Origin of the sequence: Kitasatospora sp. NPDC089913, from assembly GCF_044748625.1 — a bacterium.
Classification (GTDB): Bacteria; Actinomycetota; Actinomycetes; order Streptomycetales; family Streptomycetaceae; genus Kitasatospora.
On sequence record NZ_JBIVGI010000033.1, the window covers coordinates 1 to 56,800 of the forward strand.

General features: G+C 74.3%; 49 protein-coding genes and 1 pseudogene (1 of these 50 cut by a window edge). 22 read left to right on the forward strand and 28 right to left on the reverse strand.

Annotation, left to right across the window (positions count from 1 at the left end):
- Positions 1-205 precede the first annotated feature (205 nt).
- Positions 206-1,300 carry a trypsin-like serine peptidase gene (locus tag ACIPYS_RS34310; RefSeq protein WP_400753600.1) on the reverse strand — a complete coding sequence of 365 codons (1,095 nt, stop codon included), beginning with the start codon at positions 1,298-1,300 and terminating at the stop codon, positions 206-208.
- Between the two features lie 195 nt (positions 1,301-1,495).
- Between ACIPYS_RS34310 and ACIPYS_RS34315 the strand changes: the two genes are divergently transcribed.
- Complete coding sequence (locus ACIPYS_RS34315) at positions 1,496-2,305, forward strand: DeoR/GlpR family DNA-binding transcription regulator (RefSeq protein ID WP_093858971.1); 810 nt, start codon at positions 1,496-1,498, stop codon at positions 2,303-2,305.
- A gap of 36 nt (positions 2,306-2,341) precedes the next feature.
- On the opposite strand, the gene ACIPYS_RS34320 is transcribed toward ACIPYS_RS34315, so the two are convergent.
- The 4 genes from ACIPYS_RS34320 to ACIPYS_RS34335 all read right to left on the reverse strand — a co-directional run bounded on the left by ACIPYS_RS34320 (position 2,342) and on the right by ACIPYS_RS34335 (position 7,237).
- On the reverse strand, positions 2,342-3,313 hold the full coding sequence (locus ACIPYS_RS34320; protein ID WP_159424788.1) for a hypothetical protein: 972 nt from the start codon (positions 3,311-3,313) through the stop codon (positions 2,342-2,344).
- A gap of 177 nt (positions 3,314-3,490) precedes the next feature.
- Complete coding sequence (locus ACIPYS_RS34325) at positions 3,491-4,537, reverse strand: ABC transporter permease (RefSeq protein WP_162497188.1); 1,047 nt, start codon at positions 4,535-4,537, stop codon at positions 3,491-3,493.
- Complete coding sequence (locus ACIPYS_RS34330; protein ID WP_400753605.1) at positions 4,534-6,030, reverse strand: sugar ABC transporter ATP-binding protein; 1,497 nt, start codon at positions 6,028-6,030, stop codon at positions 4,534-4,536. Before ACIPYS_RS34330 ends, ACIPYS_RS34325 begins: the two co-directional genes overlap by 4 nt.
- Positions 6,031-6,193: 163 nt before the next feature.
- Positions 6,194-7,237, reverse strand: a complete 1,044-nt coding sequence (locus ACIPYS_RS34335; RefSeq protein ID WP_400753608.1) for a substrate-binding domain-containing protein — start codon at positions 7,235-7,237, stop codon at positions 6,194-6,196.
- A 309-nt stretch (positions 7,238-7,546) separates the two neighbouring features.
- Here ACIPYS_RS34335 and ACIPYS_RS34340 point away from each other — a divergent pair, with 309 nt between their 5' ends.
- Together ACIPYS_RS34340 and ACIPYS_RS34345 are read left to right on the forward strand one after the other, a co-directional pair.
- A complete protein-coding gene (locus ACIPYS_RS34340; protein WP_400753611.1) occupies positions 7,547-9,676 on the forward strand; it encodes an alpha-galactosidase in 2,130 nt (709 codons plus the stop codon).
- Between the two features lie 128 nt (positions 9,677-9,804).
- Complete coding sequence (locus ACIPYS_RS34345) at positions 9,805-11,931, forward strand: NPCBM/NEW2 domain-containing protein (RefSeq protein WP_400753614.1); 2,127 nt, start codon at positions 9,805-9,807, stop codon at positions 11,929-11,931.
- A 188-nt stretch (positions 11,932-12,119) separates the two neighbouring features.
- Here ACIPYS_RS34345 and ACIPYS_RS34350 read toward each other — a convergent pair whose 3' ends face one another.
- The 4 genes from ACIPYS_RS34350 to ACIPYS_RS34365 all read right to left on the reverse strand — a co-directional run bounded on the left by ACIPYS_RS34350 (position 12,120) and on the right by ACIPYS_RS34365 (position 14,622).
- Positions 12,120-13,163 (reverse strand): hypothetical protein, encoded by a 1,044-nt coding sequence (locus ACIPYS_RS34350; RefSeq protein ID WP_159424789.1) that lies wholly within the window; start codon positions 13,161-13,163, stop codon positions 12,120-12,122.
- The gene (locus ACIPYS_RS34355; protein WP_093858976.1) at positions 13,160-13,729 is read right to left on the reverse strand and encodes an RNA polymerase sigma factor; all 570 of its coding nucleotides are present in this window, start codon (positions 13,727-13,729) and stop codon (positions 13,160-13,162) included. Before ACIPYS_RS34355 ends, ACIPYS_RS34350 begins: the two co-directional genes overlap by 4 nt.
- Positions 13,722-13,943: a hypothetical protein gene (locus ACIPYS_RS34360; RefSeq protein ID WP_159424790.1), complete on the reverse strand. Its 222-nt coding sequence runs from the start codon at positions 13,941-13,943 to the stop codon at positions 13,722-13,724. The genes ACIPYS_RS34355 and ACIPYS_RS34360 overlap by 8 nt, the downstream gene beginning before the upstream one ends.
- Before the next feature lie 244 nt (positions 13,944-14,187).
- Complete coding sequence (locus ACIPYS_RS34365) at positions 14,188-14,622, reverse strand: CBS domain-containing protein (protein ID WP_093858977.1); 435 nt, start codon at positions 14,620-14,622, stop codon at positions 14,188-14,190.
- Positions 14,623-14,837: 215 nt separating this feature from the next.
- Between ACIPYS_RS34365 and ACIPYS_RS34370 the strand changes: the two genes are divergently transcribed.
- The 6 genes from ACIPYS_RS34370 to ACIPYS_RS34395 all read left to right on the forward strand — a co-directional run bounded on the left by ACIPYS_RS34370 (position 14,838) and on the right by ACIPYS_RS34395 (position 22,614).
- Positions 14,838-15,776 (forward strand): helix-turn-helix domain-containing protein, encoded by a 939-nt coding sequence (locus tag ACIPYS_RS34370; protein WP_231978325.1) that lies wholly within the window; start codon positions 14,838-14,840, stop codon positions 15,774-15,776.
- A 53-nt stretch (positions 15,777-15,829) separates the two neighbouring features.
- Positions 15,830-16,285 carry a VOC family protein gene (locus tag ACIPYS_RS34375; RefSeq protein ID WP_093858978.1) on the forward strand — a complete coding sequence of 152 codons (456 nt, stop codon included), beginning with the start codon at positions 15,830-15,832 and terminating at the stop codon, positions 16,283-16,285.
- A gap of 3 nt (positions 16,286-16,288) precedes the next feature.
- Entirely contained in the window at positions 16,289-16,810 is a 522-nt protein-coding gene (locus ACIPYS_RS34380; RefSeq protein WP_400753621.1) for an MmcQ/YjbR family DNA-binding protein, read from the forward strand.
- Positions 16,811-16,845: 35 nt separating this feature from the next.
- Positions 16,846-17,985, forward strand: a complete 1,140-nt coding sequence (locus ACIPYS_RS34385) for a saccharopine dehydrogenase (RefSeq protein WP_400753624.1) — start codon at positions 16,846-16,848, stop codon at positions 17,983-17,985.
- Entirely contained in the window at positions 17,982-18,770 is a 789-nt protein-coding gene (locus ACIPYS_RS34390) for a TetR/AcrR family transcriptional regulator (protein ID WP_400753627.1), read from the forward strand. Before ACIPYS_RS34385 ends, ACIPYS_RS34390 begins: the two co-directional genes overlap by 4 nt.
- Positions 18,771-18,861: 91 nt before the next feature.
- Positions 18,862-22,614 (forward strand): hypothetical protein, encoded by a 3,753-nt coding sequence (locus ACIPYS_RS34395; RefSeq protein WP_400753630.1) that lies wholly within the window; start codon positions 18,862-18,864, stop codon positions 22,612-22,614.
- A 281-nt stretch (positions 22,615-22,895) separates the two neighbouring features.
- On the opposite strand, the gene ACIPYS_RS34400 is transcribed toward ACIPYS_RS34395, so the two are convergent.
- Positions 22,896-23,192, reverse strand: coding sequence for a putative quinol monooxygenase (locus tag ACIPYS_RS34400; RefSeq protein ID WP_400753633.1), 297 nt, complete (start codon positions 23,190-23,192; stop codon positions 22,896-22,898).
- Between the two features lie 213 nt (positions 23,193-23,405).
- Between ACIPYS_RS34400 and ligD the strand changes: the two are divergent.
- Together ligD and ACIPYS_RS34410 are read left to right on the forward strand one after the other, a co-directional pair.
- A pseudogene (gene ligD, locus ACIPYS_RS34405) lies at positions 23,406-24,284 on the forward strand (non-homologous end-joining DNA ligase); the annotation flags it as partial.
- 108 nt (positions 24,285-24,392) lie between these two features.
- Positions 24,393-25,247 carry a DNA ligase gene (locus ACIPYS_RS34410; protein ID WP_400753761.1) on the forward strand — a complete coding sequence of 285 codons (855 nt, stop codon included), beginning with the start codon at positions 24,393-24,395 and terminating at the stop codon, positions 25,245-25,247.
- A gap of 28 nt (positions 25,248-25,275) precedes the next feature.
- On the opposite strand, the gene ACIPYS_RS34415 is transcribed toward ACIPYS_RS34410, so the two are convergent.
- The 3 genes from ACIPYS_RS34415 to ACIPYS_RS34425 form a co-directional block, all read right to left on the reverse strand.
- Positions 25,276-25,704, reverse strand: coding sequence for a hypothetical protein (locus tag ACIPYS_RS34415; RefSeq protein ID WP_400753636.1), 429 nt, complete (start codon positions 25,702-25,704; stop codon positions 25,276-25,278).
- Positions 25,704-26,237, reverse strand: a complete 534-nt coding sequence (locus ACIPYS_RS34420) for a hypothetical protein (protein WP_400753639.1) — start codon at positions 26,235-26,237, stop codon at positions 25,704-25,706. The genes ACIPYS_RS34415 and ACIPYS_RS34420 overlap by 1 nt, the downstream gene beginning before the upstream one ends.
- Positions 26,238-26,303: 66 nt before the next feature.
- Positions 26,304-26,762, reverse strand: a complete 459-nt coding sequence (locus ACIPYS_RS34425; RefSeq protein ID WP_400753641.1) for a hypothetical protein — start codon at positions 26,760-26,762, stop codon at positions 26,304-26,306.
- Between the two features lie 510 nt (positions 26,763-27,272).
- On the opposite strand from ACIPYS_RS34425, the gene ACIPYS_RS34430 reads away from it, so the two are divergent.
- On the forward strand, positions 27,273-27,599 hold the full coding sequence (locus ACIPYS_RS34430; RefSeq protein WP_159424793.1) for a hypothetical protein: 327 nt from the start codon (positions 27,273-27,275) through the stop codon (positions 27,597-27,599).
- Between the two features lie 72 nt (positions 27,600-27,671).
- Here ACIPYS_RS34430 and ACIPYS_RS34435 read toward each other — a convergent pair whose 3' ends face one another.
- The gene (locus ACIPYS_RS34435) at positions 27,672-28,439 is read right to left on the reverse strand and encodes a TIGR04222 domain-containing membrane protein (RefSeq protein WP_400753644.1); all 768 of its coding nucleotides are present in this window, start codon (positions 28,437-28,439) and stop codon (positions 27,672-27,674) included.
- Positions 28,440-29,043: 604 nt separating this feature from the next.
- Between ACIPYS_RS34435 and ACIPYS_RS34440 the strand changes: the two genes are divergently transcribed.
- Positions 29,044-30,171, forward strand: a complete 1,128-nt coding sequence (locus ACIPYS_RS34440) for an HNH endonuclease (RefSeq protein WP_400753647.1) — start codon at positions 29,044-29,046, stop codon at positions 30,169-30,171.
- Positions 30,172-30,273: 102 nt separating this feature from the next.
- Here ACIPYS_RS34440 and ACIPYS_RS34445 read toward each other — a convergent pair whose 3' ends face one another.
- The 4 genes from ACIPYS_RS34445 to ACIPYS_RS34460 form a co-directional block, all read right to left on the reverse strand.
- Entirely contained in the window at positions 30,274-31,602 is a 1,329-nt protein-coding gene (locus ACIPYS_RS34445; protein WP_093858989.1) for a geranylgeranyl reductase family protein, read from the reverse strand.
- Between the two features lie 374 nt (positions 31,603-31,976).
- Positions 31,977-33,077: a calcium:proton antiporter gene (locus tag ACIPYS_RS34450; protein WP_093864669.1), complete on the reverse strand. Its 1,101-nt coding sequence runs from the start codon at positions 33,075-33,077 to the stop codon at positions 31,977-31,979.
- 73 nt (positions 33,078-33,150) lie between these two features.
- Positions 33,151-34,869: a protein kinase gene (locus ACIPYS_RS34455; protein ID WP_400753651.1), complete on the reverse strand. Its 1,719-nt coding sequence runs from the start codon at positions 34,867-34,869 to the stop codon at positions 33,151-33,153.
- Positions 34,870-34,876: 7 nt separating this feature from the next.
- Positions 34,877-35,716 (reverse strand): serine/threonine protein kinase, encoded by an 840-nt coding sequence (locus ACIPYS_RS34460; protein WP_400753654.1) that lies wholly within the window; start codon positions 35,714-35,716, stop codon positions 34,877-34,879.
- Between the two features lie 349 nt (positions 35,717-36,065).
- Between ACIPYS_RS34460 and ACIPYS_RS34465 the strand changes: the two genes are divergently transcribed.
- The 4 genes from ACIPYS_RS34465 to ACIPYS_RS34480 all read left to right on the forward strand — a co-directional run bounded on the left by ACIPYS_RS34465 (position 36,066) and on the right by ACIPYS_RS34480 (position 40,894).
- On the forward strand, positions 36,066-36,497 hold the full coding sequence (locus ACIPYS_RS34465) for a hypothetical protein (RefSeq protein ID WP_400753657.1): 432 nt from the start codon (positions 36,066-36,068) through the stop codon (positions 36,495-36,497).
- A 515-nt stretch (positions 36,498-37,012) separates the two neighbouring features.
- Positions 37,013-38,020 (forward strand): polysaccharide deacetylase family protein, encoded by a 1,008-nt coding sequence (locus ACIPYS_RS34470; RefSeq protein ID WP_400753659.1) that lies wholly within the window; start codon positions 37,013-37,015, stop codon positions 38,018-38,020.
- 297 nt (positions 38,021-38,317) lie between these two features.
- Positions 38,318-39,388, forward strand: coding sequence for a GNAT family N-acetyltransferase (locus tag ACIPYS_RS34475; RefSeq protein ID WP_400753662.1), 1,071 nt, complete (start codon positions 38,318-38,320; stop codon positions 39,386-39,388).
- 120 nt (positions 39,389-39,508) lie between these two features.
- Entirely contained in the window at positions 39,509-40,894 is a 1,386-nt protein-coding gene (locus tag ACIPYS_RS34480; RefSeq protein WP_400753665.1) for a hypothetical protein, read from the forward strand.
- Positions 40,895-40,994: 100 nt separating this feature from the next.
- Here the strand turns inward: ACIPYS_RS34480 and ACIPYS_RS34485 are convergent, their stop codons facing one another.
- From ACIPYS_RS34485 to ACIPYS_RS34510, 6 genes are all read right to left on the reverse strand, one after another.
- The gene (locus tag ACIPYS_RS34485) at positions 40,995-42,131 is read right to left on the reverse strand and encodes an aminotransferase class I/II-fold pyridoxal phosphate-dependent enzyme (RefSeq protein WP_400753667.1); all 1,137 of its coding nucleotides are present in this window, start codon (positions 42,129-42,131) and stop codon (positions 40,995-40,997) included.
- Between the two features lie 25 nt (positions 42,132-42,156).
- Positions 42,157-42,846 (reverse strand): transcriptional regulator, encoded by a 690-nt coding sequence (locus ACIPYS_RS34490; protein WP_400753669.1) that lies wholly within the window; start codon positions 42,844-42,846, stop codon positions 42,157-42,159.
- Positions 42,847-43,022: 176 nt separating this feature from the next.
- Positions 43,023-44,693: a cytochrome D1 domain-containing protein gene (locus tag ACIPYS_RS34495; RefSeq protein WP_400753671.1), complete on the reverse strand. Its 1,671-nt coding sequence runs from the start codon at positions 44,691-44,693 to the stop codon at positions 43,023-43,025.
- Between the two features lie 220 nt (positions 44,694-44,913).
- On the reverse strand, positions 44,914-45,768 hold the full coding sequence (locus ACIPYS_RS34500; protein WP_093858998.1) for an SAM-dependent methyltransferase: 855 nt from the start codon (positions 45,766-45,768) through the stop codon (positions 44,914-44,916).
- A gap of 159 nt (positions 45,769-45,927) precedes the next feature.
- On the reverse strand, positions 45,928-46,386 hold the full coding sequence (locus ACIPYS_RS34505) for a hypothetical protein (RefSeq protein ID WP_400753674.1): 459 nt from the start codon (positions 46,384-46,386) through the stop codon (positions 45,928-45,930).
- Positions 46,383-48,239 carry a hypothetical protein gene (locus ACIPYS_RS34510; RefSeq protein WP_400753677.1) on the reverse strand — a complete coding sequence of 619 codons (1,857 nt, stop codon included), beginning with the start codon at positions 48,237-48,239 and terminating at the stop codon, positions 46,383-46,385. The genes ACIPYS_RS34505 and ACIPYS_RS34510 overlap by 4 nt, the downstream gene beginning before the upstream one ends.
- A 425-nt stretch (positions 48,240-48,664) precedes the next feature.
- Between ACIPYS_RS34510 and ACIPYS_RS34515 the strand changes: the two genes are divergently transcribed.
- Positions 48,665-49,144, forward strand: coding sequence for an RrF2 family transcriptional regulator (locus ACIPYS_RS34515; RefSeq protein WP_400753680.1), 480 nt, complete (start codon positions 48,665-48,667; stop codon positions 49,142-49,144).
- A 190-nt stretch (positions 49,145-49,334) separates the two neighbouring features.
- Positions 49,335-50,549: a globin domain-containing protein gene (locus ACIPYS_RS34520; RefSeq protein WP_400753683.1), complete on the forward strand. Its 1,215-nt coding sequence runs from the start codon at positions 49,335-49,337 to the stop codon at positions 50,547-50,549.
- A gap of 91 nt (positions 50,550-50,640) precedes the next feature.
- On the opposite strand, the gene ddaH is transcribed toward ACIPYS_RS34520, so the two are convergent.
- Positions 50,641-51,468, reverse strand: a complete 828-nt coding sequence (ddaH, locus tag ACIPYS_RS34525; RefSeq protein ID WP_197698722.1) for a dimethylargininase — start codon at positions 51,466-51,468, stop codon at positions 50,641-50,643.
- A gap of 423 nt (positions 51,469-51,891) precedes the next feature.
- On the opposite strand from ddaH, the gene ACIPYS_RS34530 reads away from it, so the two are divergent.
- Positions 51,892-52,674: an SGNH/GDSL hydrolase family protein gene (locus ACIPYS_RS34530; protein ID WP_400753687.1), complete on the forward strand. Its 783-nt coding sequence runs from the start codon at positions 51,892-51,894 to the stop codon at positions 52,672-52,674.
- Between the two features lie 7 nt (positions 52,675-52,681).
- Here ACIPYS_RS34530 and ACIPYS_RS34535 read toward each other — a convergent pair whose 3' ends face one another.
- Positions 52,682-53,116 (reverse strand): DUF2809 domain-containing protein, encoded by a 435-nt coding sequence (locus ACIPYS_RS34535; RefSeq protein WP_400753691.1) that lies wholly within the window; start codon positions 53,114-53,116, stop codon positions 52,682-52,684.
- 304 nt (positions 53,117-53,420) lie between these two features.
- On the opposite strand from ACIPYS_RS34535, the gene ACIPYS_RS34540 reads away from it, so the two are divergent.
- Together ACIPYS_RS34540 and ACIPYS_RS34545 are read left to right on the forward strand one after the other, a co-directional pair.
- Complete coding sequence (locus ACIPYS_RS34540; RefSeq protein WP_400753694.1) at positions 53,421-54,875, forward strand: DUF2252 domain-containing protein; 1,455 nt, start codon at positions 53,421-53,423, stop codon at positions 54,873-54,875.
- Positions 54,876-54,969: 94 nt separating this feature from the next.
- Positions 54,970-55,218, forward strand: coding sequence for a hypothetical protein (locus ACIPYS_RS34545; RefSeq protein WP_400753697.1), 249 nt, complete (start codon positions 54,970-54,972; stop codon positions 55,216-55,218).
- Positions 55,219-55,265: 47 nt separating this feature from the next.
- Here ACIPYS_RS34545 and ACIPYS_RS34550 read toward each other — a convergent pair whose 3' ends face one another.
- On the reverse strand, positions 55,266-55,952 hold the full coding sequence (locus ACIPYS_RS34550) for an alpha/beta fold hydrolase (protein WP_093859007.1): 687 nt from the start codon (positions 55,950-55,952) through the stop codon (positions 55,266-55,268).
- A 128-nt stretch (positions 55,953-56,080) separates the two neighbouring features.
- On the reverse strand, positions 56,081-56,800 hold the final stretch of the coding sequence (locus ACIPYS_RS34555; protein ID WP_400753699.1) for an MFS transporter. The gene runs 801 nt beyond the window's last position; only the last 720 of its 1,521 coding nucleotides appear in the window; the start codon falls outside the window, past its right edge; it ends in the stop codon at positions 56,081-56,083.

Consider the following 56,800-nt stretch of genomic DNA (forward strand, 5'->3'; position numbering starts at 1 on the left):
TCTCCGTCGGCGAGAAGGTCCTCGCCGCCCAGGGCCCCGGCGCCTGGCCCGTCTGCTCCGTCAAGGCCGGCCTCACCAAGTAACACCCCCGCCCCACGGGGGCACAGACACCGCCACGCCGCTGACACCCGACCACCCCCACCACAGGGAACGGTCCGGTATCAGCGGCGCCGTGCGTTCCCCGACCGGCAGTACCCGGGCAGCCTCAGACCGCCCGACCGCTCCCCCAGTCGTACAGACGCCGCGCACCGTCACCGAGGCGGGTGGCGTAGAGCGTGCCGGCGCTGCCGCCCGCGAGTTCCTCGGTCGTGGTGGTGACGCCCACGACCGTGCCGACACCGGTCCGGGGGTCGAAGCCCGTGAGGTGGGGGCCTCCGCTCGCCCCGTGCGACATGTCGCAGGACTCGCCCCACAGCAGCGGCGCCGCCGGACCGGAACGGGCGGGTCCGGCGCAGTGGATCATGCGCGAGCCGGCGTACTCGGCCGCCGGGTCGTTGAGCCGGTCCTTCGGGTAGCCGAAGGTGTCGACGAACTCGCCCTCCACGGGCCGGGTGAACGCGATCCGCTGGCTTCCCGCGACCTCGGCGACCCGCCGCCCGTCGGCCGAACGGTTCAGCACCAGCATCCCGGTGTCGTGGCCCGCCACCGCGACGGCGTTCGAGGTCGTGCCGCCCGGGTCGGCGTCCCAGTGCGACGAGGTGGCCATGCTCCGGACGCTGAATCCGCCGAGCGGCTTCGTGCCGTTGCGGTAGCCGGGGACGAAGTACAGGTTGTGGCGCCAGGTGTCGTCGGCGCCGGGTGAGCCGACGCCCCGCAGACAGTGCGCGGCGGTGACGGCGGTGCTGCGGTTCGCGGCGGTGACGACGGTGGCGGTGCAGCTGCCGTCGTAGCCGTCGGAGAAGGTGAAGAACAGCCGCCCCACGCTGCGGCTCACCGCCCCGCCGTGGGTCCAGACGGCCCCCGGGTCCGGGGTGCCGGCGGGCAGCGGCCGGGGGTCGTCCGGCGTGCGGTCGTCCTCGGGCACGGGCGTGATCTCGGGAACGAGTGCGCCCGCGAGTCGCATCCGGTCGGGGGTCCAGTAGGCGTCGGTCCGGTCGCGCTCCTCGGTGGTCGTGGCGCCGGCGTGCACCGTGACGGACTCGCGTTCCGCGGCGGCCGCGGCGGTCGGCAGCAACACGGCCGCGGTCGCGGTCAGCAGCACCCCCAGGGCGGCGCGCCCGCGAGGCAGGGTCCGGTCGGTGCCGGTGGTTCCGGCGGTGGTTCCGGGCGTCTCGGCAGTGGTACCAGGTGTCTTGGACATGGGCGGGACGCTAGCCGCGCCTCATCAGGCTTCTGTGTGGACGGCGTCGCGGGCGTCCGTCGATCGGGTCAGGATCCGGTAAAGGCGTCGCGGTCGTGTATCGGCGAACACCTCGGCGGTCGGGCGTATGCGGCCAGCCAGTATCCTTTACGGACTGTCGGGCCTGATGGCACACCAGCACGAGGGAGCGCATCCGTGGCGGACACCGGGCTGCTCGCCCACCAGCGGCAAGCGCTGATCGCCGAGACGGTGCGCCGCAGCGGGGCCGTGCGCGTGGCGGAGCTGGTCGACCAGTTGGGCGTCTCGGACATGACCGTGCGGCGCGACCTCGACGCCCTGGAGCGTTCGGGCGTGGTCAAGAAGGTGCACGGCGGCGCCGTCTCCGCCTCGGACACCGCCATCGACGAACCGGGCTTCGAGGCCAAGTCCGGCCTGGAGTCGGCCGCGAAGGCCGCGGTGGCCGAGGCCGCCGCCACCCTGGTCGAGCCGGGCAGCGTGATCGCCGTCGCCGCGGGCACCACCGCCTACGCGGTCGCGGCCCGGCTGCTGCACATCCCGCGCCTCACCGTGGTCACCAACTCGCTGCCGGTCGCGGAACTGGTCCGCTCGGCCGGCGACGAGCACGGGACCGGCGCGCCCGCCCTGCTGCTGACCGGCGGCTCGCCCACACCCTCGGCCGCGCTGGTCGGGCCGCTCGCCGACCAGGCCGTGCGCTCGCTCCACGTCGACCTGCTGATCCTGGGCGCCCACGGGGTCTCCGAGAAGGCCGGTCTGACCACGCCCAACCTCGCGGAGGCGCAGACCAACCGGGCACTGGTCGCCTCGGCGCGGCGGGTCGCGGTCGTCGCCGACCACACCAAATGGGGCGTGGTCGCGCTCAGCGGCTTCGCCACGCTCGACGAGATCGACGTGTTCGTCACCGATTCGGGACTGAACACCCAGGCCCGGGCCGCCCTGACGGAGTCCGTCGGGGAGCTCGTCGTCGCCCCGGTCGCCGGGGCCTGACCCGGTGGCGCCGGTCCGTGCCCCCGGGCGGCCGGGTCAGTAGCCGCCGAACCCACCGTAGGAGTGGCCGCCGGTGAAACCGCCGGTCCCGCCCATGCCGGTACCGCCGTAGCTCGGCCCGCGGCTCCGGGAACGGCGGCGTGCCTCCGGTGACAGGAAGTACGGGCGGGGACCGTCCGGCCCGTCCGACCAGCTCCGCCCGGCGAGGTCCTGCCACCACTCCAGGAAGGTCCCGGACAACGTCCGCGCCCGGCACTCCTCCTCGGTCGCGACCCTCGCGCGCTCGTCCCACCCGACCTCGACCGGGCTCTCGGCCGACCGGTTCAGGGCGTTCAGCGCATCCGCCAACTCCCTTGCGGTCAGCGGCTCCGCGCCGCCGTCCTCGGCCTCCGGCCATCCGTCGGGCCGGGGCAGGTCGACCCGCCGGACCCGCACCGGCTCCCCCGCCCGGCCCTCCCGGTACTCCCACACCCGGCGGCCGGCCAGTTCGTCCAGGACCGCCCGGCGGTGCCGCTCGGCCCGGTGCGCGGCCACCCGGGCCTCCTCGCGGACCACGCGCTCCGCCTCCACCCGCAGGGCGATCTCCTCCCGCACCGGCCGGTACTCCTCGACGGCCCGCCCCACCTCCGACGCCAGGAGCCGCTGGGCACGGCCCGACCGTTCGGCGACCCGCCGCTCGCGCCCCGGCCAGCGGCGCGGCGCGGTGATGCCGTAGCGGCTCTGCCGACCGTTGACGAGGTCGATCTCGATCATGGTGCCGCCGTGCGCCCAGTAGAAGTCCTCCAGGGCCTGCGACAACCGGCCCAGACAGGCCACGGCCGCCAGCTCCCAGCGCTCGTGCTCGGCCGGTGTGCAGGACAGCGGCTCGCCCCGGCCGTCCAGGATCCGGTAGACCTCCACCCGCTCCGGCAGCACCACCGAGGGGTCCGGGCGGAATCTCGCCCCGGCGATGCCGGCCGCGTCGAGCCGCACGTCCTCGAGCGACACCCCGGTCCATTTCGTGGTCACTGCTGCGCCCTCCCGTCCTGCCAGCGGACGGTGACCCACCGGAGGCCGCCGAACGGTCCGCACCCGGGCGGTCACCCACCACGAGGGGTCACCTGCCCGCGGGCGCCGCCCTGTACACGCCCCGCCGGTACCGGACGGGGAACGGCGGGCGGGGCGGAGGGAAACGGCGGAGGACGGCTACCCGGGCAGGCCGACCGCCCGTTCGCCGGAGCGGGACTGCTGGATGACCACCGCGACCACCAGCAGCGAGCCCTGGGCGACGTTCTGCCAGAAGGAGTTGATGCCCTCGACGGTGAGGCCGTTCTCCAGCGCGCCCAGCAGGGCGACCGCCAGCAGGGTGCCGCCGATGCCGCCCTTGCCGCCCTTGAGCGCGCAGCCGCCGAGGGCCGCGGCCGTGATCGCCTTGAGTTCCAGGCCCTCACTTCCGGAGACCGGCTGCCCGGAGCCGGTGCGGGCGGTCAGCAGGATCCCGGCGAGTGCGGCGACCGCGCCGATCAGGGCGTACACGGCCACCAGGTACTTGTTGATCGGGATTCCGGCCAGCCGGGCGGCGGTGTTGTTGCCGCCGATCGCGTAGAGGTTGCGGCCGAGGTCGGTGTACTGCAGCAGGACGTGCACCGCGAGCGCGACCAGGATCAGGATCCACACCATCACCGGCAGGCCGGCGATCTTCCCCCGGCCGAGGAAGACGAACACCGGGTCACCCAGGACGTAGCCCTGCGCCCGTCCGTCGGAGACGAGTTGGGCGACGCCCTTGTAGGCGGCGAGGCCGGCCAGGGTGGCGATGGTCGCGTTGACCCGGCCGTAGACGATGACCAGGCCGTTGACGACGCCGACCAGGACACCGACGGCCACCGCGGCCGCCGTCCCGGCGACGGCGTTCGACCCGGCCGAGGTGTAGGCCATCGCGCTGACCACCGAGGCCAGGCCGGCCTGCGAGCCGACCGAGATGTCCAGGCCGCCGCAGATGATCACCACGGTCTGGACCACGGCGAGCAGGCCGGTGATGGTCGCGGCCTCGGCGATCACCTGGACGTTGGTCCAGCTGAGGTAGTTCTCGTTGAGCGAGCCGAAGACGGTGAGGACCAGGGCGAGGGCGCCGAGCAGGCTGAGGTTCTGGCCGCCGAGGGCGGCCAGGACGGCGAGCGGGCGGCCGTTCCCGCGCGCGGGCCGGCCGGGCGGTGCGGGCCGGTCGACGGCGGGCGGGGTGGTGGCGCTGGTCACGATGCTGCTCCCGGGGTCTTCGTACGGGTGATGTCGTCGGCCATCGCGAGTCGCAGGACGGCCTCCTCGGTGGCGTCGGCGCGATCCAGCTCGCCGGTGACCCGCCCGCCCTGCATGACCACGATCCGGTCGGCCAGGCCGAGGACCTCGGGCAGGTCGGAGGAGATGACCAGCAGCGCGACCCCCTGCTCGGCCAGGTCCGCGACGATCCGGTAGATCTCCGCCTTGGCACCGATGTCGATGCCGCGGGTGGGTTCGTCGAGGATCAGCAGCTTGGGGCGTCGGGCCAGCCAGCGGGCCAGGACGACCTTCTGCTGGTTGCCGCCGGACAGCTTGCGCACCTCGTGCTCGATCGACGGGGTCCGCACCCGCAGCCGGCCCGTGTACTCGGCGGCCAGCTCGCGTTCGGCGGCGCGCCTGACGAAGCGCCGGCGGCGCAGCCGGTCCAGCACCGCGATCGAGGTGTTGTCGCGGACCGACCGGTGCAGGAACAGCGCCTGGGCCTTGCGTTCCTCGGGGGCGAGGCCGAGGCCGGCGCGGATCACCCGGCCGGGGTGGCCGAACGGCAGCGGCCTGCCGTCGAGGGTGACGCTGCCGGAGCGGACCGGAAGGTCCCCGGCGAGTGCGAGGGCGAGTTCCGAACGGCCGGCACCGATGAGGCCGGCCAGGCCGACGACCTCGCCGGCCCGGACGGTCAGGTCGATGTCGCGGACGTGGTCGGTGGTCAGGCCCCGGGTCTCCAGGACGACCCGGTCGGTGGCGACGTCGGCACGGGTGAACATCGCGGACAGGTCGCGGCCGACCATCTGCCGGACGAGTTCGGCCTCGCCGGTGTCGCGGGCGTCCTGGACGCCGACCAGCTCGCCGTCCCGGAGGACGGCGATCCGGTCGGCGAGCCGGAAGATCTCCTGCATCCGGTGCGAGACGTAGACGATCGCGATGCCCTGCGCGCGGAGCCGCCCGATCAGCGCGAACAGGGCGTCCACCTCCTGCTCGGACAGCGAGGAGGTGGGCTCGTCGAAGGCGATCAGCTTGGCCTCGCCGGTGAGCGCGCGCAGGATCTCGACCAACTGCCGCTGGGCGGGGGTGAGTCGGGAGCCGAGCAGGTCGGGGTCGAGCACCCCGGCGAAGCCGAGCCGCTCCAGGTCGGCGGTGATCCGGCGGCGCAGCTCGGCCCGGTCGAGCCGGCGGCCCCGGCCGGTGGGGAGGGCGCCGGCGTAGACGTTCTCGGCGACCGAGACGTGCGGGACGATCTCGGGTTCCTGCGGGACGATCCGGATGCCGAGCGCGCGGGCCTGGGCCGGGGAGCGCAGGTCGACGGGGCGGCCGTCGAGCAGGACGCGGCCCTCGGTGGGCTGGTGGTCGCCGGTGAGGATCTTCAGCAGGGTGGACTTGCCGGCGCCGTTCTCGCCCATCAGCGCGGTGACCGCGCCGCGGGGGAAGTCGAGGGTGATTCCGCCGAGGGCCCGGACGGCGCCGAAGGTCTTGGTCACGGCCGCGACGCCGGTGACTCCGGCCGCTTCCGCGGCGGCCGGAGCGGCGGGGCCCGGTACCGGGGGCCCGGATGCCGAGGACCCGGACAGCGAGGACCCGGACAGCGGGGTGCCGGTTGCCGAGGTCCCCGGTACCGAGGGCTCCCGCCGGGAGGAGGTCGGGTCACCCACAGGTGACGCCCGCGCTCTGCCAGCCGGCCGCGTCGACCATGGTGGTGGGGGCGAACTGCTCGGCCGGCAGGTCCTTGCCGTTCCTGAGCTTGTCGACCATGCTCTGGACCGCGAGCGCGCCGACCTCCTTGCCGTTGATGAACAGCGCGGCCTTCATCCCGGTCGGCTTGCCGCCGCTCCAGTCCTTGCAGGCGAGGTAGGCGCCGAGGCCGATGCCGATCACGTTGTCGGCGCCGATACCGGCGTTCTGGAGCGCGGTGACGCCGCCGTGCACGTTCTCGTCGTTGCAGCCCCACACCACCCAGTGCTTGACGCCGGCGTTGGCGGTGATGGTCGCGGCGACCTTGTCCTGAGCACCGGTGGGGGTGTTGTCGGTGGCGACGTCGATGTTCTGGACGCCGGGGACGGCCGCGTCGAAGGCCTGCTTCGCGCCCTTGACCCGGTCCCCGCAGACGGTGACGTCCTGCTTCCAGGCGGAGACGATCCGGGTGTCGGCGGCCGTCCAGCCGGCCTTGGTGTACTCCTCGGCGGCGCGCTTGCCGACCTCGGCGCCCATCTGCGCCCCGCTGAAGCCGACCCGCGGCACCAGATCGGCCTTGGCGCAGGCGGCGGGGTCCGGACCGGTGGCGCAGACCTGGTCGTCGGAGGTGAGCAGGGCGATCTTCGCGTCCCTGGCGGTCTGCACGACCTGCGGCCCGACGGCCGGGTCCGGGACCACGACGATGATGCCGTTGGTCTTCTGGGCGATGGCGGCCTGGACCTCGCTGACCGTCTTGTTGGCGTCGTTGCCGAGGTTCACCACCTTGAGGTCGACGCCGAGTTCGGCAGCCTTCGCCTTCGCCCCGGCGGCCTCGCCGATGAAGTACTCCTGGTCCCCCTGCTTCTGCAGGTAGGTGATCGAGATCTTCCCGCTGACCGGAGCCACCGAGGCGTTGGCGCCGGTGGTCTCCTGACCGTCGGAACAGGCCGTGACCAGGCCGAGGGACAACAGGAGGGAACCTGCCGCGGCGACGCGGCGGTTGGTGCTTCGGATCATGGAGGGGACCGCTCCTCATCAGCAGAATCAAACAGATTCAAACGCGATGTGAAATATCACACCCCGCTCTGACGAGCCGTCAAGTAGCGTTCGCCGCCGAGATCAAGTCGTGACACGCCATATGGGACAAGTAATGACAACGGCCTCCGGGGTTCGCACGCCCTCTTGAGCGGCGGGTTCTGTCGTGTCTATGCTGCGTTGCTTTCTGTTCGAAAAAGAGACAGAAAGCATCACGGCGACTCCCCTGCCGCACCTCAGTGCCACCTCCGCGCACTCCCCACCCACCCCCACTCGCGCCCTGGAGCGCCCATGCGCAGAACCGCGCCGCACCTCCCCCACGCCCTCCCCCGCCCTCTGGCCCGCACCCTGGCCCGAGCGGTGCCCCGCACCCTGCTCGCACTGGCCCTCGCCTCCGCCGGACTCGGCACGCTCGCCCTCGGCCCCTCGGCAACCCCCGCCGCCGCCGTCGAGAACGGACAGGCCCTCACCCCGCCCATGGGCTGGAACTCCTGGAACACCCTCGGCACCGCCGTCACCCAGGAGCAGGTCCTCCAGACCATCGACTTCATGGCCTCCCGCGGTCTGGTCGCGGCCGGCTACAACACCGTCACCATCGACGACGGGTGGTCACTGGGCCACCGCGACGGCCAGAGCGCGGACTTCGCGAAGACCGCCGAGGGCGCCATGCAGCTGTACGACGCCAACCGCAACCCGGTCAGCGGCACCGACGGAACCGGCTTCGACCTCACCAGCGGCCACCTGGTGCCCGACCCGGCGCGGTTCCCGGCCCACACCGTCAACGGCCGGACCCTCAACGGCATCGAGTACCTCTCCTGGTACGCGCACAGCAAGGGCATGAAGTTCGGCCTCTACGCCACCACCACCTACACCACCTGCCAGGGCCGCCCCGGCAGCCTGGGGCACGAGACCACCGACGCCACCGACTTCGTCTCCTGGGGCGTCGACTACGTCAAGTACGACGACTGCCCCTACGGGCCGAGGATCGTCGGCCCCGACGGCCACGACTACTACACCCAGGGCATCGGCCGCGAGCTCACCCGGTCCGTCTACGCCCGGGTGCAGGACTTCCGCCGGGCGCTGGACGCCGCCTCGGCGGCGCAGAACCGGCCCAAGGTCACGCTCAGCGTGTCCGCCCAGCCGGTGCACTCCGGCGTGCCCTACCTGCTGGCCGCCGACGACCCGGCCCGCACCGACCCGGTGGTGGTCGCCGCCGGCACCCCCGAGCGCGAGGCACCCGGCTACGCGCCGACCGGAAAGTGGTGCGGCCAGGTCGCCAACCTGTGCCGGATCGGCGGCGACCGGGGCCCGGACCTGGACGGCGTGCTGTACAACGGCCAGCTGCGGACGGCGCTCGAGTACCCGGCCAACGTCCGCCCCGGCAGCTGGAACGACATGGACATGATGTTCGCGGGGTGGCTGAACCCCTACGGCATCTACGGGACCACCGACACCTGCGTCTGCCACAAGCCGATGACCGACGACGAGTCGCGCGCCGAGATGTCGATCCTCGCCATGATGGCCTCCCCGCTCATCAGCGGCGCCGACCTGCGCACCGCCGCCGACTCCCGGCACAGCTACCAGGGGTACACCTGGTCCACCGGCATCAGCGACTCCGCCCTCGCGGTCTACAAGAACGCCGACGTCATCGCGGTGGACCAGGACCGTCTCGCCGAGCCGGCCACCCTCGTCGGCCGCGCGCCGAACAACGCCACCGATCCGATCGTCCTGAAGCGCCAACTGGCCGACGGTGACACCGCGGTGCTGCTGATCAACCAGGACCCGTCCGGCTGGCGCTACGTCACGCCCACCCTCGCCGACCTCGGACTGACCGGCCCCGGCTACACCGCCAAGGACCTCTGGACCGGCGCCACCGGCACCTTCACCAGCACCGTCGGCGGCTGGGTCCCGGCCCACGGCGTCACCATGTACCGCCTCAGGGCCCTGCCCACCACCGTCCCGGCGGCGGTCGTCGGCGACGGCCGCTACCACGGCATCAGCGCCGGCGGCACCGGCGGACAGGTGCTGGAGATCCGCGGCATGTGCTCCGCGCCCGACGGGTCGACCACCGACATCAACACGTGGTGGGACTGGCACACCTCGGAGCAGTGGAAGTTCACCCCGAACCCCGACGGCACCGTCCGGATCACCGACAACTGCGACACCCCCACCCAGACCCACGGCACCCTGACCGGCGGCGGCGGCAACGGCTCGCCCGCCTGGGTGCTCAACCGCTGGGACCCCAACAGCCCGAACCAGAAGTGGCGGGTCACCCAGAACGCCGCCACCGGCGCGCTGACCATCACCAACGTCGCCAGCGGACTCGCCCTGGACGCCCCGCGGTCCGCCCCGACGTCCTCCGTGGAACTCAATCCGCCGAACCCGGCCGCGGCCGGCCAGGCCTGGACGCCGCTGAACTGAGCGGACCGCTCCGCCACCCTGGACGCCCCGCCCCCACCAGCCGGTCCGACCGGTCTGCCGCCCGGCTCCCCCGCCAGGCCGGCCGGTCCGTTTTCCCCGCCCAACTCCGATCCCCCGATGGAGGATTCGTGCGAACCCCCGACGCCCGACCGGCGCGCCGTGCCGCGTCCGCGCTCACCGCACTAGCCCTGTTCGCCGGCGGCGGCGCCGTGACGGTCGGGCTCCAGCTCGCCACCGCACCGTCGGCAGCGGCGCTCGACAACGGCCTCAACCTGACGCCGCAGATGGGCTTCAACAACTGGAACTCCACCTACTGCGGCGCCCAGTTCAACGAGGCGATGATCAAGGGCATCGCCGACATCTTCGTCTCCAAGGGCCTCAAGGCGGCCGGTTACCAGTACGTCAACCTCGACGACTGCTGGGCCCTGCCCCAGCGCGACGCGAGCGGCAACCTGGTGGCCGACCCGGTCCGCTTCCCGCACGGCATCAAGGCCCTCGCCGACTACGTGCACGGCAAGGGCCTGAAGTTCGGCATCTACTCCAGCGCCGGCGACCACACCTGCGACGTCAAGGGCTTCCCGGGCGGGCTCGGCCACGAGCAGCAGGACGCAGACCTGTGGGCGTCCTGGGGCGTCGACTACCTCAAGTACGACAACTGCAACAACAAGGGCGTCGACGCGCGGACCCGGTACAAGGCGATGGGCGACGCGCTGAAGAAGACCGGCCGCTCGATCCTCTACAGCATCTGCGAGTGGGGCAGCACCGGGCCGTGGAACTGGGCGCAGCCGGTCGGCAACTCCTGGCGCACCACCGGTGACATCAGCGACAACTGGCAGAGCATGATCTCCATCGCGCAGGCCAACCAGGGCCTGGCGAACTACGCCAAGCCCGGGGCGTTCAACGACCCGGACATGCTGGAGGTCGGCAACGGCGGCATGACCGGCACCGAGTACCGGACCCACTTCAGCCTCTGGGCGCAGATGGCGGCCCCGCTGATGATCGGCACCGACCTGCGGACCGCCGAGCCGGAGACCCTGGAGATCCTCACCAACACCGATGTGATCGCGGTGGACCAGGACCCGCTGGGCAAGCAGGGCGCCGTGGTCTCCCGGGAGAACGGGCTGGTGGTGATGAGCAAGCCGCTGGCGGACGGCAGCCGTTCGGTCACCCTCACCAACGAGGGTTCCTACGACGCCACCATCAGCACCACCGCGCAGGCGGTCGGGATCGGCGGTGCCGAGTCCTACAAGGTCAAGGACCTGTGGTCGAAGAAGAGCAGCACCGGCGACGGCACGATCAGCGCGGTCGTGCCCGGCCACGGCACGGCGATGTTCCGGGTCACCCCGAGCTCTCCGGTCTCCCCGCCCTCGGGCGTGACCCGGCTGAGCGATCTGCCGTTCACCGCCGTGTCCAACTTCTGGGGCCCGGTGGAGCGCGACCGCAGCAACGGCGACCACGTGGCCGGCGACGGCGGCACGATCACCATCCGCGGCGCCCAGTTCGCCAACGGCCTCGGGGTGCACGCCCCCAGTGAGATCGGCTTCCACCTCGGCGGGACCTGCCGCAACCTGGTCACCGACGTGGGCATCGACGACGACGCCTACGGCAACGGCTCGGTGGTGTTCCAGGTCTTCAAGGACGGGGTGAAGGCCGCCGACAGCGGACCGGTCACCGGCCAGGACCAGGCCCGACGGCTGACCGCCGACCTCACCGGCGCGCAGGAACTGAAGCTGGTCGTCACCGACGGCGGCGACGGCACTTCCTGGGACCACGCCGACTGGGCGAACGTCCGCGTCGCCTGCGGCGACGGCCCGGCCGCCGGGACGTACCAGGTCTCCGACCTCAACTGGTCGGCCGCGGGCAACAGCTGGGGCCCGGTCGAGCGCGACATGAGCAACGGCGACAACCAGGCTCGGGACGGCGGCACCATCACCATCGGCAGCACCACCTACGCCAAGGGCCTGGGCGTCAACGCCTTCAGCGAGATCGTCTACTACCTGGGCGGCGCCTGCTCCTCGATCAGCACCGATGTCGGGATCGACGCGGAGGCCCAGGGCCGCGGTTCGGTCTCCTTCGAGATCTACGCCGACGACACCAAGGTCGCCGACAGCGGGCGGGTCACCTCCGCGTCCGGCGTCAAGCACCTGACGGCGGCACTGGCCGGGGCCAACGAGCTGCGGCTCGTGGTGACGGACGGCGGCGACGGCACCAACAGCGACCACGCCGACTGGGCCGCTCCGGTGCTCACCTGCTGATGCCCGTCCGTCGGTCCCGTCCGTGATGTGACGTTCCGTCGGTCGGTCGCCCGACCGACCGATTCCCCGGCCGGCTGCGAACGCGGTCGGCCGGGGGCACGGCCGGGGCGGGCGCGGTCGGCCGGGGCGCGGACACGGCCGAGGCGGGCGCGGTGCCGGAACCCCGGCGCCGCGCCCGTCCGGCGTCCTCAGACCCTGGTCACGTCGCGGGTCCCGGTGCCGGGCCGGACGACGTAGATCCCGGACCCGGGCAGTGTCTCCCGGGAGTCCGCCCGGAGCTGGTCGACGCTGACGGCGGCGGGCCACCGGGTGCGCAGCTCGGACCAGCGGACCCCGGCGAGGTCGACCCCGGCGAGGTCGACCGAGGTGAGGTCCGCGGTGGTGAAGTCGTCCAGCACCTCGGCCAGGAACTCCAGGTCCAGGGTCTCCGGTTCGCCGAGTTCGAGCAGTTCGCCGACCTGCTCGACCAGTACCCGGGACAGGTACTGCACCTCCCGGACCGCTCGGGTGAGGTCCCCGCCGGCCACCGCGTACATGAACACCTCGCAGGCCCGCAGGAACTCGGCGATCGCCGGGTGGTCCGCCGTCCGCACCCGGTGGTCGATCGTGGTCACCATCTCCCGCACCAGGAGCTGCCCGACCCGGCGTGCCCGGTCGATCTCCGGGTAGTGGGGTTCGAGCAGCGCCACGATCTCGTGGGCGCGGTCCCGCAGGTCCCAGGCGAGGGCGGCCCGCCGGTCGAGCTCCTGCGCGATGCCCCGGGCGACCCCCTGGGCGGCGAACACCGCCCGCTGCAGCGGCATCCCGTGGTACCGGCCGAATCCCAGGCCGTAGGTGAGGTCCTGGGCCAGCACCACGGTTCGGATCAGCAGGTCCGCGAGGATGGCCGAGGTGACCAGCGGGTGCCCGCGCAGCACCAGGCGCTGTTCCGGGCCGATCAGCTCGAACCGCTGGTGCATCAGGCCGACGTCGTAGAGGGGGGCGGCGGCTTCCTCGAACTCCGTCCGGGCCGTGCCGCGGGACAGCACGGACACCAGCCCGGCCTCGATGTCGAGCACGGCGTCCAGGCCCTCCGCCAGCTCCTTGTGACGGGCGCACAGCATCACCTCGCGCAGCCCGGCCGCCACGTCCAGATGGGCGTCGAGCCCGTGCAGGAAGGATTTCCGCAGTGCCGCCATCCGGTCCGAGACATCACGGGTGCGGCGCTCGGGAGAACCGCGCTCGGCCATCATTCCCCCTCTCGATCGGTCATTCTGCTGGAGACGGCCAGCCGCGCCTTGAACAGGCTGGCGCGGACCGCGGCGGGGCGCATGCCCAGTTCGGCGGCGATCTCCGTCGGCGTGTAGCCGTCCAGCGTCCAGGCCAGGACCTGGCGCTGACGGGCCGGCAGGCCGCCCAGCAGCCGCAGGATCTCCTGCTCGCCCTCCCACTCGGCGGCGTGCCCCGGGGCCGGCAGCAACGAGGTCGGTTCGAGGGCGAGTTCCTCGATGCTGTCCTCGACCTGGCTGAAGGCGCGCACGAGTTCGCGGGACGCGACTCTCCGGCACCAGGCCTCCGGGGACTGGATCCGGTCCCACCGCTCGTACGCCTTGACCATGGTGTCCTGGGCCAGGTCCGCGGCCAGCGCGGCCGGGGCTCCCTGCCACATCAGGAACGCCACCAGCCGGCGGAGGCAGGTGCGGTAGAAGTACGCGAACTCGCCGTGCCGGGTTCCGGTACCGCTGCCGTCGGCTGGGGCCGGAAGGTGGCCGAGGGACGCCGCCGACGCGGCCTCCCCCTCCGGGCCGGTCTCACTCATGCGCGCCGCGACCCCGATCCTCGTGCGGCTCCGGCCGCACCGGCCGCTGCTGTCCGTCGTCCTCGGACCGGCGCGCGCGGACCGCGAGGACGACCACGACCGGGGGCGGCTGGGGCCGGTCCCGCCGGCGCGGCCGTAACTGCCCCACCAGGGTGACCAGGGCGCCCACCAACCCCAGTACACCCGCCACCACCGAGCCCGTCACGGGATCCACCAGCGCTCCTGTCGTCGTTGCCACACTTCCACGACCAGGAGGGCCACCGGGGCGCCCGCGTTAACCGGTCCGGGGATTCTGTTACAGAGCGCCCGGAGCGGGCGGGACCCCCGTGCCGGTGCGGCACGGGGGTCCCGGGGGACTTCGCGGTGGGCGGCGACGGCGGGCCTCCGCGGTGGACGGTGGTGTCACCGGCGGTGGCCGGCGGCCGTGGCGTCACCGGCAGTGGTCACCGGCCGTGGCGTCACCGGGTCATGTAGACGCTGTCCATGAAGTCGACGATCTGCTGGTCCGTCAGCCGCTGGCCCTCGCGGTGGCCCATCGCGAGGTCGGCCTCGCTGATCATGCCGACCAGCCGGTCGCCGTCGATGACCGGGATGCGGCGGATCTGGTGCTGCTCCATCTTGTGCAGCACCGCGTCCATGCTGTCGTCCGCGTGGACGCAGTGCAGGTGGCCGGCCAGCTCCATGGCCTTCATCGCCGCCGGGTCCCGCCCCTCGGCGATGCACCGGACGATGATGTCGCGGTCGGTGATGATGCCCTTGAGCTTCTGGTCCGCGCCGCAGATCGGGAGGGCGCCGACGTTCATGTCGCGCATCATCCTGGCGGCATCGGCGAGGCTCTGGTCGGCGGCGACGCACTGGGCGCCGGCGTGCATGATGTCTCGGGCAGTAGTCACGGGGACTCCTCCTCAGGCGTCTCCCCCGAGCACCGGGTGTTCCGGTGCGCCCACCCTACGCACGGGTGCCGGGGGTCCGCGAGCGCATCCGGGGCGGCCGTTGCCGAGTGTGGCCGGGAGGCCGTCACCGGGCACGGCGGGGAGGCGGTCGCCGGGCACGGCAGGGCGGCGGTCGCCGGGCGTCGCCGGGGCTCCGGCGGGACGATACTGGGGGCGTGACGGAGGAGTTCACCGGAGCGCCCGGTCCGGTACGGGCGGCGGACCGGACAGCGGTGACAGCCGCCCCCGACCCGGTCGACGAGGCGGTCCGGGCACGGCCCGCGACCGCTCTGCGCCCCTATGTGGCCTGGTACTCGGGCTACCGCCAACGGGGTCTGCCGCCCGCCCTGCACCGGGGCCTGCCGTCCCCGTACCTGACCTTCATCGTGACCCTGGACGAACCGCTCACCATGGCGGGCCACCCCGACCCGGCACAGCCGCCCGGCAGCTTCGCCACCCTGCTCGGCGGGCTGCACACGGCCCCGGCGCTGATCAGCCACGACGGCCGGCAGTCCGGCATCCAGGTCGCCGTCCACCCGCTGGCGGCGCGGGCACTGTTCGGGCTGCCGGCCGGGGAGCTCGCCGAGCTGGACGTCCCTGCGGAGGCGGTGCTCGGCGCGGTCGCCGAGCGGCTCCAGGAGGCCGTGCGGGAGGCCCGGACCTGGCCGGAGCGGTTCGCGGCGCTCGACGGCGCGCTGCTGCGTCTCGCGCACCCCTCCGGCCGGGTGCAGCCCGAGGTGCTGCGCGCCTGGGACGCGCTGCGGCGCAGCGGTGGGGCGCTGCCGGTGGCCGCGCTCGCCCAGGAGACCGGCTGGAGCGGCCGCCATCTGCTGGACCGGTTCCGCCGCGAGACCGGGCTCACTCCGAAGGCCGCCGCGCGGGTGATCCGGTTCGACCGGGCCCGGCGGCTGTTGGCCGCGCCCGGTCCGGCGCCACGGCTGGCGGAGCTCGCGGTGCGCTGCGGGTACTTCGACCAGGCTCATCTGGCCCGGGAGTTCCGTGCGCTCGCGGGGTGCGCGCCGACGGTCTGGCTCGCCGAGGAGGGGCCGGACGCGGCGAGGTTCCGAAACGTCCAAGGCGGGGCGGCCGGGCCCGGGCCAGAGTGGGAGGCATGACGGCGGACCGGCCCCATCCGGGCGGGTCGCCCCGAACCGAGGAGGTACCGGCCATGGACACCGACGGCGCGAACAGCGGTGGCACCGGCGCGGGGACGGCACCCGCCCCGCAGGTCTGGCCCAGTCTGCGGGCCCGCGACGCCCGGGCCCTGATCCGCTTCCTGGTGGAGGCCTTCGGCTTCGAGGAGGTCGTCGCCTACGGCGAGGGCGAGTTCGTGGCCCATGCCGAACTGGCGTGGCCGGAGGGCGGCGGGATCATGCTGGGCTCCGACCGGCCGGCTCCCGAGGACGGCGAGCCCTGGCCCGGCGGCCCCGGGACCTTCTCCGCCTACGTGGTCACGGCGGACCCGGACGCCCTGCACACGCGGGCGGCCGCCGCCGGGGCCCGGATCACCACCGCGCCGTACGACACCGACTACGGCTCGCGCGACTTCGCCGCCGCCGACCCGGAGGGCAACCACTGGTACTTCGGCAGCTACCCGGGTGCTCCGCGCCCCTCGGCGGGCTGAGCGGTGCGGTCAGCCGACCGGCCGGCGCAGGCCGACGGCGGGGCGGGCGCGGCGCAGGCCGACGGCGGGGCGGGCCCGGTTCCCGCCGGCGACGACCGGCCCGCCCCGGTCCCCGCCGGCGACGCGGCGGCCGTCGGCGACGCGGCGGCCGTCCAGCGGCTGCGGGCCGTCTGCCTGGCCCTGCCGGAGGTGGACGAGCGGGTCAGCCACGGCGAGCCGACCTGGTTCGCCGGCCCCGGCCGCCGGGCGCGGGTGTTCGTGATGCTCGCCGACCACCACCACGACGACCGGCTGGCGTTCTGGTGCCCGGCGGCCGCCGGCGCGCAGGAGTTCCTGGTCGCCGAGGAGCCGGAGCTGTTCTTCCGCCCGCCGTACGTCGGCCACCGGGGCTGGGTGGGCGTCCGTCTCGACGTCCCCCCGGTGGACTGGGAGCGGGTCGAGGACCTGGTCGCGGACGCGCACGCCCTGGTGACCGGCCGGGGCGCCGGGCCGCGGCCCCGATCCGTCGACGCCCCGCCGTCTTGACAGAATTTTTAGGTCAGGTGACCTAGTTTTTGCGTATGACCACTTCGAACAACACCCCGGCCCCCGGCACCGACAGCCCGGACCTCCTCACGCTCGACCCCCACGGACCGGTCCTCCTGGTCGGCGGCTACGGGACGGTCGGCGGCGAACTCGCCCGGATGGTCGCGGCCGAGCGCCCCGTCCTGCTCACCGGCCGGTCGGAGGAGCGCGGCGCGGCCCTCGTCCGCGAGCTCGGCGGCGCCCCGCACGCCGCCGTCCGCCGCTGGGACCTCGCCGACCCCGCCCCCTTCACCGCGGCGGTGAGCGCCGTCGTCGGCGTCGTCAACGACCCCGACGACCGGGTGCTCCGGGCGGCCGCCCGCGCCGGTGTCCCGTACGTGGACGTCACCCGCTGGACCGTCCGGCTCCAGCGCGCCGCCACCGTCGCCGCCCTGCTGCGCCCCACCGCGCCGGTGCTGCTCTCCTCGGCCTGGATGGGCGGCGTGGTCGGTCTCGTCGCGGCCGCGCTGGCCGAACGCCTCGGCGGGGCGGACCGGGTCGAGACCTCGATCCGCTGGGACCTCGCCGACCGGGCCGGCGCGGACTCCGTCGAGTTCATGGACCGGCTCGGGCTGGACTACGAGGTGATCAGCGCGGGCCGACGCCGTACCGTCGCCCCGCTGACCGAGGCGCGCACCGTCCGGATCGGCGACCACCCCACCCGGGTCGCCCGGATCGACACGCCCGAACAGTTCACCCTGCCGCTCACCCTCGGCACCACCACGGCCACCACCCGGATCGGCTTCAGCTCCGACCTCAGCACCCGGGCCCTGCTGGCCGCCAAGCACACCGGCTTCTTCCGCTGGGGCCGTGGCGACCGCTGGCAGTCCGCCCGCCGCGCCCTGCTGTACTCCCCCGGCGAGGGCGGCACCGCGCTGCTGCGCATCGACGTCCGGCACGCCGGCCGCACCCTCGGCGCGGTCGTCGAGGACCGCGCCGGCCAGGCCCACCTCACCGCCGTCGGCGGCCTGCTCGCCCTCCGCCGCGTCCTCGGCTCGGACGGCGCGGCGGCGGCACCGGCCGGCGTCTCCTTCCCCGAGCAGACACCGCACCCGGCCCGGGTGGTGGCCGACCTCGCCGCCCTGGGGGTCGCGGTCGACATCAGCCCCGCGCCCGGCTTGGATGCTGCTGCATGAGCACCGCACCCGACCCGGCCCCCGACCCGACGGCGGACGACGCTCCGTCGCCGCCCTCCGACCCGTCGCCTTCCCCCGGGGGCGCCCGGGCGGAGGGCCCCGGGAAAAACTCGCCCGCCGCCCCGCCCGCCGCCCCGTCGGCCGGCCCGGCCCGCGGGCGGCGGCGGACGACCGCCCCCGCCGCCGACGGCGACAGCCGCACCCCGGCCCGGGGGCGGAAGGGCGCGGAGCGCCGGGAGGCCCTGCTCGACGCGGCCGAGGAGGTGCTGGTCGCCGAGGGCGGACCGGAGTGGACGATGCGGGCCGTCGCCGCGGCGGCGGGCGTCCGGCTGGGCCACCTCCAGTACTACTTCCCCACCCACGCGGACCTGGTGGCCGCCGTCCTGGAGCGGGTGCTGCGGCGTTCGGCGGAGCGGCTGGCCCCCCTGCTCTCCACCGACCCCGACGCCCCGGAAGCGCCCACCGGGGTGGTGACCACCCTGCTGGCCGAGCAGGAGGACGCCCGGCTGATGCGGCTGTTCGTCGAGGTGTGGGCCCTGGCCGCCCGGGACACGACCGTGGCGGCGGCGGTACGCGGGTTCTACGACGACTACCGGACCCAGGTGACCGCCTTCCTCGCCCGCCGCCACCCCCACCTCCCGGAGGAGGAACGCCGGGCCCGCGCCGGGGTGTTCATCATGCTGATCGAGGGCGCCTCGCTGTTCCGCTCCGACGTGGCGGGCGCACCCGACCCCACCACCGACACCACCCTGGTCCGCACCGCGCTCACCCTGCTCGGGCCCTGACCTTCCCGGACTCGGAGGGCAAATCCGATTCTCGTCGTCCGCGCTCGGAAGGATGCCCCTGTGCCACTGGTTCTTCGGCAGAATCGGGCGAGTGGCGAACCATATCGAGGGCGGAGAGTTCCACGGTCCGGTGGTGCAGGTCGGAACGGTGGGCGAGCTGCACATGTACACCAGTGGTGCACATGGCGTCGGACAACCGGTTGCCGAGTCCGAACCATCCCCCGCCGACGATGAGTTCGCTCGCCGCATCGACCTCGATCGCAAGGCTCTGGCTACGGCGCGCAGCGTCCGGCGGCGTGCCGGCGCCGACGGGCTGGAGACTCCATGGCTGCACACTCCGCTCAGCGATGTCCTCGAGGAGTTGACCTCCCCCGGGACGGGCGCGGCTCGCATCCGGTTGGCGGCCGATGAGCTGCGGCGCTGGGTCGACTGGGATCCGTCTGCCGAAGGATTTCGACAGCCGGCGGCCGAGCGGGTCGAATCGGCCCTCGCGGTGTGGCGTGGCCAAGGGGGTGAGCGCGCGGAATGCCTTCGGAGGATCGAGGATCTCGCCACCGTGCTCGAAGGCGTGCCGCCCGAGTCCGCGAGGGGCGACGGCAGCACCATCACGCCGGTTCTGGAACGGGCGGCCTCGGTGGCGGAAGCCATGGGAGCCGTGATCCGTGAGCTGTGCGCGGCCTTCGAAGCGTCAGAACCGCGTGACGGTTTGCCTGCCGAGCACATTTCTGCCGAGCGAAGGCTGTTCTCCGCACTGCAGGAACTGCACGCGTGCCAGCGCCGGCTGGCTGCGGTCGCCGTCGACGCCTGCCTGCTCGCCCGAGCGTCCGGTGCTCTGCTGGTTGCCGGAGGGTGGGGCACCGGCAAGTCCTACGGGCTCGGGGCCTGGGCGGAGGCCCGGGTTGTTGCCGGGGCTCCGGTGGCGTTCGTCAGTGGTGGCGAACTCGGTGGCGAGCACTGGGAGAAGGAGATCGCCGACGCGGCCGTGCCGGGCGGTCGGGTCGGTTCTGTCCGGAAACTGTTGGCGGTGCTCCAGGCGCAGGCACGTGCCAGTCGAAGGCACGCCACGCTGGTGATCGACGCCCTCAATGACGTTGCAGCTCTGCGCGGTCGTGAGCTGGACGGGTTCGCGTCCCTGACGGCATTGCTGAGGGAGTTCCCCGAGGTCCTGCTCGTTGCATCCACCCGCCTGGACCGGCGCAGGTCACGGGACGAAGGTACGGTCGGGGGGTGCTACGGGATCCACTGGGCGAGCGGTGTGGCGGACCCGGTGAAGGCATGGGAGGTCCTGCGGGATGTCTACCAGGTGCCCGCGCTGGTTCTTCCACCCGATGTCGCCGAACTCCGCCGCCCGTTGATGCTCACCGTGCTCGCCTGGTGCCTGTATCGCGAGCGTGGCGCAGTGGAGGACGATGCACCCGTGCCGGTGCCCAGCGTCGGCGACCTCTTCGAGCGGTGGCTGAAGGCTCTCGACAGGGACTACTTCGAGTACCTTCACGGTCGACCGTCCGCCGCTGACCATCCTTTGGTGAGCCGGGCCTGTGCACTCCTCGGCGAGCGCCTGGGCCTGCAGGACTCGCTCGACCACGGCTCGGCCTGTGCCGCTCTGAGCAGTGCGCCTGAACTGGGAGAGCCCGTACAGCTCCTGGAATGGCTCTTCCAGGCCGGCGTGCTGGCGTCGGACCCGCAGAACCAGCGGATCGGATTCGCTGTGCAGAGGTTTGCCGAGCACGTCCGGGCCGGCAATCTGATGAACGAGACCGGGCGCCGCCGCCATCTGGCTTCGCTGGTGAAAGACCTGTCCGGCCCTGACGAGACCGCCGATCGGGCTTACCGACTGCTGTCCGCCCTGGCCGGAGTGGTGCCCTACACCCACCCGGAGAAGGAACTTCCGCATTTCCTGCCGAAGCGGTTGCCGTCGGCAGTCGTCATGGCTGTTCTGGATTCTCTCGAAGGCAGGAACTGCAGTCGGGTCACCGGTCAATCGCTCCGTTTCCTGAAGCGTTGTGCTTCCGACCCCGAGCTGGCACCGTGGGTCTGGTACACCGTGCTGGCGAACTCGGCCTGCCGGGGACATCGAGCCGGCGCCGCCTTCCTCCACCGTGAGCTTCACGGGCTGGGGAAGCGCCGGTTGGCAAGCCGCTTCATCGTCCCGATGCTGCATCTCCTGGAAGATCGCGACGGAATGGCGATGGTCCAGAAATTCATTCGCTGGGCAGCCGGCGGGGCCGCCGAGATTCGGAAGAACGCCACGGATGTCACCAGAGTACTGCTGTGGCTTGCGACAGTTCCGAGCCCGCCACTGCGCGCCCAGTGCGTGCGCGCGGTGGCACAGATCTGGCGGGACGTTCCCGGAGCGGCGATCGAACAGGTGGAGATCTTCGGGAAGCACCACGATTCCTACGTGGCCGAGGCGACTTGGTTGGCCGCCTACGGTGCGCTGCTGCTGGGAGGCGAGGCGGTTCCAGTGGAGCAGTGGAACGCCGTCATGAGGCGTGACCGGTTCAGGGCACACCGAGGCATCCAACAGACGATCTCCAGCCTGGGAACACTGCTCGGACCGTCGTCCGCCATGCCGCGCGAGGAGCCGAGGGTCGGACTGCCATGGGCTCCTCCACTGCCGGTCTCCCGGCGGACGTCGGAGCGGTGCAAGAGCTACTTCGGGTCGATGGTGGAGAACACCGACAGTCATCCGGGCCGCTATCGGTGGCTGGTCCGGCGGTCCCGGGCTTTGAAGCCGAGGCGGCTCGAGGTGAAGATGCGAGGCCGGAGGGGCTATCGCCTCGGGGAGTGGCCTGCCTACGCCCAGCAGCAGAAGGTCCTCGAGACCGTCCTGGAGGAATGGCACGGCTCGACCTCGTCCGGTCCGGGCGGGGTGCGCGCCTGGTCCGAACTCTCAGTGCTGGACCGACGTCACGGGATCGACCCGACCGTCCCACCGGGATGGCCGACATCCTCGGCCCACCTGAGTCGGCGATCCGACTCCTGGTGGTGCGCCCCGGTGGGCGACGGTGACATCGCCGCCGTGCTGAGGGACATGCAGCCGTCCCGGTTCACGACGGTGCAGGACCCCGATGGGGTGGCCTGGTGCGTGCTGCGCGCCGAATACAACCTTGACCGGCCTGACGACACGGCAGCAGAAGACCGACTTCCGGTTCTCGTCACCGACCCGTACACCGTCCTGCGACTGGACGGGGACCGGTCGTCGGCGCCGGCCAGACCAGGCGCCGACCAGAAGTTCGTCCACGTGGAGGTGGAGACGGTCCTTGTTCGGAGGGGCACGCGGGAAGGCACCGTCGCGACCGTGTCGGGTTCGGGGGCGTCACCACGGCTGAGCGAGCGCTGGCCGCTTCAGATGTACCTGGCGGAGTACTACCGGCGGCCAGCAGCCACCACCGGACCCTCGTCCGGTGGTGAAGGCACGTCCCCCAGCACGGCGGAATACGAAGACACCTTCCTCGTACGACTGTCGGACGGTGTCAAGGGCAAGCCGGACAACCGGGCGGTTCCATCGCGGACGCTGGCCGACCTGTTGGACCTCGACTGGAGCGGTCGACACCTCGACTTCCATCTTCCCGGGGAAAATCGGCCGGTCCTCCACGACCCGGGCATCGACCGCCACGGACCGCCGGCCTTGCTGCTTGCGACCGCTGCCCTGGACGCCCTGGCCGCAAAAGGCTGGAACCTGGCTTGGAGAGTCAGGGTGACGGAAAGCTGGAGGTTCGGCTTGACGGCCTGGACCGGTGTCTGCGGATTCAACGGAGAAGATCTCGGTGGTCAGGACGAATCCGGTGAATCGACCGGCGATTGGCAGGTCGAACGTCGCGACCACTGGCGTCGGTACTGACGGTCCCGGACGGGCGAAGGCGTTCTCGAGGCTGGTCGGCCGAAGTCCGACGCCGGGGCGCGGGAGCTTTCGGGCGACGGAATCCGGAGTGACCAGAACCCCGGACCGCGGTCGGTCGGCGCATGGGAGACCCGGCGATTCCGAGAATCACGAGTTGCGGCTCGGGCAGCACAGGATCACCCTCCCGGTCTCGGTCCGCGATCCTGGAGCGGACCGAGACCGATCGTCCTGACCGGGTCGGCGGCCACCGATGGCCGCCGACCCGTCACCCCGTGCGGGTGTCAGGCCAGGTCGGTGAGGAGTTGGAGGTCCGGCGGGCCGGCCAGGAGGGTGGCGCCGGCGGCGAAGGCCTCGGTCATGTGCGGCGCGGCGAGGTGGGCGTCGAAGTCCGCCCGGCTCGCCCACTGTTCGACGACCACCCAGGACGCGGAGTCGAGCGGGTCCTGGTACGGGCGGTAGAACAGGCAGCCCGGTTCGGCGAGGGTCGGTGCGACCAGTGACAGCGCCTGGGCCCGTACCAGCTCCTCCTGCCCCGGCGCGGCCTTCAGTCTGGCGACAGCGGTGATCGGTCCACTCATGACGTCCCCCTGGGTCCGGTGATTCTCGGCGGTCACCGGTGGGCAACGCTGCCAGGGCGGCACCTGTTCCGGCCCTCCGGCCGGCGGGTCCGCCGGGACGGCTCGCGCCGCGGCCCCGGCGCGGGCAGACTGGCCGCGACGGGCCCGGTGGACCCGGGCGGCCCGGGCGGGCCGTGCCCGGGACCGGGGACGCGCGCAGCCCCGGAGGCGGCGATGCCGCAGATGACGGTCGACGGGCGCACCCTCGCGCTCTCGCACCTGGACAAGGTCTACTACCCGCGGACCGGCACCCGGAAGGGCGAGGTCCTGCGCTACTACGCCGCCGTGCACGCCGCCGTGCTGCCGCACCTGCGCGACCGTCCGGTGTCCTTCCTGCGCTGCCCGGACGGCGTGGCGGCCGAGGTCTTCGTGGCGAAGAACCCGCCGCCGGGCACGCCCGGCTGGGTGCGCACGGCGGAGGTGCCCAGCAACAGCGGCGAGCTGCGCCAGGTGGTGCTGGAGGACGGCGCCGGACTGCTGTCGGTGGTCAACCTGGGCTGTCTGGAGCTGCACGTGCCGCAGTGGCACGCCGCCGCACCCGGGCTGGCCGACCGGCTGGTGCTGGACCTCGATCCGGGCGCGGGGGCGGACGTCCTGACCTGTCGCACCGTGGCCGGGCTGCTGCGCGAGCGGCTCGCGGCGGACGGTCTGGAGGCCTGGGTGAAGACCTCCGGCGGCAAGGGCCTCCATCTGCTGGTGCCGCTGGAGCCCACTCCGAGCACCCGGGTGTCCGCCTACGCGAAGGAGCTGGCGGCCGAGCTGGAGGCGGCCCGTCCGGAGCTGGTCGTGCACACCATGGCGAAGGCTCGCCGCACCGGCCGGGTGCTCGTCGACTGGTCGCAGAACTCGGCGAAGAAGACCACGGCCGCCCCCTACACGGTGCGGGCGCGGGAGCGGCCGACGGTGTCGGCGCCGCTCTCCTGGGCGGAGCTGGAGGCGGCCGGTTCGGCGGCGGAACTGGTGTTCACGATCGCCGAGGTGCCGGAGCGGCTGGCGGCCGACGGCGATCCGCTCGGGCCGCTGCTCGACCCGGCGCGGGCCCGGCCGCTGCCCGCGGCCCCGTCGCGCCGGGGCGGCGCCGCGGGGGCCGGAGCCGGGACCTCCGCCGCCCGGCCCCGGGACGGGCGCGACCCGGTGGTCCTGACGCCTCCGGTGGAGGTGATGCGCCCGGCCGCCGTGCCCGCGGTGCCGCCGGCGGACGGCCTCGGCGGCGCCGGGGTGCTCTACGAGCTGAAGCTGGACGGCTTCCGCTGCGTGGCTTTCGCCCGCGGTCCGGACCGCCCGCCGTTCCTGCAGTCGCGCTCCGGACGGGACCTCGCCGCCGAGTTCCCGCCGATCGCCGCGGCCGTCGCCCGGCTGCCGGCCGGGCTGGTGCTGGACGCGGAGCTGGTCGCCTGGCGCGGCGGCCGGTTCGCCTTCGAGGAGCTGCTGCGGACCCGGCGCGACCGGGCCGCCGAGGACGTGGCGCTGGGGCTGGTCGCCTTCGACGTGCTGGCCCTGCCCGGCCGGGACGTCCGGTCCCTGCCGCTGGCCGACCGGCGGCGGTTGCTGCTGGCCGCGCTGGCCGAGGTGCCGCCGCCGGTCCAGCCGGTGCTGGCGACCACCGACCGGGCCGAGGCGCTGACCTGGATGGAGCAGCTCGCCGACACCGGCGTGGAGGGGCTGGTCTGCAAGGCCGCCGGTTCGTCGTACCGGCCGCGCGGGGCGGGCCGGGTCTGGGTGAAGTACCGGCGCGGCGACACCGCCGACGCCACCGTCCGCGCCGTCACCGGGCCTCCCGCCCGGCCCCGCGCGGTGGTGCTGGAGCTGGAGGACGGCCGGGTGCTGCTCTCCTCCCCGCCGCTGTCGCCGCTCCAGTCCCGGCAGGTGGCGGAGCTGGCGGCCGGGCGGCTCGGCGCGCCCGTCCACGATCCGCAGTACGGCGACGTCCGGCCGCTGGCCGTTCCGCTGCGGGCCGAGGTGACCGTCACCGGCCGACCGCCGTCGGCCCGCTTCGTCCGCCTGCGGGGCGACTGAGCCCGCCTGCGCAGTCAGTCCCCCGCAGTCAGTCCCGCGCTGTCAGTCCCGCTCCGTCTCCGCCTCCGTGTGGCGGGACGGGGCGGCCTCGTGGGCGACCGGCCACGGCGGGTGCGGGCCCCCGGCCGGCCCGGCGTGCGCGGTCCGCGCGGTCGGCGGCGGCCGGTCCGCCCCCGGTCAGTTCGACGACGGCGGACGGCGGGGCGACGCGGACCCGGGCGCGCGGGCAGTCCAGGTGGACGACCAGCTCCAGGTGGTCGACGCGGGCGACCGTCCCGATCGGGACCGGGACCGGGGCGCCCGGCACCCACGGCCTGGTGTCCACCAGCAGGTGGTCCCCGGCGTCCTGCTCGACCCGGCCGAGCGGGCCGTCCGTCGCCTCGACGTCGTAGCCGACCAGGGTGAGGTCGGCGGTGTGGTGGGAGCCCGGGCGGTACTCCCTCAGCTCGGTGGTCATCACGCCTCCGGGTGGTCCCACGGACGGCGTTCGCGCCGGCCCGGGTCGTCCCGCCCGTCACCCGGCCCCTCGGCCCGACCCTCGCCCGACCCCTCGGCCCGGTCGTCGCCCCGGTCGCGGTACGGGCCCCAGCTCCGGTGCTCACCGGGCCACGGCCCCCGGCCCCAGCGGTCCCCGCGGTCCGGCAGGCCGTCCGCCGGGTCCACCCGGTGCCGCCGGTGACGGCGCAGCACGACCGACAGCGCGGCCGCGATCACGACGCTGCCGACCCACACGGCGGCCGTGGCGATCGCCACGGCGGCCGTCGGCCTGCGCACCGCGATGCTGAGGCACAGCGCCGCCATGACCAGTGCCGTCATCAGCACGCCGGTCGGCAATCGGCGGCCGAAGCCGCGCAGCGCGCTCCGGACGCGGTGCGGCCGTTCGGCTCCCATCGTGCTCAATCGCCGGTCGAGGCGAGTGTCCCGGCTCAGATCGCACTCGATCTCGGCGAGGAGCCGCCGCTCCCGTCCGCTCAAAGCGGGTCCGTCCATCTCGGTCACCTCCGGCACGTCCGGTGACGACGACATCGGTCCGGGCGACTGCCCGGTGGGGGTGCGCTAGCCGCTCCGGCCCGCGAGGGCGAGGGAGGCGGGCGGGCGACGGTCGCCGAACGCCCGCGGACGGGCGAGCAGGCTGTCGTCCAGCACGCACAACAGGGCCGCGGCGTCGGGGTGCACCTCGGCGGCACCGGCCGCCCGCACCTCTGCGGCCGTGGCACCGGGGCCGGGACCGAGCACCGCGACACAGGGCACTCCGGCCAGCCGCGCGACCCGGACCTCGGGCGCGCTCGCGGCGACGAACACGGCGTGCGACGGCTCGCCGTCGACCAGGTCGAGGGCCACCCGGACCGGATCGCGACCCGGATCCGTCACGGTGAGTGCCGGGGTCCCGCTCGGGCCGGGGGCGGTCAGGACCACCGTCCAGCCCCGTGCCGCGCACTCGCGCAGCAGGGCGGCGGAACCGCGTGACGTGGCACGCCAACCAGCCCCGAAGAGTGCCGCCGAGACGACCGTCATGGCCCACCGTTCCCGTTCCGCACCACGCACCGGCGCGCCCTTCCAGGTTAGGCCCGCACCCCCGGGCGCGCCCGCCGTCCGCGATCACTGCGGGTGACGGCTCGCGGCTGTCCGGAATCCGTGCGGCGGTGGCGCCCGGCCGTGCCACGATCGGGCCATGATCACCCCGCTCACCGACCGCGCCGCCGCACCGGACGAGGGCCGGCCCCGGCACGACGGCTCCGGGGTGACGCGGCCCGCGCGAACCCACCCCAGGGGGCGCGCGGACCGTGGGGGCGCGCCCCCAAGCTCGGGTCGCGGCAGCCCTCGCAACCAGCGGCGGACGGTGACGGCGCCGACGCGGAGCGCATCCGTTCCATTGACAGTCCGCCGGACCGGCCCCGATCCTCGCCGGTACGGCCCGGCCACCGCGCGGGGCCGCTCGACGACCGGGGGTGGTCAGCGATGACGAACCAGTGGCCGGCACGGCGAATGCCACCGGCGGTCAGATGGGCGGTCGCGGGCGTGTGGGTGCACGCCGCACTCAGCGGGTCGGCGGGCCTCGCCCTGCTCGCCGCCCTCGGCCGGAACCAGGGCGGCGAGGTCGCGCCGGTGCGGTTCATCGCGATGGCCTCCGTCCTGGTGGGCCTGCTGCTCGGCACCTGCGCCGGCCTCGCCTCCCGCCGCGCGGGCTGGACCAGGACCACCGTGGTCGCCGTCGAGGCCCTCTCGGTGGCGACCGCCGCCCTGCTCCTGCTGACCGGCTCCATCGCCGCCCTCACCGGCATCGCCCTCGGCACCTTCGTCCTCCGCACCTTCCTCTCCCCCGACGGCCGCGCCTGGTTCAACGACCAGTAGGACCCTGCCGAGCGGACGGGGTCGGGGTCCCGCGCGGGCCGCCCCCTGCTCCCGCCCGCCGCTGACGGTCCATCAGATGCCGCCGCCCTCACCGGAACCGGCGGCGAAACCCTCGTACGGGCCGCCCCCGGACCGGGCGACGGTCTCCCGGACGGCGCGGCCACCGAGCAGACCGGCACGGGCGGCGAACTCCGGCACCAGCGGACGCAGGGCCCGGCGCCCGTGGAGCGCGACCAGGAGTCCGGTCTCCGCCGGGGCGGCCGGGACGGCGGCGGGACGAGGGTGCCGACGGCGCAGCTCGCGCAGCAGCCGGTGACCGGCAAGGGTCCGCGCCGGGCCGCACAGCACGGCGAGCGAGAGGACCGCCAGGGACAGTCCCGTCCGAAGGGCCCCCTGCGCCGCGACGGCCACGGCCGTGGCGCAGGCCGCCAGGGCCAGCAGACCGGCCAGTGTCGACCTGGCCCGACCGCATCGCAGACCGCGCCCGGCCAGTTCGGCGTTCAGCTCCTGCCGGGCCCGCCGCACCGCCGGGGCGGCTGCGGCATCGGCCACGGAGAGGTTCCGGCCGAGAACCGTCCACGCGGCCCGGTGCAGGGACGTCACGTTCCGTCCGGGGCCGGCGTGCGCCACCCTCCGCAATTGTCCGGCGCGGCCGGTGTCGATCACCTCCGCGAGGTGGAGTTCCACGACGGCCACGGTCAGCGCCGCCTTCGAACCACCCCGCACTCCCGCGACACCGACCGCCGGCAGACCGCTCGTCCGCCCCCTGACCGGCAGCCACCGCAACAGCCCCGCCACCACGAGCCCGGCCACCGCGCCCAACACACCGATCGATCCCATCACGCCCCCCGACGGACAGCGGACCCCCCGGTCCTCCTCCCGGCAGGATGGCACGGCCGGGCGACCGCTCGGCCGTCGATCCCGGGGTGTTCCCGCCCCGGGAACGACGCGAACCGGCCCGGCAGCAGTTCCTCACTGTGCCGATGGAGTTCTGACGCGCGAGCCGGACCAGGACCACCGTGCCGTCGAGGCCCGCTCGGCGGCGACCGCCGCCCTGGTCCTGCCGACCGGCTCCCTCGCCGCCCTCACCGGCATCGCCCTCGGCACCCTCCTCCTCCCCACTGTCCTCTCCCCCCGACGGCCGCGCCCGGTCCAACGACCAGTAGCGGCGTACCGGGCGGACGGGGTCGGCACCCCGCCCGCCGTTCCGTGCGGGACGGCGGGCACTAGGGTCGACCCTCCGGAGAATCAGGAGTGGGGGACCGCATTGAGTGGCACTGATCCGTCGGTCCTGACCGGCGAGGGCCTTGAGGTCTCTTCGCCCTGGTCCCGATTCACCTGGGCCCGGTACCGGTTCCTCGTCTCCGTCGAAGAGGCTCTGACAGCGGATCGGGCTCTGGCGGAAGGCCGCCAGGCCCACGACCTGAACCACCGGTCGGCCGAAGTGGCGAGGACGCGCGCAGGACGGACCTACGAACGCCTCGAGTCGAAGTTCCTGCGCCGGGATCCGGCGTACCGCCCGGCCGTCCGGCGGTACCAGGAGGCCCACCGGACGGCCTCGGCCGTGGAGCAGGATCCGGAGTCCGGCCGCGAAGAGGTCGGCCGGGCACGGGAGGCGGCCGCCAGGGAGTTCGAGCTGCTCCGCGCGCTGGCCGCCCATGTGCTGAAGAAGCAGCGTTCGGAGGGGAGCGGCCGGGACGAGGAGCTCACACGGATGGCGAACGACATGGAGGCGGCCGTCGAACGCTTCCGGAAGGCCAACCGTCGGACCGAGGAAGCGGACCGGAAGCTCCGCGCGCTGGAATCGGCTCGGACCGCGGCACAGACCACCCTGGCGGCCACCGCGAGAGACCAGGAGACGGCCCTGAGGGCGCTCACCGATCCCGCGGATCGACTGCGTGCCCGGCAGATGATGGAGGCGTCACCGCCGGACGACCGGCCCGCGCTCCAGGAGAGCGTCCTCGCGTCCACCCCGCAGGGGACTGCAGGACCGCCCCGGCAGCGGAACCACACACCAGCGCCCGTCGGCCGTCCGGAAGAGCGGATCTGCCCGGTCTGCAAGAAGGGGCTGCCGCCGGACCGGGACCGGCATCAGCGCTGCGAGAACCGCGTGGCTCACCCCGACGCGGCGCCGAGCAGCGTCCGCGTCGCCACCCCCGTCGCGGTAACGCCCAGCCCCGCAGCCACCGGTGACCCGAAGTCCAGCTACCGAGCGCTCGTGGAGCGGGTCGATTCGCGCGAGGCCGTCACCTTCGGCGAACGGCGCCAGGGGGCCGACCGCCCGGTACGGCTGCCGGAATCCCGGAGGGCGGTACTCCTCCGTTGTGGTGGGCGGTGCGAGAACCCCACATGCAGCGGACAACCGGTCGATGTCACCGATGCGGGCGACGCCCTGCTGGAGGTCGACCACGTCGAGGAGATCGCAACCGGCGGCCGGGACCACCCACGGACCATGGTCGCCCTGTGCCCCAACTGTCATGCGGTCAAGACCCGGGGCCGAGGACGCGAGGCACTCCGCACCGTGCTGGCGGGGGTCGCAGAACGCGCGCACCAGAATTGGATGCTCGGGTGAGGGCCCCCGTTCTCGACCGGAAGGGCTGCCCGGCCAGTGGGCGACTCCGGGGTCCACTGGCCGGGCTGTCGCCGGTTCGGTGCTGACGTCCGGGACTCCGGATCAGCCCCGGCTGCTGGGGGCGAGGCGGCCGAGGATGTGGAGGAGGCGGTCCAGGGCGTCGCGGGAGTCGGGCTCGGTCAGGTTGACCATGAGGCGGAAGGCGGCCCGCAGGAGTGCCGGGCTGCCGAGGCCGGCGGCGCCCGCGGCGCCGACCAGGCGGGGGCGGCTCAGGGCGGCGGCGGTGAGGCGGCCGAGGGCGAAGTAGCCGTCGTAGGCGGCGCGGAGGCTCTGGGGGTAGGCGCGCAGGGCGAGGTCGCGGCCGCGGTCGGTGCGGCGGGCCAGGGCCTGGACGACGGCCTCGGCGGCGTAGCGGCCGGACTCCATCGCGTAGGCGATGCCCTCGCCGGTGGCCGGGCTGACCGTGCCGCCCGCGTCGCCGATCAGCAACAGGCCGTCGGCGTAGTGGGGTTGGCGATTGAGGCCCATCGGGAGGGCGGAGCCCCGGATGGGTTCGGTGACGGCCTCGGGGTGGTAACCGTAGTCGGCGGGGAGGTTCTCGCACCAGCGCCGGAGCAGGTGCTTCCAGTCCACCTCGCCGGCCACCGCCCCGGTGTCGACGACGCCCAGGCCGACGTTGGCGGTGCCGTCCCCCATGCCGAACACCCAGCCGTAGCCGGGGAGGAGCCGGCGGTCCCGGTCGGACGGGTCGCGCAGGTCCAGCCAGGCTTCCAGGTAGCGGTCCTGGTGGCGCGGGGTGGTGAAGTAGGTGCGGTAGGCGACACCCATCGCACGGTCGGTCCGGCGGTAGCGCTTCATCGCCAGCGAGAGCCGGGTGGAGTTGCCGTCGGCGGCCACCACCAGGGGCGCGCGGTAGGCGACCGGGCGGCGCTCCTCGCCGAGCCGGGCGGTGACACCGGTGATCCGGCCGGTCGGCTCGTCGAGCAACGGACCGTCCACGTTGGCCCGTTCGACCAGTCGGGCGCCGGCCGCGGCGGCACGGCGGGCGAGCAGTTCGTCGAAGTCGGCGCGGCGGCGGACCAGTCCGAAGCCCGGGAAGGCGGAGAGTTCCGGCCAGTCGAGTTCCAGCCGGCGTCCGCCCGCGACGATCCGCAGTCCCCGGTTGTGCAGCCAGCCGGCGGACTCCGAGACGTCGATGCCCATGTCGATCAACTGCCGTACCGCGCGCGGGGTGAGGCCGTCGCCGCAGACCTTCTCCCGGGGGAACACGGACTTCTCCAGCAGGAGCACGTCCAGGCCGGTCCGGGCGAGGTGGTAGGCGGCGGTGGAACCGGCGGGGCCCGCGCCGACCACGATGACGTCGGCGGTGTCGGCGGACGGGCCGGCCGGTCGGGCCGGGCGGGTGGACGGCTGCTGTGCTGGGCCGGGCATGCGACGCTCCCACGGGTGTCGGTCCTGCGGCGGACTCGGCTGATTCGGCGGACACCCGACGATATGGAGCCCGGCGGTCGCGCCGCACCCGACACGCGGGCGTCCGGTGGGCTGCGCGGCCGCTCCGGGCGGATCCGGTGAACGGGCACCTCGCCGAGGAATGACCGGATACTGACGGTTGATCAGTCGGACGGTCGTTGCGGCCCGGCCGTCGACCGGCCCCGGCCCGTACCGCCCCGACCCGTACCACCCGGCCCGTGCCGCACGACGGGCACGGACGGACGAGGGGCCGGCAACCTCGTCAGGTCGCCGGCCCCGTTCGGCCGTCCCGCACCGCCTTGCACCGCCCCGCACCGCACGGGGCGAGCGCCACCTCAGGGGACGATCGCCAGCTCCACGTACGCAGCCAGGATCGCCAGGTGCACGGCCCCCTGGAGCGGGGTCGCCCGGCGCGGGATGACCGTCAGCGTGCCGACCAGCAGAGTGAGCGTCAGCAGTACGAGGTGAGCGGGGTCGAGGCCGAGGACCAGCGGACCGGAGAGCCAGTGCGAGGCGATCGCCACCGCCGGGATGGTCAGGCCGATGCTCGCGAGGGCCGAGCCGAGCGCCAGGTTGAGGCTGGTCTGGACGCGATTGCGGGTGGCCGCGCGCACGGCCGCGATGGTCTCCGGCAGCAGGACCAGCAGGGCGATCACCACACCGACGACCGAGGACGGCAGCCCCGCCGACTCGACCGCCGACTCGATCGTCGGCGACACGCCCTTGGCCAGGCCCACCACCGAGATCAGCGCCACACCGAGCAGCACCAGACTGAACACCATGGCGCGGGAGCTCGGCGGATCGGCGTGGTCCTCCTCGTCCAGCACCTTGCCGTCGGAGGTCACCGGCAGGAAGTAGTCCCGGTGCCGGAACGTCAGCGTGGCCACGAACAGTCCGTACAGCACGAGCGAGGCGGCCGCCGCGAAGGCCAGCTGGGTGGGGTTGAACTGGGGGCCGGGCGAGCTGGTGGTGAAGGTCGGCAGGACCAGGCTCAGTGTGGCGAGGGTGCCGATGGTGGCCAGCGCCGCGCCCGTCCCCTCGGCGTTGAAGACCGCGACCCGGTGCTTGATGGCCGCGGCCAGGATGGAGACGCCGAGGATGCCGTTGCAGGTGATCATCACCGCCGCGAACACGGTGTCCCGGGCGAGCGTCGCCGACTTGTCCCCGCCGTCCGCCATCAGGGTCACGATCAGCGCGACCTCGATCACCGTCACCGCGACCGCGAGCACCAGGGAACCGAACGGCTCCCCGACCCGGTGGGCGACCACCTCCGCGTGGTGCACGGCGGAGAGCACGGCGCCCGCAAGGAAGCAGGACACCACCCCCACCACCCAGCCGGGAAGGTCGCGGTGCCAGGTCAGGGCGAGGACGAGGAAGGCCAGCAGCGGGACGACGGTGGTCCACTGCGTGACGAGCGGTCGGAGCTTGGTGAACATGCTGCCGAGCATCCCATCCGGAACCTCCGGTTCCGTGGCGACGCCGCCGGGGAGACGGCGGATGTGGCCGACCTCATGGCCCGGCCACGCTACCTCCGCCGTACTCGGCGAGGTAGCCGAGCACGCGTGCGACATGCGCTTTCACCCGTTCGGGGACGCCGCCGGCATCGGCCACCGTCTTGTCGCTCGTCCGGTAGCCGGCCGTCACCAGGGCGGGCAGCTCGGCGGCGGGGAAGCCCCGCTGCTTGAACCGCTGGTCGAGCCAGCAGACGTAGCCGCCCATCGCGGCGATGGCGTCGTCCGGGTCCAGATAGCTCTTGACGCCGTCGTGGTCGGCGTCCTGCGCCCAGGCGTTGAAGACCGTGGGCGTCCACATCGCCACCCCGTACTCGCCCGTGGCGGGACGGGCGGCGGCCGGGTCGAAGCCGGACTCCGCCTTGAGCATCGCCGCCAGCAGCGCCGGGGTGACCTCGGGCTCGGGGCAGCGGCGGGCGGCGTCCTCGATCGGGCCGCGCAGGACGGCGGGGACGTCGGACCCGGGCGCGAGGTCGCCGGGGCGCGCGGGGGCGGCGCGGACGGGGCGGGTGGACGTGGGGCCGGCGGACGTGGCACCGGAGGGCCCGGACCGCTCGGGTGCTCCGGTGAGGAGGAGCAGGGTGGCGACGGCGGCGAGCGGCGGCGCCGCGCGCGCGACGCTCCGGCGCCGGGTGTTCCGCCCACCCGGCGCGACGGGGCCGAGTGCGACGGGGCCCGGTCGGGCGTCGTCGCCTCCCGCTCCGGGACGGGCCCCGGCCTCGACCCCGCGCCCGCCCCCGCGCCCGCGCCCGCCCCCGCTTCCGCTTCCGCTTCCGCCGAGAGTTCCGGCGAGCAGCACCGCCAGGTCCAGCCGCCCGCGCCGCTGCCGGTCGGCCGTCAGGCAGGCGGTGACCAGCGGCCGCCACCGCTCCGGCAGCGCGGCGTCGAGCCGCAGCGGGGCACTGCCGCGCGCGTAGGCGACCGCGGCGAGCGAGCGGGCGCGGGCGGTGGCACCGAGGAAGGGGTGCAGTCCGCCGGTCAGCACCTGGTGGGCGAGGACGCCGTAGGCCCACAGGTCGGCGCTCGGGCGGAGCGCCGCGCCGCGCGCGCCGGTCCGCTCGGACCACCACTCGGGCGGCACGTGGTCCGGCGAGCCGAGCGGCGGGGCGTAGGCGTGGGTGCCCTCCAGCTCCGCGGTCAGCCCGAAGTCGGCGAGCTTGGCGGTGCCGTCGGCCATCAGCAGCACGTTGCCGGGCTTGAGGTCCCCGTGCACCCAGCCGGAGCCGTGCATGTGGCGGAGCCCGGCGGCGACCTCGGTCAGGATCCGCTCGGCCCCCGGCGGCGGGTGCGGCGGCCGGGCCTCGGCCAGGAGGTCCTGCAGACTGCGCACCGCGCGCTCCATCACCAGGGCCACGGCACCGTCGAGTTCGGGCCGCTCCGGGTCGGCGAGGGTGAGCACCGCGAAGGTGCGGATCAGGTGCGGGTGGTCGGCCCGGCGGCTGAACCGGATCTCGCTGCGGGCGACCTGGGCGACGGCCTGCCGCTGCCCAGGTCCGAGCCGCCCCGGATGGAGGAACTTGACTGCCACTTCGGCGAGTTCGCCCTCGGGCGGGCGATCCGGATCGGCCGCCCGGGCGACGTGGACGCTGCCCCAGCCGCCCGCCCCGATCCTCTCCCCGACCAGGTAGCCGCCGAGCGGGTAGCCCGCCGGGACCGCGAACCCCGCCCCACCGCCGTCCGGCCGGGCTCCGGGCGGGTCCACCGCGCGTGGCGCCACCGCCCGGTCACCCGCCGCGCCGGGGCGGGAGCAGCACCAGGTGCTCCTCCCGCACCAGGTCGAACCGCAGTGCCAGTGCGACGAGTTCCTCCCGCTTGCCACCGGCGCCGGGGTCGACCGGTTCGGCCGGGTCGCGCAGCCGGAGCTTGCTGCCGACCAGGTAGTCGATGTGGTAGTTGACGGCCGACCGGGTGAGGTCCCGACAGGACGGCAGGCAGCGCAGCCGGGCCAGCACCTCGGTGACACCGGGGACGGCCGCCGCGGAGGGCGAGCGCAGGCGCGGCTCGCAGAGCGCGAGCAGGACGAGGAAGTACTTGGCGCCCGGGTCCAGGGCGAACGGGCTGACCGTCGGTTCGCCGTACCCGGCCCCCGGCGCGCCGAGCCCGCCCGCGCCGTCCGCGCCGGCCGATCCGCCTGCCAGGTAGGCGTGTTGGGGCGCGAAGACCTTGAACGCGGCCGGCTCGCCGAGGGCCGGGAGCAGCACCCGGGAGAACTCGAACGGCACCGGCGCGCCGAGCCGGCCGGGTGCCACCTTGACGTGCTCGCCGGCACCTTCGAGGTTCTCGACGACATAGGTCGCGGTGGCGCTGAAGTTGGAGAGCCGCCAGTAGTCCTCGGCGGCCGTGATCTCTCCGGCCCGACGCGACACGCCGGGATCGGGGATCGGCACGGCGAGCGGCCGGCCGGGCTCGCCGCGCCCGAACTCCACGCTGTCGCCCGGCCCGAGGTGCAACAGGGCCGGTCGAGCGGGCGGGGAACTGCGGGGCGGCCGGGACAGCCGGGCGAACCGACGGTCGGCTCGGACCGGCGGGTGGGGGTCGGGCAACTGCACGATGACCGTGTTCATCCTGGTCACCTCCGGGGGTCGGCCCGATCGTAGCTGCCCGAACGACCTATGGGCGCAACGCCACCCGAACGAGTGAACGCCGCGTCCTGGCCGGAGAGTTGCGCGGGAAAGCCGGGCGGGGGCCTCGCGCGGGGCGGCGGCGGAAGGCCGTGGGCCGCCGACCGGAGCGCGGCACCCGTTCGTCGACGGACTGACACCCGACGGTAATCGCGGGGTCACTGGCGAGATTGCAACCTGTAGTTGAACGGTCACCATGAGTGTGATGCAGCACACACGGAGCACGTCCATATTTTGTGCAAGACTCATCCCACAGAGTGAGATTCCCTTTCATTCCAAGGAGGTTGACATCATGAACGCTCGTATCGCAGCCCTGATGGTCGCGGCGGCAGGGATCACGGCGGCAACGGTCGCTCCGGCCTCGGCCGCGACGGTCACCACCGGCGGCACGACCTCGGTCACGAACGGGGCGGGCGGCGTCTCCTGTACGACCGTGCTCAACCAGCCGTGCGTCTGGCAGGAGAAGGACGGCGGAGGATTCGTCGGCGTCGCCCAGGTGTCCGCCGACCCCGGGCAGTTGACGATAGTCAAGGTCGAGGTGCGCACCCAGCGCGCCTGGGGCAGCCCGTGGCTGCCGGCCGCCTCGGCGACCACCGTCACCAAGGGCTCCGCCCGGGCCGTGACCCCCCGCGTGGTCACCGGCGACCTGAAGATGGTCTGCGCCACCGCCGGCCCGGCCCTGGAGGCCGCGCAGCAGGTGACCACCTGCACCTACCCCTTCTGATGCCCCGTCGGGTTCGGAAGGGGTGACGCGGTCGGGGCCCCGCAGCCCCGGCCACGGCCGGCCGCCGGGTCCGCAACCGGCGGCCGGACCGCTTCCCTCTCGGCGCACCCGCCCCCGCTCCCACCAGCAATCACTCAGAATGCTCCCAGCCGTCGCACAGGTCACCGACGCGTCGACGAATGCGCCAACCTCCTCCCGAAGGCCGTTCGCGGCGCACAACCCGGTTCGGAGCATGGGTTTTTGCACTATCTTGGGAATTCGTGGACGGGGCGGGCCGCCCACCGGGCAGAGCTGTGCCGAACGGCCGGAACTGCCCGTGCGACGTGTCCCACCCCCGCCGCCGCAGCATCACACGGGGAGGAAGGGGGAGCGTGTCCATGCCCGAGGGGACCGCGCATTCGACCGGGACCGAGCACGGCCCGAGCACCGGAAGAGCCGACGGAACAGGCACCGGAACAGGCACCGGGACGGCCACCAGAACCGGCCCGGCACCGACCGGGGTTCCGCTTCCCGGCGTGGATCCGGCCCCGACCCCGGCCACGGATCCGGGCCCGGAGCCGACCGCGGATCCGGCGCCGACCACCGCCCCGCGACGGACCCGGCTGGCCGGCCGCCGCGCCACCGTGGACGCCGTCCTGCGCAACTCGCCGCTCCAGCCGCTGTTCCGGCTCGCCGCCACCCGGCGGCTGGCCGTCCTCGCCTACCACGGGGTGGACGACCCCCGGGTGTTCGCGCTCCAGATGGAACGCCTGGTCCGGGTGGCCCGCCCGGTCCCGCTCGCGGCCGTCGAGGAGGCCGTGCGCACCGGACGGGCGCTGCCGCCCCGCAGCGTGCTGGTCACCTTCGACGACGGCGACCGCACCGTGCTCACCGAGGGCCTGCCCGTGCTCACCCGGCTCGGCATCCCCGCCGCCGCCTTCGTGGTCACCGATCTCGTCGGCGGCGACCAGCCGTTCTGGTGGGCCGAGGCCGCCTTCCTGGCCGCCCACGGCGGCACCGCCCGCAGCCTGGACGGCTGCCCGCCGGGGGGCGTCGTCCGCCGGATGAAGACCCTCCCCGACGGCGAGCGCCGGGCCGCACTGGCCGAACTCGGCGCGAGCGCCCGCGTCCGCGCCCCCCGCCAGGAACAGCTCACCCCCGCCGATCTGCTGACGCTCACCCGGAACGGCGTGGCCGTCGGCAACCACACCGCCGGCCACCCCTGCCTCGACCGCTGCGACGGCGGCACCGTCCGGGACGAGATCCGACGCGCTCACGACGCGCTCACCGGCTGGCTCGGCGGCGAGGAACCCACCGCCTTCGCCTATCCCAACGGCAACGTCGACCCGCGCGCCGACGCCGAACTGCGGCGCCTCGGCTACCGGACCGGCTTCCTGTTCGACCACCGCCACGACCGCCTCCTGCCGCCGCACCCGCTGCGGATCAGCCGGCTCCGGGTCAACTCGACCACGGGGCGGGACCGGTTCGACACCATCCTGTCCGGGCTCCACCCCGCCGTGCACCACCTGCGCGGCGGCAACTGACCACCCGCGGCCGGAAGCGCCGACTCCCGTTGCTCCCGTTCCGCCGAAGCCCGGAAGGAAGCGGCGGCGGAACCGGCCGAACCGCGTCGATCGGTCGCGGGAGTCCGGGAGAATGCGGACCTGACCGCGACCGGAGCGCCGAGCGGCGGCGCACCGGGGCGGCGAAGACCTGGGGGCAGGCACGTGGGGGCACGAGACGCGGGGGCGGGACAGGTGGGGGCAGCACGGGTGGGGCCGGGAGGCGCGGCTGCGGGAGAGCTCGGCGCGGCGCACCGGAACGAGGCCGCGGCGCGCACGGTGCCGGTCCGCCACCGGACGCCCGCCCTGCCGCCGGAAGTCGTCGACGGCTGGCGCGAACTGGCGGCGGGCCCGGCCGGCGGCGCGTGGTTCAGCACACCGGAGTGGACCCTCGCCTGGTGGGAGACGCTGGGCACGGCCGCCGGCGACGGCGAGATCGTGGTGTGGCGGGACGGGGACGGCCGGATCGACGCCGTGGTCCCCCTGCTGCGCACCGTCCAGCGGCTCCACCCCCGCGCGCCGCTGCCCGTCCCCTGCCTGACGGTGCTCGGCTCCGGCGCGGGTGCGGCCGACCACTGCGGCTTCGTCGTCGCACCGCACCGCCGCACCGAGGTGGCCGACTGGCTCTCCCGACGCGGGCGGCGGACGAGTCTGCTGCTCACCGACCTGGATCCGGACCAGGCCGCCCTGCTGCCGCCCGACGCGACGGAGATCGGGCGCACCGCCTGCCCGCGCGCCGATCTGGCGGCCGGTCCGGAGGCGCTGGGAAGCCGCCAGTTCCGCGCCGACCTGCGCCGCTACGGCCGGAAACTGGCCGCCGAGGGAGTCACCTTCCGCTGGGTGCCGCCCGCCCTGGCGACGGCCGAACTCCCGGAACGCTTCGAGCTGCTGCACACCACCGTCCGGCTGCACCGGCTGCGCCGGGCCGCGCTCGGCCGGCCGACCACCTTCGACGAGGCCAGGGCGCCGCTGCACCTGCGGGTGATCGAACGGGCCGCCGACACCGGACGCGGCGAGGGTCCGGCGTTCCTGGTCGCGGAGCGGGCGGGCGAAGTGGTCGGCGTGCTGTACGGGTTCCAGTGGCGGGACACCTTCGCCTACTACCAGATCGGCTGGGACCAGGCCTGGGCGCCGCTGCGGCTCGGCACGGCGGTGATCGCCGAGGCGATCCGGGCGGCCGCCCGGCAGGGGCTGGCCACCTTCGACTTCCTGCGCGGCACCGAGCCCTACAAGTACCGCTTCGACGCGGTGGACCGGGAGGACGTCTCCTGGCTGGTGCCGCACGGCCTGCCGGGGGCGCTGCTCGGCCTCAAGTACCGTGCGAAGGAAGCGCGTCGTACGCCCGCCTGATCGATCGCCGTCCGCCGGTTCGGCTGTCCGGGGCTCCTCGGCGGGTCTACTCTCGTGGCGAACACGACGGGACGGGCCAGGGGGGAACCGGGCCCGCCCGTCCTCGACCGAGGGGCCCGCATGCCACATCCCAAGGACCAGTACCTGCCCGGGGACAACCCGCCCGACCTGGTGGGCCAGGTCGACAAGCGGATCCGCTCCTGTCTGGACGGCTCCCGCCTGCCGGACCCGGCCGACCTCTTCAACCCCCTGGTCGCCGCGCTGAACGCCGCCGTCCCGGCGGCCCTCCCGGCCAACCCGCACGCGCTCGCCAACGACACCCAGGTGTTCCAGGAGACCGTCCGGTTCTTCCTGGCCCACGAACTGGCCAGCACCCATGACCTGATGATCCTGCACTCGAAGCTCGCCGGCTGCGCGGTGTCCGTCGTCGACCAGCACGACCCGCTCTACGGGAACCACACCCCCGTCCAGCTCCAGCTGCTGCTGGAGGGCCAGCTCGACGGGATCGCGCAGCAGGTGGTCGACGGCTGGTACAACGCCGGGCACGGGTTGCTGCGGCGCCGGCCGAGCGCCGACATCGTGGCCCTGTTCCACCGGTTCGGCACGCTGGCGCGGTTCGCCGACCCGATGAACCAGGACGCCCTGGGCACCGCCTACCTCGCGGCGCACCCCGTCGCGCCCGGGTTCAAGCCCGTCCTGACCGAACAGGTGCGGGGCTCGCTCGAGCAGACCCTGCGCAAGCTCCCCGCCGTGGTGGCGGCACTGAAGGGGGCCTCGACCGTCCCGCTGCGCGGCGGGGTCGATCCCCGCTGGGCCACGGCCCCCCTGGTCGAGGCGGACCACTCCGAGCACGACACGGTCAGGACCGGCCTGCTGGTGGACAAGGCCCTCCCGAAGAGCGTGGAAACGATCAAGAAGGCCCTGACGGCCCTGAGCAACGTGATCTCGCCCGGCGTCCAGGGGCAACTGCCACTGCCCAGGTTCACCGTGGTGAAGACGAGCGGCACGGATCTCAACGTACGGGCCTTCACCGGCGCCGGGGGCATCAACATCACGATCGGGGAGACGGACACGCTGGACGTGGTCGCCCACGAGGTCGGCCACGTGATCGAGAACGTGTTGCCGATCGGCTGCTGGCTCGACCTCGTCCGGCTGCTGCACGCCCGGCACACCGCCGCGGGCGGCGGCACACTGCTGCCGATCTACCCCGGGCACGCGGACCCGGAGGTGGCGAAGGAGTGCGCGTACCGGGCCGTCATGCCGGTCTCGCCCCCGCGCTCGACCACCAGCGGCAGCTACGCGGCGAAGGTCTACGGCGCCGAGAGCGCCACCGAGTTGCTGTCGACCACGCTCGAACTCCTGGTCACCGCGAAGGGCACCGAGACGCTGCTGACCAAGGACCCGCAGCTGCTGGCCGTCGTGCTGCGCTGGCTGCTCGGCACGGTCGGCGTCCAGGCCGCGGGCAACACCCTGATGCTCTCCTGGGTGCTGCCCTCTCCGCTGTAACCGCGCCGGGGCGGTGGGACGGTCCGGATGGTCCGCCGCGCCGCCCCGCAGCGTACCGCGCGCGGCGTACCGTGCGCGGTGTCCGCCCGGTGCCGGCCCCTCAGTCCCGACGGCCCTTCAGCCAGGCGGCGAAGGCGTCGAGCGCGGGGGCCGGGTCGCGGCGACCCAGGCCGATCCGGAACCGGTCGGCGGGCGTCGGGGTGAGTTCCGAGGCGAAGATCGAGGCCGGCAGCAGCAGGACACCGGCCTCCTCGACCAGCCCGGTGCAGAACGCCTCGACGCCGTCGGCACCCAGGTAGCGCGGGTAGGCGACACAGCCGCCGTCCGGGGCGCGCCACTCGAACAGGCCGTCGAAGCGGGCGAAGAACTCGTCGAAGAGGGGCAGATTGGCCGCGAGGACCGCCCGGTTCCGGGCCAGGATCGGCTCACGCGCCTTGATCGCGATCCGGGCGAGGATCTCGCTGGGAGCGGCGTTGCAGATGGTGGTGTAGTGCTTGGCGCGCTCCAGTCGTCCGCGCAACTCCCGGTCGCGGCACACGATCCAGCCGATCCGCAGGCCGGGCAGGCCGAGCGACTTGGAGGTGACGTTCAGCGAGAGGGCACGCTCGGACAGGTCGGCCGCCTGGGGCAGGGCGCGGGCCGGGTCGCGCTCCAGACCCCGGTAGACCTCGTCGCTGAAGAGGTGGATGCCGCGCTCGTCGCAGATCTCGGCCAGCCGGACGAAGTCGGCGGCGTCGATCACCGCCCCGGTCGGGTTGTTGGGGAAGTTGACGGACACCACTCGGGTGTTGGGGCGCAGCGCGGCGGTGAGTTCGTCGAGGTCGAGCGCCCAGTCGCGGGCGGGGTCGAGCGCGACGCCGGTGACCTCGCAGAGGGACATCGGGACGGTCTCGGCGGACTGGTAGTTCGGCGTGAGCACCACGGCGTGGTCCTCGGGACCGAGCAGGACCTGCATCGCCAGGTTGAGCCCCTCCTGCGCGCCGCCGAAGCAGATCACGTCGTCGGCGTCGGCCCGCTCGTAGAGTCCGGCGATCGCCCGGCGCAGGGCCGGGTCGCCGAAGGTCTCGGTGTAACCGAGCGCGAGGGTGTCCCAGGCGTGGCGGTCCTCCGGGTCGGCGAGGGCGAGCAGTTCGGACATCGTCATGGTCTGCGCGTCGGAGGCCGTGAGGTGGTGGCGGGCGGTGAACTCCCAGCGGGAGAAGTACGTCTCCAGGCGGAAGTCGGGGAGCCGGGTCATGGCGGGTCTCCTTCGTGGGGGCGGGTCAGTCGGCCGGGAGGGCCAGCGGTCCGGGGGTCTCGGGCGCTTCGGGGGTCTCGGCCGCGCCGGGGCCCTCCCGCAGTTCGGCGAGCAGGGTGTAGACGGTGGAGCGGGACACCTCCAGCGCCCTCGCGACAGCCGGGACCGCGCGCCGGACGGCGAGCACTCCGGCCCGGTCGAGTTCGCGGAGCACGGCGAGCCGGTCCTCGCGCCCGAGCTGCCGGAGCGGCCGGCCGTGGGCGCGCACGTAGCCGCCGATCACCTCGTTCATCCGCTCGGTCCAGTCCTGCTCGAAGAGCGGTTCGGGGCGGGGGGCGGTCGGCGCGGCGAAGGCGGCGAGCAGGGCGGCGGCGTGTTCGAGCGGGGCCCGGTCGAGGTTGACGCACAGGACGGCCGCGGGTCGGCCGTCCTCGTCGCGGAGCACGGCGCTGACCGAGGAGAGCCGCCGGCCGTCGGGCAGCAGCTTCGGATAGGGGCCGTAGACGTCGGGGGCGGCCTGGTCCAGGGCGTCCAGCTCGCCGAGCAGCGAGGGGTCGCCCGGCGCGCGCCCGCCCATCGGGTTCCAGACGGCGAGGACCTCGTCGCGGGCGGCGTCGTGCAGGACGACCTCGGCGTAGGGCCCGAGCAGCAGGGCCACCGCCTGGCAGACGGGGGCCCAGGCGCGCAGGCGCGGGTCGGGGGTCTCGGAGGTCATGATTGGACTGTACGTCCAGGCTGGACGTTTCGTCCAGGTCGGATTGCGGAACGGGCCCGCCCCCGGGGTGGGAGACCTCGGGGAACGGGCCCGTGCCGGGTCGGGCGGGACCAGGCGGATCAAGCGGGACCAGGCGGCCCAGGCGGCCCAGGCGGATCAGGCCGGATCAGGCCGGATCAGCTGCAGGTGATCTGGAGCAGCGCCGCCTTGCAGGTACGGCTCGCCGAGTCGTTGCCGGGCACCGGGTCGGCCGGGGTGCCGGCGGTCCGGGCGGTGGTGACGGCGAAGGTGCGGCCCAGGTCGAGCAGACCGACCTGGACGGTGAAGTGCCGGGTGACGCTCGCGCCGACGGCCAGCGGACCGGCGATCACGCAGGTCAGACGGCCGGAGGCGACGGTGCAGTCACTGCTGGTGGCGATCATGCCGCTCGGCAGCGCGGAGGTGACGGTGACGGCGGTCACCGGGTCGGGGCCGCGGCCGGTCACCGTCAGCGTGTAGTCGACCCGGCCGCCCAGCAGGCCGGACACCGGGGAGGCGGTGAGCCCGACAGCGGCGTCGGCGGTCGGCGCGACGTACCCGAACCGGTCGGCGGGCACGACGGCACTGGTGCCGCCCGCCGTGGTGACCCGGACGTCGACCGTTCCGGCGACCGGCGAGGCCGGGGCGGTGGCGGTGCAGGAGGTCGCGGTGCAGGAGAACGAGACGGCGTTGCCGGCGGCGCCGAAGCTCACCGCGGTCGCGCCGGCCAGGTCGGTGCCGGTGACGGTGACCGCCGTGCCGCCCGCCTGCGGGCCGGTGGCCGGGCTGACGGCCGTGACGACCGGCGCGGGCGGCGGGAAGTCGAGGACGCTGACGGCGGACCCGTCGAAGTCGGCCAGGTAGCCGCGCCGGCTGTCGGACGAGATCGCCAGGCCGAACGGGCTGGCGCCGACCTGGACGGTGCCGGTGACGGTGCCGGTGGCGGCGTCGATCGCGGTGAGCGTGCTGTCCGCGTAGTTGCTCGCGTAGACGGAGCGGCCGTCGGGTGCGGCGGCCACCGCGTAGGGGTTGGTGCCGACCTGGACGGTGGCGGTGACGGTCCGCTGCGCGGTGTCGATCGCGCTGACCGTGGAGTCGCCGCCGTTGGCGGTCCACAGCCGGGAGCCGCCGGGGGCGAGCGCGAGGCCGAACACGCCGTGGCCCACGGGTATCGAGGCGCCGACCGTGGCGGTGGCGGTGTCGATCACGTCGACCCGCTGGTCGCCGGATGCGGCGACGTACACGGACGCGCCGTCCGGGGCGACGGCCACGCCGTGCGGCTCCGCCCCGACCGGGACGGTCGCGGTGACGGTGGCGGTGGCGGTGTCCAGCACGCTGACCGTGCCGGCCTCGGCGTTGGTCACGTACGCGTGGGCACCGTCGGGGGCGACCGCCACCCCGAAGGCGCCGGCGCCGACCGGGACGGTGGCGACGACCGCGCCGGTGGCGGTGTCGACCACGCTGACCGTGCCGTCGAGGTGGTGGGTGAGGTAGGCCGTCCGCCCGTCCGGCGCGACGGCGACGGCGTAGGAGCCGGTGCCGGCGGTGAAGGTGCCGGCGACCGTGCCGGTGGCGGTGGCCAGAACGGTGACCGTGCCGCTGCCCTGGCTGGTCACATAGGCCCGGGCGCCGTCCGGGGTGAGCGCCACGCCCGCCGGGTAGGGCGCGACGGTGACGGTGGCCGCCACCGTGGGCGGCAGCCCGGCCGCCGCGGCGGCGCCGGCGGTGTCGGCGGACGCGGTGCCGGGCTGGGACAGCAGGGCGGCCGTGGCCGCGCCGACGGCGGCCACGGCCGTCCAGAAGCGGCGCGGGGACGGGCGTGTTGTCACGGTATCTCCAGACTCGTCGGAATCGTCGAACCGGACGCTGCACGGCCGCACCGGGCACTCCGGGCGACCCGGGGGGACTGTCCGGATCGCCCGAAGCGTAGAAGGTCGATTGACGAAGCGTCAGGAGATGACCGGGATTGTTGCCAACCGTTCAAGTCTGTTCAATTGGTCACTATTCGAACCGCCCGGCCTCCACTGGCGGGGGCCGGGCGGCACGGGATCAGCGTTTGACGGCCACACCGCCGTACATCGCGATGTCCTGGTCCCGGATCGGCGCCGCGTCCGGGTCGGGGTTCCAGTGGTGGACCAGGGTCACGCCGGGGTCCAGCAGCTCGTAGCCGTCGAAGAAGGCCAGGGTCTCGGCCCGGTCGCGGATCTGCAGCGGGATGCCCCGGGCGTTGTACTCGCGGCCCACCCCGCCGACGCCCACCGGGTCGGTGTCGCCGGTGAAGACGGTCAGCGCGAGGAAGCTGCCCGGCGCCAGGCGGTCCATCAGCCGGCGCACCAGGCCCTGCGGGTCGTCCGCGTCGAGGACGAAGTGCACGATCGCGATCAGCGACAGCGCCACCGGCCGGGAGAGGTCGATCACTTCGCGCAGCGCCGGCGAGTCCAGGATCGAGTCGACGTCACGCAGGTCGGCGTCCAGGTAGGCGGTACGGCCCTCCGGGGCGCTGGACATCAGCGCGCGGGCGTGGGTCAGCACGATCGGGTCATTGTCGACGTACACCACCCGCGACTCCGGGGCCACCGCCTGAGCGATCTCGTGCACGTTCGGCGAGGTGGGGATGCCCGTGCCGATGTCCAGGAACTGCCGCACCCCGTGCTTCTCGGCGAGGTGGCGGACCACCCGTTCCATGAAGGTGCGGGTGGTCCGCATCGAGGTCGGCAGGGCCGGCCAGGCCTGCACGGAGGCGTGGGCGGCGACCCGGTCCGGCGCGAAGTTGGTCTTGCCGCCGATGAGGTAGTCGTACACCCGGGCGGAGTGCGGGACGTCCATCCGGAGGTCCACTCCCGTCCAGGACTCCCGGCCCGGCCCACCCGGCCGCTCCCCCGACACCCAGTCAGCGCGCCCCATGTCGCTCTCCCGCTCTGCCCCGTTTGACGTTCCGATCCGGCTCCCGTCGGCGGCCCGCCGCGTCAACTCGGCAGCGGGCGCGCCTTCGTGCGCACGGTAACCGACCGTACACCAGGGGATCGGGCGCTGCCTGAAGGGGTGGCGCGATCGGGCAGCGGCTCAGCCCAGTCCGAAAAGGGCGGCGAACGCGGTTTCCAGGCCGGTCACGGCCGCTGTCAGCAGGGCGACCGTGCGCAGGGCGTCGAGAACGGTGCTGACGCGGCGGCGGAGGGGGCCCTCGCGGGGCTCGTCGCGTGCCGTCTCCGCGAGGATGTCGGCGAGGGCGCCGTCCGCGTCGGCGGCGTCCGCCTCGGGGACGGCGCCCGGGTGTTCGGCGCGGAGACGGGCGAGGGCGGTGCGCAGGGCTTCGGCCGCCGCCCGCAGGGCTTCGGGGCCGGGTGGGAGCGGTGGCGGCGGTGGGGCCGGATCCGTGCCGATGCGGACGGTCGAGCCCTGGCCGCCGGCCACCGGGCCGTACACGGTGGAGCCGACCACCTGGATTCCGCCGGTGTTCCAACTGGCACCGGCGGGCGGCCGGTTCGCCTCCGGCCCGACGGTGGCGTCCGCGTCCTCGGTCATGTGCCCTTCCCCTTCCCCTTGCCGATGTCCACCCTGGCCCCGGCGCCACCGGCGACCGGGCCGTGCACGGTGGAACCCACCACCTGGACACCGCCGTTGTTGATGTTGGTGATGCTCTGCGACTGCTCCTCGAAGGCCGCGCTGTCGTAGCCGCGCGCCTTCAGTTCGGCGCCGACCGCGCTGAACACCCGCTCGGTCACGGTGCTCAGGAAGCGCTGCACGTCGTGCTCCTGGAAGATGTTCTGGTACGTCGCGCCGGCGCCGAGTTCGCGGACGCTCGACCGGGGCGCGTAGTCCACCGCGTAACCGGCCCGGGTCAGGTGGCGGTACCGGCGGGCGAGCCGGGCGGCCCGGCCGCGCGACCGCCAGGCCTGCCGGACCTGGCCGACGGCGATCGCCGCGTCCCCGCCGAGGCGGCGCCCGGACCAGCTGAGCGCGTTCATCGCGTGCATGAAGCCGGAGCGGTGCCCCAGCAGGTCGACCACGTGGTACTCCTGCGCCACCGGACCCAGCACGTACGGCAGCCACTCCAGGTACAGCAGGCCGCCGCGGGTACTGGCCCGGACCAGCACGGTGACCACGACCTCCTCCTGCCAGGAACCGACCCGGATCGCCAGGTAGTGCCGGAGCCGCTCGTGCCCCGACCTGCTCAGCAGGTCGGCCCAGGCCGGTTCGAGCAGGACCTGTTCCCCGGCCCGGCCGGACATCGCGCCCAGCCAGCTGTCCGGGGCGTCGTCGCGCAGACTGGGCCGGAACACCCGGTCGGTGACGGAGAGTCCGCGCAGCGAGTCCTCCGGGTAGCGCGGGTCCTGGGCGAGCGCGCGGACCCGCGCCGCGACCGAACGGTACAGCGTGCTGGTGTCGATCGGGTCCGGCGCCCGGCCCCGCGCGGCCCGTTCGGCGGAGGGGCGCAGCTCGAAGGTCATCCGCCAGATCCGGCCGGCCTTGCCGAGGCCGACCAGGGGAGCCTGGCGCTGGTACAGGAGCTCCGGTCCGGCCTGCTGCTCGCCCAGCCGCGCGTAGACCCGGGCGGCCCGGGAGCCGCGGGGGCTCGGCGGCGGGACGGGCGTGGGGTCCATCCCGACCAGGGCGGACAGCCGGCGCCGCAGCCGGTACCGCAGCCGGGCGCAGAGCAGCCAGATCAGGGCCAGTTCGACCAGCACCCCGGCGCCGGTCGGGCCGGCGAGGTCGGGAACGAAGATCCGGTTCAGGTTGGAGCCCTCGAGCGGGCCGTAGAGGTAGGTGGCGACGGCGGCCACCAGGGCCAGGGTGGCGAGCAGCCGGCCGACGCCGGCGACGGCCCCGCGCCAGCCGGTGGCGCGGGGCGACCTCGGGGTGATCATCAGCCGCTCGATCTCCAGGCCGAGCCGGTGGTCCATCCGGCCGGACCCGAGGCCGCCACCGGCCAGCGTCAGCAGCAGGAGCAGCGCCAGGGCCGCGAGCCCGGCGCCCACGCCGAGCACCGGGAATCCCAGCACCATGACGAGGACGCAGAACACGCCGGTCCGGGCCTCCCAGCGGCGGGCGGTCAGGGCCTCGTGCAGCACCCGGACCAGGTCGGTGCCGGGCGAGGGCGCGGGGATCCGGAAGGACTGCTCGACCAGTTCCTCGATCAGCGCGGCGCGGAAGCGCCGGTCCAACCAGGCGGCGGCGCACAGGTAGCGGGTGGCGTCGCCGGGGACGGTGCCGGCCTGGCGGTGCAGGTTCTCGGGCGTCGCCGGGACGGCGGGGCCGGGTGTGCCGGCGGAGGTGAACGAGGGGCCCAGGTACGTCGGGGTGTCGTGGGGCTCCGGCGGTTCGGCGGACGACGGCCCGGCGGACGGCGGTTCGGTGGACACGGGTTCGGTGGACACGGGTTCGGCGGACGGCGGTTCGGGGCGCGCAGGTCCGGGCCGCACCGACTGCGGCGGCACCGGCTGGGGCGGCACCGGCTGGGGCCTCGGCCGCGGCGGGACGACAGGCCCGGTCCGGATCGGCGGCGAGGGCGGCGGATACCCCTGCGGCGGGGCGGGCGGGCGGGGCGGAGGGTAGAGCGAGGGCGGAGGGTAGGGCGGTGGTGTCCGCGAGGGTTCCTGCGGCGGAGGCGGCGGTGGGGTGCCACTGTCCATGTTGTCCCCATTCCCCAGGTCGTATTCCGGCGAACGAGCTTGGCCAGTAAAGCAGTTGACCTGTCCGACGGACAGCGCGCCGCACGCTTCGGCGGGTAACGGTTCGGCTCCGCCGAGTGGCGCGTGCAGGAAATTGGAGTCCCAGAGTCGTATTCGCTAGCCTGTCGAGCGTGAGGCTGACCAAGAGCACCGACATCGCCCTCCGCATCGCCATGCGGCTGGCCGTCCTCGACGAGGAGGACAACCCGACCACCCGCGAGGTGGCCGAGGCGGTCGGCGTGCCCTACACCCACGCCGCCAAGGTGGTCAGCCGACTGCAGCACCTCGGCGTGGTGGAGGCACGGCGCGGTCGCGGCGGGGGCCTGTCCCTCACCGCGGCGGGCCGCACCGGCTCGCTCGGCCCGCTGCTGCGCGAGCTGGAGGGAGTGGGCGACGTGGTCGGCTGCGAGGACGAACCACCCTGCCCGCTGCGGGCGGCCTGCCGGCTACGCGGGGCGCTGCGCACCGCCCAGGAGGCGTTCTTCGCCGCCCTGGACCCGCTCTCGATCGGCGATCTGGTGACCGCGCCGACCGGACCGGTCCTGCTCGGCCTCACCACCCGACCGGGCCTCGGCACAAGACCCGGCCGCGGCACCGGTCCCTCCGACTGACCCACCCCGGCGCCGACCCGAGCACCCCACCGCAGGGCATCCCCACCGCACCACCACCGCCTGCCCCACCGCACCGCACGGCATGGCACGGCACGGCGCCACCGCCGCACCCGCGGCACCACCCCACGCCGGTCCGCGCATCCGCACGGCCGAAAATACGACTCTCAGATACCAGTTTGGAGCGCCTCAGATGCTTTCCGCCAAGTCCGCCGAGGTCGTCGAAGCCACCCTGCCCGTCGTGGGTGGCGCGATCGGCGACATCACGCCGCTGTTCTACGACCGGATGTTCGCGGCCCACCCGGAGCTGCTGCGCGACCTGTTCAACCGGGGCAACCAGTCCAACGGCAGCCAGCGACAGGCGCTCGCGGGCTCGATAGCCGCCTTCGCGACCGCCCTGATCGCCGCTCCGGACACCCGTCCGGACGCACTGCTCGCCCGCATCGCGCACAAGCACGTCTCGGTCGGCATCAGCGAGGACCAGTACCGGATCGTCCACGAGCACCTGTTCGCCGCCATCGTGGAGGTGCTCGGCGAGGCCGTCACCCCCGAGGTCGCGGCCGCCTGGGACGAGGTCTACTGGCTGATGGCGAACGCCCTGATCGCCATCGAGGACCGGCTGCGCGCCGAGAGCGCCGCCGCCCAGCACCTCGACCCCGCCGACCTCTGGCGCCCGTACACCCTCGTCGCCCGCTACCCGGAGACCGACGACGTCACCACCTACCTGGTCCGCCCGGCCGACGGCCGCCCGCTGCCGGCCGCCCGGCCCGGCCAGTACCTCTCGGTGCGCGCCGAACTCCCCGACGGCGCCCGGCAGATCCGCCAGTACAGCCTGTCCGGCGCGGCGGACGGCGCGCTCCGGTTCACCGTCAAGCGGGCCACCGCCGAGACCGCCGGGGGCCCGGCCGGCGAGGTCTCCAACCACCTGCACGAGCACCTGCGGGCCGGGGACGTCCTCGACATCGCCCCGCCGTTCGGCGATGTCGCACTGACCGACGGCGAGGGCCCGCTGCTGCTCGCCTCGGCCGGCATCGGCAACACGCCGATCACCGCCATGCTGGCCCACCTCGCCGCCACCGGCTCCACCCGCCGGGTCGTCACCGTGCACGGCGACCGCGACCAGCTGTCGCACGCCTTCCGCGCCGACCTCGCCCAACTGACCGCCAAGCTGCCGGACGCCACCGCCCACGTCTTCTACGAGCGGCCGCTCGGCGACTGGCCGGCCGGGCGGACCGGCCTGGTCGACCTGTCCACCGTCGACGTCCCCGCGGGCGCCACCGCCTACCTCTGCGGCCCGCTGCCCTTCCTGCGCTCGGTCCGGGCCCAGCTCCTCGCCGCGGGCGTCCCGGCCGCCGACATCCACTACGAGGTGTTCGGCCCCGACCTCTGGCTCGGCCAGGACGCCTGACCCGGTCCCGCGCTCCCTCCGCACCCCGTCCGTCCCCGCCCCGTCCGTACCCCGTCCGTGCGGCCGGCTCGCACGGACGGGGCGCGGGGCCTCAGGGCCGGAGTTCGAGCGTGCAGCACTTGGGCCCGCCGCCGCCCTTGAACAGCTCGGAGACGTCGACGGGTATCGGCTCGAAGCCCTCGTCGGCGAGGCGGGCGGCCAGCGCCTTCGCGGCCTCCGGCAGCAGTACCCGGCGGCCGTCGGAGACGGCGTTCAGACCGAACACCTCGGCGTCCTCCAGGTCGGCGAGCACGGCGTCCGGGTAGAGGCTGCGCAGCAGCGCCTGGCTGTCCGGGGTGAACGCCTCCGGGTAGTACATGACCTGGTCGTCGGTGAGGACGGCGAGCGCGGTGTCCAGGTGGTAGAAGCGCGGGTCCACCAGGGACAGGGTGAGCACCTGGCGGCCGAAGAGGTCCCGGACCTCGGTGTGCGCGGCCGGATCGGTGCGGAAGCCGCTGCCGGCCAGCACCCGGCGGCCGACCACCAGGTGGTCGCCCTCGCCCTCGTTGACGCGCTCGGCGCGTCGCACCTCGCGGTAGCCGCGGGCCCGGAACCAGCTCTCGTGGGCGTCGGACTCGCCGGCCCGCTCGGGGTGGCGGAAGCTCGCGACCAGCACCCGGCCGTCGAGCACGGTGGCGCCGTTGGCCGTGTAGACCATGTCCGGCAGGCCGGGCACCGGATCGATCAGCTCCACGGTGTGGCCGAGCTGCCGGTAGAGCTCGTGCAGCCGCTCCCACTGCCGGACGGCGAGCGCGGTGTCCGTCGGCTGCCCCGGGTCCATCCAGGGGTTGATCGCGTACTCGACCGTGAAGTACGTCGGCCGGCACATGAGGTAGCGCCGCGGCTTCGCGGTGCGCTCCGGGATTCGGTACGACGGCATTCGGCGACCTCCGCGGTCGGGAACGGGACGGAGCAGAGAGGGAGCTGTGACGGAGCGGACGCGGGCCCCGGTACGGGGCGCGGACACCGCCCGCCGCCTACGTCCGTACGGTCCAGAGGGCGGCTGCCCCGGCCGCGCCGTTCCCACACCCGGGCGGACGCACGGGGTGGCGCAGTACCCCGCGCATCCGGTGCGCCCGCCCGCGCGCCCCTGGCGCACAAGGGCGCTCGCGAGCCGTTCCGGAACGTCCGAACCCGTCGTTCCGGCCCGTGCGGGCCTCCGCCCGGGCCTTTCGGCCCTTCCGTACACGGCCGCTCCGGGCCCCCGTTTCCGGGCCTTCCGACCGCACGTGGCCGATCTCACGTACCGCTACCGGCCACCTACGGTGGCGTAGGTCACTTGAGACAGTGAACTATCTCCTTCATGTCGTACCTCCAGGAGACTCTTGACCTCAATTCGTACGTCGCCCTCGGGGACAGCTTCACCGAGGGCCTGAACGACCCCGGCGCCGACGGTGCTTTCGCCGGCTGGGCCGACCGGCTGGCGGGGCTGCTCGCCGACGGCAGGCCGCCGGGCGGCTTCCGGTACGCCAACCTCGCGGTGCGCGGCCGGCTGCTGGACCAGATCATGGCCGAGCAGGTGCCGGAGGTCCGCCGGATCCGGCCCGACCTGGTCACCTTCTGCGCCGGCGGGAACGACATCCTGCGCCCGGGCAGCGACCCGGACGAGGTGGCCGAGCGCTTCGAGTCCGCCGTCGCCCAACTCGTCGACGCGGCGGGCACGGTGCTCATCTGCACCGGCTTCGACACGCGCGGCGTGCCGCTGTTCAAACACCTGCGCGGGAAGATCGCCACCTACAACGGCCACATGCGCGCCGTCGCCGACCGGTACGGCTGCAAGGTGGCCGACCTCTGGTCGCTGCGCGCCGTCCAGGACCGCCGTGCCTGGAGCGAGGACCGCCTGCACCTCTCCCCCGAGGGCCACCAGCGGGTCGCCCTGCTGGCCGCGCGCTCGCTGGGCCTGCGCACCGAGCAGGACCCGGAGGCCCCCTGGCCGTCCACCCCGGCGCTCTCCCCCGCCGAGCAGCGCCGGGAGGACCTCCAGTGGGCCCGCGAGTTCCTGCTGCCGTGGGTCGGCCGCCGACTGCGCGGGGAGTCCTCCGGCGACAACGTCGAGGCCAAGCGCCCCGAGCTGATGCCGCTCTGACGATCCGTCAGTCGATCGCCCGACGGACGGCGTCCGGCCGTCCGGCCGCCCTCGTACCTGCGCGGACCCCCGTGTGCACGAGGGCGGCCAGACCGGCGCCGACCAGGTACCAGAACAGATCCGGCGGGTTGAAGGTGGATCCGAGCACCAGCCGGGCGAGCACACTGCGCCGGGCCAGGTCGTCCGGGACCCCGGTCAGCTGGAACAGCTCCACGGCCCAGCTCAGGCCCGCCGCGGCCACGGCCGCGACCGGCGGCCGCAGCCGCGGCGCGACCAGCACCAGGAGCGCGTACAGGAGCACGGTGTAGAGGGCGTCACCCGCGTACTTGGCCACCTCGCCACCGGCCACGGTCCGCACCCCGAGCCCCGCGCCGACCGTGAGCACCGCCGCCACCGCGGCCGCGCCCCGGACCGCCCGCCGCCGCCCCCGAAGATCGTCCATCCCGGCACCCTACGGCCGGCCGGCACCTCCCGCCGACCCGCCCCGGCCCGGCCCGGCCCGTGCCGACCCGTGCCGACCGCCGACCGCCCCCGCACGCGACCGACCGCTCCCGACGAGCGACGACCGCCGACCGCCGACCGCCGACCGCCGACCGCCGACCGCCGCGGGAACCGCGGTCGCCTCCCGGTGCGTCCCTCCCTGCCGAAAGACCGGACGGGCGGACCGGTAGCCTGCTGGCCGGCCCGTTTCCGGGCCGGGTCCGCGCAGGTCGCGGGCGGGAACGACAGAGACAGGGCGGGGCGCAGTGACTCAGCTGACCGAGACGGTGAACGGGTCCGGGACAACGGCGGACGCGGCGGGAGCCGGGCACGGACCCGGGCGACGGTTCACCGTCGAGGGCTTCGCCCCGCGCCAGGACGGCGACGCGCGCGAGCGCGGCAAGGCCCTGCGCACCCGAACCCCGCGCGAGCGGCACGCCGAGTTCCCGCCCGTCACCGACCGCCCGACCGCGGTCCAGGCGATCGAGGCCTCCAACGAGGGCCGGCTGGCCGGGCTGGTGCCGATCCGGCTGGGCCGGATGGCCGCCACCCCGTTCGCCTTCCTGCGCGGTTCGGCCGGGCTGATGGCCGCCGATCTCACCGCCACACCGACCAGCGGCACCGTCGCCCAGCTCTGCGGCGACGCCCACGCGGCCAACTTCGGCCTCTACGGCGACGCTCGCGGCCGGCTCGTGATGGACATCAACGACTTCGACGAGACCGTCCCCGGCCCGTGGGAGTGGGACCTCAAGCGCCTCGCGGCGAGCCTGGTCCTGGCCGGCCGGGAGATAGGCGCCGACGAGACGACCGCCCGCCGGGCCGCCTTCGACGCGGCCGGCGCCTACCGCCGCACCATGCGCACCCTGGCCAAGCTCCCGGCGCTGGACGCCTGGAACGCCGTCGCCGACGAGCAGTTGGTCTCCTTCGCCCAGGCCCACGACCTGGCCGAGCTGCTGGAGAAGGTCGGCGCGAAGGCGCTCGGCAACACCAGCGCCCGGTTCGCCGCCAAGTCCGCCGTCCGCTCCGAGGACGGCGCCTGGCGCTTCACCGCGGCGCCGCCGGTACTCAGCGAGGTGACGGACGCCACGGCCGCCGCCGTCGCCGGCGCGCTCGGCGAGTACGTGGGGACCGTACCGAGCGAGCTGCACCCGCTGCTGTCCCGCTACCGGGTGCAGGACGTGGCGTTCCGGGTCGTCGGCACCGGCAGCGTCGGCACCCGCTCGTACGTCGTCCTGCTGACCGACCACCGCGAGCAGCCGCTGGTGCTCCAGGTGAAGGAGGCACGCCCGTCGGTGCTGCTGCCCCACCTGGCCCGGGCCGGCCACCCGGTGGCCGGGGCGGACGTCCACGAGGGCCGCCGGGTGGTCCGCGGGCAGAAGCGGATGCAGGTGGTCAGCGACACCCTGCTCGGTTGGACCACGGTCGACGGACTCCCCTACCAGGTACGTCAGTTCCGCAACCGCAAGGGCAGCGTGGACCCGGCCGCCCTGCTGCCCGCCCAGTTGGACGACTACGCCCGGATCACCGGCGCCCTGCTCGCCCGCGCCCACGCCCACACCGCCGACCCGGGGGTGATCAGCGGCTACTGCGGCAAGAACGAGGCCCTGGACGAGGCGGTGGCCACCTTCGCGGTCGCCTACGCCGACCGTACCGAGGCCGACCACGCCGACCTCCTCACCGCCATCCGCGCCGGACGCCTCCCGGCCGAGCACGGCGTCTGACCGGCACCCCCGGCCCGGCGCTCCCGAGCGCCGGGCCGGGGGAATCGTCCGTCCCGACGCCGAAGCCACGCCCCGACAGCTCGGCGAAGAGACCGTGACGCCGAGCGAGCTCGGCGCCAAGGTGCGCGCACAGGAGTCGTTCGCCGCGCTCGCGGAGGCGCCGGTCGTCGTCCTGGGGTCCGCCTTCTTCATCGACACGATCATCGAACACGTCTGGAACCACGCCTTCGCCCCGCTGACCCGGGTGACCAACGTCCGCGCCCGCTACTCCAGATCGAACTGGCTGGATCCGCGCGCCAACATCGGCGCCTACCTGGACACGTTCGCTTCCGAGCGGCTCTGACCGCGACCGCCCGACCACGCCCCGGCCCGGGACCGTCGGCCGGGACGTCAGGGGGCGAGGAACGGGGCCACGGCCGCGACGAACTCCGCCGGGCGGTCCCGATGCACCAGGTGGCCCGCGTCGACGGTGACCAGGCGGCAGTCGGGGATCAGTCCGGCCAGCTCGGCCAACCCGGACTGCGGGACGTGGCTGCTGGGTCCGCCCGCCACCAGCAGGGTGGGGGCGGTGATCGCGGTCATCCGCTCCAGCCGGCGCGGGTCGGGCCGGTCGATCTGTCCCTTGACCGCCCGGACCACCGCCCAGTCGAAGTCGACGGGTTCCTCGGGGGCGTCCGCGACCGGGCTCGCCGGGCGGGGGCGCGGGGCGGGGACGTCCTCCAGGACGAGCCGGCCGACCCGGTCCGGCCGGTCCTGGGCGAGCAGGTAGGCGACCACGCCGCCCATCGAGTGCCCGACCACGTCCACCCGCTCCAGGCCGTGCGCGTCCAGCAGGGCGAGCACGTCGTCCCGCATCGCCTCCAGGCCGTACCGGCCGGGGCGGCCGCTGTCGCCGTGACCGCGCAGGTCGAGGGCGTGGACGCGGTGGTGCGGGGCGAGGGCGGGAAGCACCACGTCCCAGTCGGTGGCCCGCTCCCCGAGGGCGTGCAGCAGGACCAACGGCGGGCCGTCGGCCGGGCCGCTCTCCCGGCAGGCGAGGGAGAGGCCCGGCAGGTCGACCATCAGCGGTTCGGTCATACCGGCCACCGTAGTACGGGCCCGGCCGGGCCCGGCCGGGCGTTCGCCCAGCGCTCAACCCGTCGACGCTCCGTGCGGCAGCGCCCGACACGTCCACGCCCGACACGTCCGCGCCCGACGCCGCGGCGTCAACGCGTCGGCGTGCTCTCCCGCGCGGGGCCGCCCGCCGCCGCTCCACCCGCCGCTCCACCGGGTGCGGCCCCGGCCGCCGCCCGGGCCGCCGCCCGTTCCGACGCCCGGCCCGCCAGCACCGAGGCGACCACCGCCAGCGCCGCCACCGCCGCGCAGACACCGCTCGCCCACGCGAACGCCGCCCGGTGCCCGCCGCCACCGCCGGTCGCCCGCAGGTAGACGCCGGACAGCGCCGAGACGCTGACCGCCGCCGCGATCCGCTGCGCCATCTGCAGGATCGCCCCGCTCACCCCGGCCGCCTCGGCCGGCGCGTGCCGCAGCACGAACGCCTGGTTGGTGGCCGCCATCAGCCCGACCGAGGCGCCGCCCAGCAGTTGGAGCAGTGCGAGCAGCCAGGGCAGCGGACCGGTCGGTGCCCAGCGCGCGACCAGGCCGCCCGCGAGCATCACCAGCGCCGAGCCGGCCATGCCCGCGGTGACGGTCCGCCGGCCGAACCGCTGGACGACCCGCCAGGCGAACGCCGAGGCGAAGCCCATCGCGACCGCCGACGGCAGCGCGACCAGGGCCGCGCCCATCGGCGAGAGACCCAGGCCGTCCTGGAGGAACATCGTCAGCACCAGTCCGGCGGCCAGCGAGGAGCCGAACTGCGCCATCGCCAGTGCCGTCCCCAGCGCGTAGGGCGCGGAGCGGGTCAGCGCCGGGTGGATCAGCGGGTG

Bases quoted from the DNA above. Each gene is read 5' to 3' on its own strand.
- ddaH (WP_197698722.1), bottom strand. From the start codon at position 51,468: ATGCCGTCGTACCGAATCCCGGAGCGCACCGCGAAGCCGCGGCGCTAC.
- ACIPYS_RS34335 (WP_400753608.1), bottom strand. From the start codon at position 7,237: ATGATCCGAAGCACCAACCGCCGCGTCGCCGCGGCAGGTTCCCTCCTG.
- ACIPYS_RS34445 (WP_093858989.1), bottom strand. From the start codon at position 31,602: ATGCCCGGCCCAGCACAGCAGCCGTCCACCCGCCCGGCCCGACCGGCC.
- ACIPYS_RS34310 (WP_400753600.1), bottom strand. From the start codon at position 1,300: ATGTCCAAGACACCTGGTACCACTGCCGAGACGCCCGGAACCACCGCC.
- ACIPYS_RS34375 (WP_093858978.1), top strand. From the start codon at position 15,830: ATGGACACCGACGGCGCGAACAGCGGTGGCACCGGCGCGGGGACGGCA.
- ACIPYS_RS34480 (WP_400753665.1), top strand. From the start codon at position 39,509: ATGCCACATCCCAAGGACCAGTACCTGCCCGGGGACAACCCGCCCGAC.
- ACIPYS_RS34340 (WP_400753611.1), top strand. From the start codon at position 7,547: ATGCGCAGAACCGCGCCGCACCTCCCCCACGCCCTCCCCCGCCCTCTG.
- ACIPYS_RS34550 (WP_093859007.1), bottom strand. From the start codon at position 55,952: ATGACCGAACCGCTGATGGTCGACCTGCCGGGCCTCTCCCTCGCCTGC.
- ACIPYS_RS34465 (WP_400753657.1), top strand. From the start codon at position 36,066: ATGAACGCTCGTATCGCAGCCCTGATGGTCGCGGCGGCAGGGATCACG.
- ACIPYS_RS34505 (WP_400753674.1), bottom strand. From the start codon at position 46,386: ATGACCGAGGACGCGGACGCCACCGTCGGGCCGGAGGCGAACCGGCCG.
- ACIPYS_RS34390 (WP_400753627.1), top strand. From the start codon at position 17,982: ATGAGCACCGCACCCGACCCGGCCCCCGACCCGACGGCGGACGACGCT.
- ACIPYS_RS34460 (WP_400753654.1), bottom strand. From the start codon at position 35,716: ATGAACACGGTCATCGTGCAGTTGCCCGACCCCCACCCGCCGGTCCGA.
- ACIPYS_RS34350 (WP_159424789.1), bottom strand. From the start codon at position 13,163: ATGATGGCCGAGCGCGGTTCTCCCGAGCGCCGCACCCGTGATGTCTCG.
- ACIPYS_RS34355 (WP_093858976.1), bottom strand. From the start codon at position 13,729: ATGAGTGAGACCGGCCCGGAGGGGGAGGCCGCGTCGGCGGCGTCCCTC.
- ACIPYS_RS34435 (WP_400753644.1), bottom strand. From the start codon at position 28,439: ATGGGATCGATCGGTGTGTTGGGCGCGGTGGCCGGGCTCGTGGTGGCG.
- ACIPYS_RS34450 (WP_093864669.1), bottom strand. From the start codon at position 33,077: ATGTTCACCAAGCTCCGACCGCTCGTCACGCAGTGGACCACCGTCGTC.
- ACIPYS_RS34500 (WP_093858998.1), bottom strand. From the start codon at position 45,768: ATGGGGCGCGCTGACTGGGTGTCGGGGGAGCGGCCGGGTGGGCCGGGC.
- ACIPYS_RS34385 (WP_400753624.1), top strand. From the start codon at position 16,846: ATGACCACTTCGAACAACACCCCGGCCCCCGGCACCGACAGCCCGGAC.
- ACIPYS_RS34400 (WP_400753633.1), bottom strand. From the start codon at position 23,192: ATGAGTGGACCGATCACCGCTGTCGCCAGACTGAAGGCCGCGCCGGGG.
- ACIPYS_RS34535 (WP_400753691.1), bottom strand. From the start codon at position 53,116: ATGGACGATCTTCGGGGGCGGCGGCGGGCGGTCCGGGGCGCGGCCGCG.
- ACIPYS_RS34530 (WP_400753687.1), top strand. From the start codon at position 51,892: ATGTCGTACCTCCAGGAGACTCTTGACCTCAATTCGTACGTCGCCCTC.
- ACIPYS_RS34415 (WP_400753636.1), bottom strand. From the start codon at position 25,704: ATGACCACCGAGCTGAGGGAGTACCGCCCGGGCTCCCACCACACCGCC.
- ACIPYS_RS34520 (WP_400753683.1), top strand. From the start codon at position 49,335: ATGCTTTCCGCCAAGTCCGCCGAGGTCGTCGAAGCCACCCTGCCCGTC.
- ACIPYS_RS34420 (WP_400753639.1), bottom strand. From the start codon at position 26,237: ATGGACGGACCCGCTTTGAGCGGACGGGAGCGGCGGCTCCTCGCCGAG.
- ACIPYS_RS34490 (WP_400753669.1), bottom strand. From the start codon at position 42,846: ATGACCTCCGAGACCCCCGACCCGCGCCTGCGCGCCTGGGCCCCCGTC.
- ACIPYS_RS34410 (WP_400753761.1), top strand. From the start codon at position 24,393: ATGCGCCCGGCCGCCGTGCCCGCGGTGCCGCCGGCGGACGGCCTCGGC.
- ACIPYS_RS34425 (WP_400753641.1), bottom strand. From the start codon at position 26,762: ATGACGGTCGTCTCGGCGGCACTCTTCGGGGCTGGTTGGCGTGCCACG.
- ACIPYS_RS34485 (WP_400753667.1), bottom strand. From the start codon at position 42,131: ATGACCCGGCTCCCCGACTTCCGCCTGGAGACGTACTTCTCCCGCTGG.